This window comes from Nonomuraea sp. B1E8 (assembly GCF_039871515.1).
Taxonomy (GTDB): Bacteria; Actinomycetota; Actinomycetes; order Streptosporangiales; family Streptosporangiaceae; genus Nonomuraea.
Window position 1 is genome coordinate 1 of sequence record NZ_JBDPLS010000001.1, and the last position, 55,833, is coordinate 55,833.

The 55,833-nt window shown below is 70.7% G+C and carries 55 protein-coding genes (1 of these 55 only partly in view); 21 read left to right on the plus strand and 34 right to left on the minus strand.

Annotated elements, in window-relative coordinates:
• Positions 1-154: 154 nt before the first annotated feature.
• From ABGA98_RS00005 to ABGA98_RS00015, 3 genes are read right to left on the minus strand one after another with little or no spacing between them, the layout of a single operon-like run.
• Positions 155-1,369, minus strand: coding sequence for an amidohydrolase family protein (locus ABGA98_RS00005; RefSeq protein WP_347616059.1), 1,215 nt, complete (start codon positions 1,367-1,369; stop codon positions 155-157).
• A 44-nt stretch (positions 1,370-1,413) separates the two neighbouring features.
• Positions 1,414-4,566 (minus strand): BTAD domain-containing putative transcriptional regulator, encoded by a 3,153-nt coding sequence (locus tag ABGA98_RS00010; protein WP_347616060.1) that lies wholly within the window; start codon positions 4,564-4,566, stop codon positions 1,414-1,416.
• Positions 4,567-4,613: 47 nt separating this feature from the next.
• On the minus strand, positions 4,614-4,976 hold the full coding sequence (locus tag ABGA98_RS00015) for a nucleotide pyrophosphohydrolase (protein WP_347616061.1): 363 nt from the start codon (positions 4,974-4,976) through the stop codon (positions 4,614-4,616).
• Between the two features lie 77 nt (positions 4,977-5,053).
• Between ABGA98_RS00015 and ABGA98_RS00020 the strand changes: the two genes are divergently transcribed.
• A complete protein-coding gene (locus ABGA98_RS00020) occupies positions 5,054-5,515 on the plus strand; it encodes a hypothetical protein (RefSeq protein ID WP_347616062.1) in 462 nt (153 codons plus the stop codon).
• Complete coding sequence (locus tag ABGA98_RS00025; protein ID WP_347616063.1) at positions 5,515-5,853, plus strand: hypothetical protein; 339 nt, start codon at positions 5,515-5,517, stop codon at positions 5,851-5,853. The genes ABGA98_RS00020 and ABGA98_RS00025 overlap by 1 nt, the downstream gene beginning before the upstream one ends.
• Before the next feature lie 3 nt (positions 5,854-5,856).
• Here ABGA98_RS00025 and ABGA98_RS00030 read toward each other — a convergent pair whose 3' ends face one another.
• The 4 genes from ABGA98_RS00030 to ABGA98_RS00045 are packed head-to-tail and all read right to left on the minus strand — an operon-like array spanning position 5,857 to position 10,314.
• Entirely contained in the window at positions 5,857-7,227 is a 1,371-nt protein-coding gene (locus ABGA98_RS00030) for a cellulase family glycosylhydrolase (RefSeq protein ID WP_347616064.1), read from the minus strand.
• Positions 7,228-7,229: 2 nt separating this feature from the next.
• Positions 7,230-8,072, minus strand: a complete 843-nt coding sequence (locus tag ABGA98_RS00035; protein WP_347616065.1) for a carbohydrate ABC transporter permease — start codon at positions 8,070-8,072, stop codon at positions 7,230-7,232.
• A complete protein-coding gene (locus ABGA98_RS00040; RefSeq protein WP_347616066.1) occupies positions 8,069-9,028 on the minus strand; it encodes a sugar ABC transporter permease in 960 nt (319 codons plus the stop codon). The genes ABGA98_RS00035 and ABGA98_RS00040 overlap by 4 nt, the downstream gene beginning before the upstream one ends.
• Positions 9,025-10,314 carry an extracellular solute-binding protein gene (locus ABGA98_RS00045; protein WP_347616067.1) on the minus strand — a complete coding sequence of 430 codons (1,290 nt, stop codon included), beginning with the start codon at positions 10,312-10,314 and terminating at the stop codon, positions 9,025-9,027. The genes ABGA98_RS00040 and ABGA98_RS00045 overlap by 4 nt, the downstream gene beginning before the upstream one ends.
• 142 nt (positions 10,315-10,456) lie before the next feature.
• On the opposite strand from ABGA98_RS00045, the gene ABGA98_RS00050 reads away from it, so the two are divergent.
• Entirely contained in the window at positions 10,457-11,467 is a 1,011-nt protein-coding gene (locus ABGA98_RS00050) for a LacI family DNA-binding transcriptional regulator (RefSeq protein ID WP_347616068.1), read from the plus strand.
• An 11-nt stretch (positions 11,468-11,478) separates the two neighbouring features.
• Here the strand turns inward: ABGA98_RS00050 and ABGA98_RS00055 are convergent, their stop codons facing one another.
• The 3 genes from ABGA98_RS00055 to ABGA98_RS00065 all read right to left on the minus strand — a co-directional run bounded on the left by ABGA98_RS00055 (position 11,479) and on the right by ABGA98_RS00065 (position 15,861).
• Entirely contained in the window at positions 11,479-12,843 is a 1,365-nt protein-coding gene (locus tag ABGA98_RS00055; protein WP_347616069.1) for a HAMP domain-containing sensor histidine kinase, read from the minus strand.
• Positions 12,844-12,996: 153 nt separating this feature from the next.
• The gene (locus ABGA98_RS00060) at positions 12,997-14,568 is read right to left on the minus strand and encodes a DUF4434 domain-containing protein (RefSeq protein ID WP_347616070.1); all 1,572 of its coding nucleotides are present in this window, start codon (positions 14,566-14,568) and stop codon (positions 12,997-12,999) included.
• A 153-nt stretch (positions 14,569-14,721) separates the two neighbouring features.
• Positions 14,722-15,861, minus strand: coding sequence for an FAD-dependent oxidoreductase (locus ABGA98_RS00065; protein ID WP_347616071.1), 1,140 nt, complete (start codon positions 15,859-15,861; stop codon positions 14,722-14,724).
• A gap of 100 nt (positions 15,862-15,961) precedes the next feature.
• Here ABGA98_RS00065 and ABGA98_RS00070 point away from each other — a divergent pair, with 100 nt between their 5' ends.
• From ABGA98_RS00070 to ABGA98_RS00100, 7 genes are all read left to right on the plus strand, one after another.
• Positions 15,962-16,513, plus strand: a complete 552-nt coding sequence (locus ABGA98_RS00070) for a TetR family transcriptional regulator (RefSeq protein ID WP_347616072.1) — start codon at positions 15,962-15,964, stop codon at positions 16,511-16,513.
• A 119-nt stretch (positions 16,514-16,632) separates the two neighbouring features.
• Positions 16,633-17,724, plus strand: a complete 1,092-nt coding sequence (locus ABGA98_RS00075) for an ABC transporter ATP-binding protein (RefSeq protein WP_347616073.1) — start codon at positions 16,633-16,635, stop codon at positions 17,722-17,724.
• On the plus strand, positions 17,717-18,811 hold the full coding sequence (locus ABGA98_RS00080) for an ABC transporter ATP-binding protein (protein WP_347616074.1): 1,095 nt from the start codon (positions 17,717-17,719) through the stop codon (positions 18,809-18,811). The genes ABGA98_RS00075 and ABGA98_RS00080 overlap by 8 nt, the downstream gene beginning before the upstream one ends.
• Positions 18,808-19,761, plus strand: coding sequence for a sugar ABC transporter permease (locus tag ABGA98_RS00085; protein WP_347616075.1), 954 nt, complete (start codon positions 18,808-18,810; stop codon positions 19,759-19,761). The genes ABGA98_RS00080 and ABGA98_RS00085 overlap by 4 nt, the downstream gene beginning before the upstream one ends.
• A 4-nt stretch (positions 19,762-19,765) precedes the next feature.
• A complete protein-coding gene (locus tag ABGA98_RS00090; protein WP_132504695.1) occupies positions 19,766-20,572 on the plus strand; it encodes a carbohydrate ABC transporter permease in 807 nt (268 codons plus the stop codon).
• A 2-nt stretch (positions 20,573-20,574) separates the two neighbouring features.
• The gene (locus tag ABGA98_RS00095) at positions 20,575-20,850 is read left to right on the plus strand and encodes a DUF2160 family membrane protein (protein WP_220446759.1); all 276 of its coding nucleotides are present in this window, start codon (positions 20,575-20,577) and stop codon (positions 20,848-20,850) included.
• Positions 20,851-20,868: 18 nt separating this feature from the next.
• Entirely contained in the window at positions 20,869-22,653 is a 1,785-nt protein-coding gene (locus ABGA98_RS00100) for an ABC transporter substrate-binding protein (protein ID WP_347616076.1), read from the plus strand.
• A gap of 55 nt (positions 22,654-22,708) precedes the next feature.
• On the opposite strand, the gene ABGA98_RS00105 is transcribed toward ABGA98_RS00100, so the two are convergent.
• From ABGA98_RS00105 to ABGA98_RS00130, 6 genes are all read right to left on the minus strand, one after another.
• Positions 22,709-23,749 (minus strand): hypothetical protein, encoded by a 1,041-nt coding sequence (locus ABGA98_RS00105; RefSeq protein ID WP_347616077.1) that lies wholly within the window; start codon positions 23,747-23,749, stop codon positions 22,709-22,711.
• The gene (locus ABGA98_RS00110) at positions 23,739-25,019 is read right to left on the minus strand and encodes a Gfo/Idh/MocA family oxidoreductase (protein ID WP_347616078.1); all 1,281 of its coding nucleotides are present in this window, start codon (positions 25,017-25,019) and stop codon (positions 23,739-23,741) included. Before ABGA98_RS00110 ends, ABGA98_RS00105 begins: the two co-directional genes overlap by 11 nt.
• Positions 25,020-25,041: 22 nt before the next feature.
• Entirely contained in the window at positions 25,042-26,325 is a 1,284-nt protein-coding gene (locus ABGA98_RS00115) for an extracellular solute-binding protein (protein ID WP_347616079.1), read from the minus strand.
• 47 nt (positions 26,326-26,372) lie between these two features.
• On the minus strand, positions 26,373-27,239 hold the full coding sequence (locus ABGA98_RS00120; protein WP_347616080.1) for a carbohydrate ABC transporter permease: 867 nt from the start codon (positions 27,237-27,239) through the stop codon (positions 26,373-26,375).
• Positions 27,223-28,185 (minus strand): sugar ABC transporter permease, encoded by a 963-nt coding sequence (locus ABGA98_RS00125; RefSeq protein ID WP_347616081.1) that lies wholly within the window; start codon positions 28,183-28,185, stop codon positions 27,223-27,225. Before ABGA98_RS00125 ends, ABGA98_RS00120 begins: the two co-directional genes overlap by 17 nt.
• Positions 28,186-28,398: 213 nt before the next feature.
• A complete protein-coding gene (locus tag ABGA98_RS00130; RefSeq protein WP_347616082.1) occupies positions 28,399-29,352 on the minus strand; it encodes a LacI family DNA-binding transcriptional regulator in 954 nt (317 codons plus the stop codon).
• A gap of 192 nt (positions 29,353-29,544) precedes the next feature.
• On the opposite strand from ABGA98_RS00130, the gene ABGA98_RS00135 reads away from it, so the two are divergent.
• Genes ABGA98_RS00135 through ABGA98_RS00150 form a run of 4 tightly spaced genes read left to right on the plus strand, consistent with a single transcriptional unit; the run spans position 29,545 to position 34,269 of the window.
• Entirely contained in the window at positions 29,545-30,432 is an 888-nt protein-coding gene (locus ABGA98_RS00135) for an NAD(P)-dependent oxidoreductase (protein ID WP_347616083.1), read from the plus strand.
• A complete protein-coding gene (locus ABGA98_RS00140) occupies positions 30,432-31,304 on the plus strand; it encodes a 5-dehydro-4-deoxyglucarate dehydratase (RefSeq protein WP_347616084.1) in 873 nt (290 codons plus the stop codon). The genes ABGA98_RS00135 and ABGA98_RS00140 overlap by 1 nt, the downstream gene beginning before the upstream one ends.
• The gene (locus ABGA98_RS00145; RefSeq protein ID WP_347616085.1) at positions 31,301-32,353 is read left to right on the plus strand and encodes a mandelate racemase/muconate lactonizing enzyme family protein; all 1,053 of its coding nucleotides are present in this window, start codon (positions 31,301-31,303) and stop codon (positions 32,351-32,353) included. The genes ABGA98_RS00140 and ABGA98_RS00145 overlap by 4 nt, the downstream gene beginning before the upstream one ends.
• A complete protein-coding gene (locus ABGA98_RS00150) occupies positions 32,353-34,269 on the plus strand; it encodes a DUF6807 family protein (RefSeq protein WP_347616086.1) in 1,917 nt (638 codons plus the stop codon). The genes ABGA98_RS00145 and ABGA98_RS00150 overlap by 1 nt, the downstream gene beginning before the upstream one ends.
• A 28-nt stretch (positions 34,270-34,297) precedes the next feature.
• On the opposite strand, the gene ABGA98_RS00155 is transcribed toward ABGA98_RS00150, so the two are convergent.
• Positions 34,298-34,981, minus strand: a complete 684-nt coding sequence (locus ABGA98_RS00155; RefSeq protein ID WP_347616087.1) for a TetR family transcriptional regulator — start codon at positions 34,979-34,981, stop codon at positions 34,298-34,300.
• Positions 34,982-35,102: 121 nt separating this feature from the next.
• Between ABGA98_RS00155 and ABGA98_RS00160 the strand changes: the two genes are divergently transcribed.
• Together ABGA98_RS00160 and ABGA98_RS00165 are read left to right on the plus strand one after the other, a co-directional pair.
• The gene (locus tag ABGA98_RS00160) at positions 35,103-36,326 is read left to right on the plus strand and encodes an acyl-CoA dehydrogenase family protein (RefSeq protein ID WP_347616088.1); all 1,224 of its coding nucleotides are present in this window, start codon (positions 35,103-35,105) and stop codon (positions 36,324-36,326) included.
• Positions 36,327-36,330: 4 nt separating this feature from the next.
• On the plus strand, positions 36,331-36,522 hold the full coding sequence (locus tag ABGA98_RS00165) for a hypothetical protein (protein ID WP_347616089.1): 192 nt from the start codon (positions 36,331-36,333) through the stop codon (positions 36,520-36,522).
• Here ABGA98_RS00165 and ABGA98_RS00170 read toward each other — a convergent pair.
• Together ABGA98_RS00170 and ABGA98_RS00175 are read right to left on the minus strand one after the other, a co-directional pair.
• Positions 36,474-37,058 carry a DUF6879 family protein gene (locus ABGA98_RS00170; RefSeq protein WP_347616090.1) on the minus strand — a complete coding sequence of 195 codons (585 nt, stop codon included), beginning with the start codon at positions 37,056-37,058 and terminating at the stop codon, positions 36,474-36,476. The genes ABGA98_RS00165 and ABGA98_RS00170 overlap by 49 nt on opposite strands.
• 188 nt (positions 37,059-37,246) lie before the next feature.
• Positions 37,247-37,828 (minus strand): TetR/AcrR family transcriptional regulator, encoded by a 582-nt coding sequence (locus tag ABGA98_RS00175; RefSeq protein ID WP_347616091.1) that lies wholly within the window; start codon positions 37,826-37,828, stop codon positions 37,247-37,249.
• Between the two features lie 162 nt (positions 37,829-37,990).
• Between ABGA98_RS00175 and ABGA98_RS00180 the strand changes: the two genes are divergently transcribed.
• Positions 37,991-39,121 (plus strand): MFS transporter, encoded by a 1,131-nt coding sequence (locus tag ABGA98_RS00180; protein ID WP_347616092.1) that lies wholly within the window; start codon positions 37,991-37,993, stop codon positions 39,119-39,121.
• Positions 39,122-39,263: 142 nt separating this feature from the next.
• Entirely contained in the window at positions 39,264-39,866 is a 603-nt protein-coding gene (locus ABGA98_RS00185; protein WP_347616093.1) for a kinase, read from the plus strand.
• A gap of 30 nt (positions 39,867-39,896) precedes the next feature.
• Here the strand turns inward: ABGA98_RS00185 and ABGA98_RS00190 are convergent, their stop codons facing one another.
• From ABGA98_RS00190 to ABGA98_RS00210, 5 genes are all read right to left on the minus strand, one after another.
• Positions 39,897-40,694 carry a polyphosphate polymerase domain-containing protein gene (locus tag ABGA98_RS00190; protein ID WP_347616094.1) on the minus strand — a complete coding sequence of 266 codons (798 nt, stop codon included), beginning with the start codon at positions 40,692-40,694 and terminating at the stop codon, positions 39,897-39,899.
• Positions 40,691-41,236 (minus strand): DUF4956 domain-containing protein, encoded by a 546-nt coding sequence (locus tag ABGA98_RS00195; protein ID WP_347617679.1) that lies wholly within the window; start codon positions 41,234-41,236, stop codon positions 40,691-40,693. The genes ABGA98_RS00190 and ABGA98_RS00195 overlap by 4 nt, the downstream gene beginning before the upstream one ends.
• Positions 41,237-41,324: 88 nt before the next feature.
• Positions 41,325-41,987: a response regulator transcription factor gene (locus ABGA98_RS00200; RefSeq protein WP_132598294.1), complete on the minus strand. Its 663-nt coding sequence runs from the start codon at positions 41,985-41,987 to the stop codon at positions 41,325-41,327.
• Positions 41,984-43,393 (minus strand): HAMP domain-containing sensor histidine kinase, encoded by a 1,410-nt coding sequence (locus ABGA98_RS00205; RefSeq protein WP_347616095.1) that lies wholly within the window; start codon positions 43,391-43,393, stop codon positions 41,984-41,986. The genes ABGA98_RS00200 and ABGA98_RS00205 overlap by 4 nt, the downstream gene beginning before the upstream one ends.
• Positions 43,394-43,405: 12 nt before the next feature.
• Positions 43,406-43,765, minus strand: a complete 360-nt coding sequence (locus ABGA98_RS00210) for a hypothetical protein (protein ID WP_347616096.1) — start codon at positions 43,763-43,765, stop codon at positions 43,406-43,408.
• Positions 43,766-43,900: 135 nt separating this feature from the next.
• Between ABGA98_RS00210 and ABGA98_RS00215 the strand changes: the two genes are divergently transcribed.
• Entirely contained in the window at positions 43,901-44,089 is a 189-nt protein-coding gene (locus ABGA98_RS00215; RefSeq protein ID WP_347616097.1) for a hypothetical protein, read from the plus strand.
• A gap of 107 nt (positions 44,090-44,196) precedes the next feature.
• Here ABGA98_RS00215 and ABGA98_RS00220 read toward each other — a convergent pair whose 3' ends face one another.
• The 8 genes from ABGA98_RS00220 to ABGA98_RS00255 all read right to left on the minus strand — a co-directional run bounded on the left by ABGA98_RS00220 (position 44,197) and on the right by ABGA98_RS00255 (position 50,000).
• Positions 44,197-44,373, minus strand: a complete 177-nt coding sequence (locus ABGA98_RS00220; RefSeq protein WP_347616098.1) for a hypothetical protein — start codon at positions 44,371-44,373, stop codon at positions 44,197-44,199.
• A 69-nt stretch (positions 44,374-44,442) separates the two neighbouring features.
• A complete protein-coding gene (locus tag ABGA98_RS00225) occupies positions 44,443-45,930 on the minus strand; it encodes a hypothetical protein (protein ID WP_347616099.1) in 1,488 nt (495 codons plus the stop codon).
• Positions 45,927-46,655 (minus strand): ABC transporter ATP-binding protein, encoded by a 729-nt coding sequence (locus tag ABGA98_RS00230; protein WP_347616100.1) that lies wholly within the window; start codon positions 46,653-46,655, stop codon positions 45,927-45,929. Before ABGA98_RS00230 ends, ABGA98_RS00225 begins: the two co-directional genes overlap by 4 nt.
• Entirely contained in the window at positions 46,652-47,224 is a 573-nt protein-coding gene (locus tag ABGA98_RS00235; protein ID WP_347616101.1) for a redoxin domain-containing protein, read from the minus strand. The genes ABGA98_RS00230 and ABGA98_RS00235 overlap by 4 nt, the downstream gene beginning before the upstream one ends.
• Positions 47,221-47,790 (minus strand): MauE/DoxX family redox-associated membrane protein, encoded by a 570-nt coding sequence (locus ABGA98_RS00240; RefSeq protein WP_347616102.1) that lies wholly within the window; start codon positions 47,788-47,790, stop codon positions 47,221-47,223. The genes ABGA98_RS00235 and ABGA98_RS00240 overlap by 4 nt, the downstream gene beginning before the upstream one ends.
• Positions 47,784-48,683, minus strand: coding sequence for a hypothetical protein (locus ABGA98_RS00245; protein ID WP_347616103.1), 900 nt, complete (start codon positions 48,681-48,683; stop codon positions 47,784-47,786). Before ABGA98_RS00245 ends, ABGA98_RS00240 begins: the two co-directional genes overlap by 7 nt.
• Entirely contained in the window at positions 48,680-49,891 is a 1,212-nt protein-coding gene (locus tag ABGA98_RS00250; protein ID WP_347616104.1) for an MvdC/MvdD family ATP grasp protein, read from the minus strand. Before ABGA98_RS00250 ends, ABGA98_RS00245 begins: the two co-directional genes overlap by 4 nt.
• Positions 49,791-50,000: a hypothetical protein gene (locus ABGA98_RS00255; protein ID WP_347616105.1), complete on the minus strand. Its 210-nt coding sequence runs from the start codon at positions 49,998-50,000 to the stop codon at positions 49,791-49,793. Before ABGA98_RS00255 ends, ABGA98_RS00250 begins: the two co-directional genes overlap by 101 nt.
• Positions 50,001-50,151: 151 nt before the next feature.
• Here ABGA98_RS00255 and ABGA98_RS00260 point away from each other — a divergent pair, with 151 nt between their 5' ends.
• Positions 50,152-52,995, plus strand: a complete 2,844-nt coding sequence (locus ABGA98_RS00260) for an AAA family ATPase (RefSeq protein ID WP_347616106.1) — start codon at positions 50,152-50,154, stop codon at positions 52,993-52,995.
• 112 nt (positions 52,996-53,107) lie between these two features.
• Complete coding sequence (locus ABGA98_RS00265; protein WP_347616107.1) at positions 53,108-53,524, plus strand: helix-turn-helix transcriptional regulator; 417 nt, start codon at positions 53,108-53,110, stop codon at positions 53,522-53,524.
• Positions 53,525-53,600: 76 nt separating this feature from the next.
• Here the strand turns inward: ABGA98_RS00265 and ABGA98_RS00270 are convergent, their stop codons facing one another.
• Positions 53,601-53,846 (minus strand): hypothetical protein, encoded by a 246-nt coding sequence (locus ABGA98_RS00270; RefSeq protein WP_347616108.1) that lies wholly within the window; start codon positions 53,844-53,846, stop codon positions 53,601-53,603.
• 32 nt (positions 53,847-53,878) lie between these two features.
• On the minus strand, positions 53,879-55,833 hold the final stretch of the coding sequence (locus ABGA98_RS00275; RefSeq protein ID WP_347616109.1) for a toxin glutamine deamidase domain-containing protein. It continues 2,179 nt past the right edge of the window; only the last 1,955 of its 4,134 coding nucleotides appear in the window; its start codon lies beyond the right edge, outside the window; its stop codon occupies positions 53,879-53,881.

Genomic DNA, 55,833 nt, shown 5'->3' on the forward strand with positions numbered 1-55,833 from the left:
GCTCTTGACACCCCGCTCAGCCCGCCATGTCTCCACGACGAACCGGGGCCTGCTACCGGGCGCTCCGATGCTTACCCGGACGGGACTTTCACCCGCAGGCCTGGACCAGCTTCCAGGACGCAACATGGGAGGAGCCTAGCCGTCCGCGAGCACGTCAGCCCGCGGACGACGTCACCGTGTCCACGCCCGCCTGACCCACGGATCGGCCCGAGACCAGGACGAGGGCGAGGTTGCGCAGGTCGGACAGGCGGGTGAGCGGGTCGCCCGCGACCGCGATCAGGTCGGCCCGCTTGCCCGCCTCCAGGCTGCCGGCGACCTCCCCCACCCCGCAGGCGTCGGCGGCCCGCACGGTGGCCAGCTCGATGATCTCAGCGTTGCCGAACCCGGCCTCCGCGAACACCTCCAGGCTCGCGACGAATCCGTCCGTACGGTTGGCCACGCCGCCGGAGACAAACCCGGCGTCGGTCCCCGCGATGAGCCGCACGCCCGCCTCCCGCATGGCCACGATGCCGCTCAGCCAGTCGTCCAGCATCTCGGCGCCGAACACCTCGCGCGAGCGCCAGAACACGCCGTGCAGGGTCGGGCAGACGTACGTGCCGCCGGCCGCGACCAGGTCGGCGAGCTTAGAGTCGTAACGATGGCCCGAGGGGGTGAAGAACGAGCAGTGCTCGATCGTGGTGACCCCGGCTTCGAGCGCGCTGCGGATCGCCGCGTGGGCGTGGGCGTGCGCTGCGACGCCCCTGCCGCGCGCGCCGGCCTCCTCCACGACCGCTCTGAGCTGCTCGGTGGTGTATTGGGGCACCCAGCTCGGGGGCGCGCCCGGCGTCATCTGGCCGCCCGAGGCCATCACCTTGAGGCAGTCGGCGCCGGCCCGCAGGTTCTCCCTGGCCACGCGGCGGATGGCGACCTCGTCGTCGGCCTCGCCGCCCATGTACCAGCAGTGGCCGCCGGTGATCGTGATGGGCCTGGTGGCGGCCACGATGTGCGGGCCGACGGCCAGCCCCTCCTCGATCGCGTCCCGGAGCGCCAGGTCGAGGAAGTCGCGCCCGCCGAGGTCGCGGGCGGTGGTGACGCCGGCGGACACGAGCTTGCGCGCGTTCTCCGCCATCCGCAGCAGCAGATGCCGGTCGCTCTCGGCGCTCCGCCGCGTCACCGGGTCGACCGCGGCGTCGAACCCCAGGTGCACGTGCGCGTCGACCAGGCCGGGCAGCACCGTGTGGCCGGGCAGCTCGACGACCTCGCCGGCCTCGCCCGCGCTGCCGCGCGGCCCGACCGAGACGATCGTCGTCCCGTCGACGAGGACCTCTCCCTCGGCGATCACCTCTCCGGGACGTCCGGTGAGCACCCTGGCCGCGCGAATGATCCGCATGATCTCACCCTGTCATGGTCCTTCAGGCGCCGAGAAGGGGATCGTCAGCGCCGCATGCCACCGTGAAGCAGGTCGTGCACGTCGTCCAGCTTGTACGCCGCGCCCTCCGCGTACGCCGCCGCGAACCCCTCCTCCCCCAGCGCCTCGCGTGCCCTGGCCGTGACCCGGTCGATCTCGACCTGCTCCGGCGGCCCCGCGGGGGTCTGGTTGTGCTCCCTGGCCGCGGCCGCCAGCCCCAGCAGCAGGGCGGCCTCGCCGGGCGGCCCCGTCGCGGCGGCCGCGCCCTCGACGGCCCACACCATCGTCCTGGGGTCACCGATCTTCGCGGCGGCGGCCAGCGCCTCCAGCTGCAGGTCCAGGGCCGTGGCCGGGTCGCCGCGCCCTTCCGTGAGGAATCCCAGCTCGATCAGCGTGGACGGGACGTGCAGGGAGGGTTCGGTGTCCGGGTCGCGCGGCACGCCTTCGAGGAGGCGGAGCAGGTGTTCCTCGGCCAGGTCCGGGAGCCCGGCGCGGCGCGCGGCGAAGGCCAGGCCCATCCTGGCCATGGCCTCGCCCTCCTTGTAGCCCTGCTCGATGGCCAGTTTCATGGCGCGCTCGCAGATCTCGACGGCGCTGTCGTAGTCGCCGCTCGAGAACGCGGTCCAGCCCAGCCACGCCGTCTGCGTGGCGGCCTCCGCCCACAACCCGAGGTCCTCGGCCATCCGCAGGCCCTCGCCGAACAGCCGGTTCGCGCGCTCGGCGTCGTGGACCATCTCGGCCTGGGAGGCCAGCCACTCGGTGGCCCGCAGCAGCCCCCAGCGATCGCCCAGCTCGGTGAACAGGCGCGCGCTCTCCCCCGCGGTGCGTTCGAGCGCGTCCAGGTCGCGCTGGGTGAACGCGTCTCTGGCCTGCCGGGTCAGCGCGGCGGCGATGCCCCACCTGTCGCCGAGGGCCCGGAACGTGGCCAGCGCCCGGCTGGTCAGCTTCTGCCCGGTCGGCATGTCCCTGAGGTGCAGGCCGACGAACAGCTCGGCCCTGGCCCGCGCGCCCGGGTCGTCGATCGCCGCCAGCGCGGGCTCGTACGCGACCTGCTCGCCCAGCATGAGCGCGAACCCGGCGTGCCAGGCGGCGGCCCTGGCCCGGGCAGGGGACGGCCGCCCTTCGATCGCCAGCGCCTCCGCGAGCGACCGCCGGCCCTCGGCCAGCCTGCCGCGCAGGAACCAGTACCAGGCCAGCGCGTTGACCAGCCGGGCCGCGCGGTCGCCCTCCTCCTCCGCGATCGCCGTGTCCAGGGCCGCCCGCATGTTCGCGGCCTCGGCGTCGAGGCGCAGCAGCCAGTCGCGCTGCTCGGGCCCGTACAGCTCCGGCTCGGCCCGCTCGGCCAGCTCCAGGTAGTGGCGCAGGTGCGCGAGGCGTACGCGATCGAGCTCGGAGGCGTCGGCCAGCCGGGCCACGCAGTATTCGGACACCGACTCCAGCAGCCGGTACCTGACGCCGGCAGGAGCGTCGGCGACGACGACGAGCGATCGGTCGACGAGGCGGGCCAGCAGGTCGAGCACGTCGAGGCCGCTCTCGGCGCAGACCGCCTCCGCGGACTCCATCGTGCAGCCGTCGGCGTGCACGGCCAGGCGGCGCAGGACGCGGCGTTCGCCGTCGGACAGCAGGTCCCAGCTCCAGTCGATCACCGCGGTGAGCGTCTGCTGCCTGGCGGGGGCGCCGCGCTGCCCTGAGGCCAGCAGCCGGAACCTGTCGTCGAGCCGGGCCACCACGCCGTGCACGCCGAGCGCCCGCACCCGGGTCGCGGCCAGTTCGAGGGCCAGCGGGATGCCGTCGAGCCGCCGGCACAGCTGGGCGACGGCCTGCGTGTTGCCCGCGTCGAGCCGGAAGCCGCGGGCGGAGGCGGCGGCCCTGGACACGAACAGCCTGACGGCGTCGGAGCGGGCCATGGTCGGAAGGTCCGCGCCGGCGGGCACGTCCAGCGGCGGCACGCTCCACAACACCTCGCCCGCCACCGCCAGCGGCTCCCTGCTGGTGGCCAGGACGCGCAGGTCGGGGCAGGCCCGCAGGAGCCGCTCGGCCAGCTCGGCGACCTGCTCGACCACGTGCTCGCAGTTGTCCAGGACGAGCAGCATCCGCCGGGGCCTGAGCGCGGCGGTCAGCTGCCCCGGGGGGTCGCCGCCGGCGTCCTCCCTGATGTCCAGGGCCGCCATGACGGCCTCGGCGGGCGAGCGGGACGCCTGGTCGAGCGCGACCAGCCACGCTCCGTCGGCGAAGTCGTCCACGAGCCGGTTCGCGACCTCCATCGCCAGCCGGGTCTTGCCGACCCCGCCGCTGCCGGTGAGCGTCACCAGCCGCTCGTCGCCTGCGAGCGCGCACACCTCGGCCAGGGCCTGCTCCCGGCCGATCAGCTTGCCGACGGGGGCGGGCAGGTTGGTCACGGGGCGCGCGGCGGGCACGTTGAGCTGGGGGTCCTGCCCGAGGATCGCCTGGTGGAGCGCCACCAGCTCGGGGCCGGGGTCGAGGCCGAGCTCGCCGGCCAGCCGCTCGCGCAGCTCGCCGTAACCGGCCAGCGCCTCGCTCTGCCGCCCGGCCCGGTAGAGAGCCCGCATGTGCACGGCCCTCAGCCGCTCCCTGAGCGGATGCCTGGCCACCAGGTCGCCCAGCTCGCCGACGAGCAGCCCGTGCTCGCCCAGCTCCAGCCGGGCCTCGGCGTGCTGCTCCAGCGCCGACAGATGCTGCTCCTCCAACCGGAGCACGGCCGTCCTCGTGTACTCCTCGTCGGCGAAGTCGGCGTACGCGGGACCCCGCCACAACGCCAGCGCGTCGGCCAGCAACCGCGCCCTGGCCCGCGCGCTGCCCGCCGCCTCGGCCTGGGCCACCAGCTCGGCGAAGCGGACGGCGTCCACGGCCCTGTCACCAGGGCTGTCATCGGGTCGCAGCAGGTAGCCGGGGGCGCGGGAGACGATCAGGTTCTTGCCGCCGGGCTCGGCGTCCTCCAGCGCCTTGCGCAGCTGGGACACGCGAACCTGCAGGGCGCCCGCCGGGTTGGCCGGCGTCTCCTCCCCCCAGAGGTCGTCGACCAGCCGGTCCACGGACACCGGATGGCCCTCGTGGACGAGCAGGTCCACGAGGAGCGCCCGGACTTTGCGGCCGGGAATCGTGACGGTCTCGCCGGCGTCCGTCCACACGGCCAGCGGCCCCAACACCCCGAATCGCATGCTCGTCACCATATGTTGGGGCAGGTGACCGCGAGAAGAAGCCCTTCTCAGGTGGTGCCAGGGGACGGTGGCGCCTTCCTGGCCGAACCGCGATAGACGTCGGGGTCGTAGCGGCGGTCGTTGTGGTCGAGCTTGGCCCTGGCCGCCTCCACCAGGTCGACGCCCAGGACGTCCGCCAGGCGCACCAGGTAGAGGGTCACGTCGCCGAGCTCGGTGCGCATCCTCGCGAGCGCCTCGTCGCCGGGGCTCCTGGACTCCTCGGCGGTGAGCCACTGGAACTCCGCCACCAGCTCCCCCACCTCGCCCGCGAGCGCCATCGCCAGGTTCTTCGGCGTGTGGAACTGCTCCCACTCCCTGACCTTCGCGAACTCCCGCAACCGTACGGCGAGGTCCTCCAGCTCCGTCGTCACGGAACAGGACCCTACCGACCTCCGAAGCTCCACCATGCGGCTCCGACATCTGAACTAGTTCAGATATATTGGCCATCATGGCGACGAAGAGCTTTCCGTACAGCACGTTTCTCCGGGGTCCCTCAGAGGTGCTCCCGACGCTGGACAACGCCGACGTCATCCTCGAACGGCGCGATGACGAGAACATCGTTCTCATGCGCGCGGAGCGCTTCGAAGCGGGGGCGGCCAGCCTGCGCATCGCCGCCCGGGCGCTGACCATAGTGGCTCGGCGTAATGGCAGCCTCGCCGAGGAGGTCCTCACCGAGGAGCTTCCCTGGGTCACGTGGCTCCCCGAGGGCGAACGTCATGAGTGCGTGCGTGAGTTGCTCGACCAGCTGATCGCAGGGGCGGATACCGGAGAGCTGCTGCCGTTCGCACGCTCGCTGACCTCGTGGCGCTCCACCGCCGTGATCTGGAGCGACCCGGAGCTCGCCCGCGAGCTGCAGGGGCCCTTCCCCGGCGACGGCCCGGAGGTAGCCCGACCGAAGGGGGGCGGCTGATGGCAGGCCGAGGCGACGATGTCCCTCGGCCCAACCCGTGGCGCGTCCGATTCGCCGACCGGCGCGCCGCCGAAGGATGGCGGCACCTGCTCGCCCACGCGCCGGAAAATCTCGATCGCGCATGGGTGGCGCTCACGGGGAACCCACGGCACGTGGATTGCCGCCAGCATCGGCTGAAGGGCGCGCTCGGCGTCGTCAAGGTGGGTGGCGCATCGCTGGAGCAGTGGCAGTACGAAGCCACGTCCGGCGGTCGTTTGTGGTACGCCATCGACGACGAGGAGCGCACCCTGTGGAGCACCTGTGCGGGCACCGGGCATCCACGGCGGACCGGCCGATGAAGGTCAGCGGGGTTCGAGGTTGTCGGAGAGCAGGTCGAGCAGGGGCCGGCGGCGTACGCAGCGGTCGAGGTGGAAGGAGTCGGCCAGGGCGGTCAGTTCCCCGTCGTCGAGCCCGCGGAAGAGCTCCGCGTACTCCGGCAGCAGCGCCTGGGCCATGAGAATGTGCCGGATGAGGTCGTCGGTCTGGTAGCGGGCGCCCCACGGATAGGGCTCCCAGCCGGGGAACTCCGTCTCGATCAGCGCGTGCAGCGGGGCCAGGACGTCGGCGGACTCCTCCATGGTGGAGCCCCAGCGGTCCACCCCGAGCCGCCGCTTCTTGGCGATGAAGTCGCCGAACCTGTCGAGGTACGGCCCCGCGGCGTGCACCAGGCCCTGGAGTCCCACGTCCTTGTAGGTCCACAACGACCAGCCCGCGCCGTGGCCGTCGTAGATCTCCAGCTGGTCGCGGAGGATCTGGTAGCGCTGCGCGTCCACGCCGGGGTCGCCGGTGTAGACGGGGCCGAACTCGCCCACCCACAGGGGTGTGCCGGTCTCGCGCTGGAAGCGGGAGCGTCTGGCGAAGGTGCGTTCCAGCTCGTCGCGGTCGCACCACTCGCCTCGGGTGTAGCCGGGGTACGGCCCGCCGTGGGCGAAGCCGGCGAGCGCGTAGTCGTGCAGGACGAAGACCGTGTTTTCGTACATTTCCCGAAATATGGAGAAGTCGGTGGCGTACGTGTTCCCGTCCAGGAACAGGATGTGCCCCGGGTCCGCGGCGCGCACGGCCTTGACCAGCCGATCGTAGAAGGGCCCGATCACCTTGCCGGTGAGGTCGCCCGGCTCGTTGACCGGGTTGTAGCCGGCCACCCAGGGATGGTCGCGGTAGTGGTCGGCGATGACCTCCCACAGGTGCACCACCCGGTCCTGGAAGTGGCGGTGCTGCCAGAATCCGGCCACGTGCGTGGGATTGTCAGAGTGCCAGTGCTGGTTCTGGGAGCCGGGCAGGGCGTGCAGGTCGATGACGCTGTAGACGCCGCGCTCGCCGAGCAGCCCGACCACCCGGTCGAGGTGGCGGAAGCCCTGCGGGTCGATCTCGAAGGGCCGGTCGTCGGACTCCCAGTGACGGTAGTTGACCGGGATGCGCACGCAGTTCATCCCCAGCCCGGCCAGCAGGTCGGCGTCCCGCTCGGTGAAGAACGACGCGAGCAGCCGGTCGAAGAAGAGCTCCGCCCGCTCCTCGCCCAGCACCGAGCGCACGGCCCGCCGCATTGAGCTCTCGTTGGCCGGATAGCCGGTGATGAAGTTCTCCATGTTCATCCAGCCCCCGAGGCCCACCCCGCGTAGTCGTACCGGTGCGTGGTCGTCCGCGACGAGCTGGGTTCCGGACACGTGAAGCATGTTCACCCTTTCGTAGCACCAGCGGTGAGACCACCGACGAGGTGGCGTTCTGCGACGGCGTAGAACCCGAGCGCCGGCACCATGGCCAGGACGAGGTAGGCGAGGATGCGGGCGGTGTCGGAGGCGTACTGGCCCTGGAACTGCTGGATGCCGAGCGGCAGCGTCCAGCTCGCCTCTTCGCTGAAGACCACGAGCGGCAGCATGAAGTTGTTCCAGCTGCCCACGATGGCGAGGACGGAGACGGTGGCGATGGCGGGCCTGGCCATCGGCAGCAGGATGCGCCAGAAGAAGCCGAACGGGGAGCAGCCGTCGATGGTGGCCGCCTCTTCGAGCTCGCCGGGGATGCCGCGGAAGAAGCCCCGCAGGATGATGATCGTCAGCGGCAGCCCGAAGGCGGCCTGGGTGAGGATCACGCCCATCGGGTCGTCGAGCAGTCCGAGCGTGCGCAGCAGTACGAAGATCGGCAGGATGGCCACCGCGAACGGGAACATCAGGCCGGCCGTGAAGAGTGTGAAGTACAACTCCCTGCCGCGGAAGGCGAACCGGGCGAAGACGAACGCCGCCAGCGCCGACAGCGCGACCGTCACCACGGTCGTGGCGACGGCGATGAACGTGCTGTTCCACATCTGCAACCAGAACGAGCCGGAGGCCAGCACCTCGGTGTAGTTGCCGGTCGCCCAGGTCCTGGGCAGGCCGAAGGGGTTCGAGGACAGCTCGCTGTTCTGCTTGAACCCTCCGAGCAGCGCGTAGACGACCGGGATCAGGATGAACGCGCCGACGATCCACGCGATCAGGTGGAGCGGCAGGGTGGTGCGGCGCACACGGGTCGCCTTGCCGTGGTTCATCGGCGGCCTCCCATGGAAGTGGACGCGCCCTCAAGGTCTCGGCGCATCACGAAACGCTGGTAGACGAGGGCGAAGACGAGGCTGAGCACGAACATCACGACGCTGATCGCGCTGGCGTAGCCGACCTGGGTGCGTTTGAAGCCCCACTCCATCATCGTGACGGCCATCGTCTCGGAGGAGTGCGACGGCCCGCCCCCGGTGAGGATCCACACGAGGTCGAACAGCTGGATCGTGTAGATGACGGACAGGAAGATGCTGATCCGGATGGTCGGGCCGAGCAGCGGCAGCGTGACGTGCCTGAACGTCTTCCAGCCCGTGGCGCCGTCGATCTGCGCCGCCTCGATGAGCTCGTTGGGGATGTTCTGCCGGCCCGCCAGATAGATCATCATGTGGAAGCCGAAGTATTTCCACGTCATGACCAGGAAGAGCGACGGCATCACCGTGTCGGGGTCGGCCAGCCACTCCGACTCGACCCCGAACACCGACAGCAGCTGGTTGGCCATGCCCGCGTCCGGCGCCAGGATCAGCGAGAACAGCACGCCCGTGATCACCTCGGAGAGCACGTACGGCGCGAAGAACACGACCCGGTAGAGCGCCCGCCCGCGGATGCGCTGGTTCAGCAGCATCGCGAGGGCCAGCGAGAACGGCAGTTGCACGCAGATCGAGAACACGACCAGCACCAGCAGGTGCCACAGGTCCTGGGCGAAGATCTCGCTGCTGAACAGCCGGGTGAAGTTGTCGAAGCCGATGAAGTCGGTCGGCAGCCCGCCGAAGCCGTTCCACTTGAACGCGCTGGAGTAGACGGCCACCAGCATGGGGGCCACGACGAGGAGGAGGAAAAGGACGAGCGCCGGCAGCAGGAACAGGGTGATGGTCACCCAGCGTCCGCGCTGCCTGGCGGCAGGGGCCGGGGCCGGAAGCCTGGCCGCCTCCGGCCCTCTGGTGAGTGTCGTCATTCTTCGCTCTTGGCCACTTCCGTGATGTCCTGGGCGACCTCTTCCGGCGTCTTCGTGCCGCCGATGAGCTCGGCCACGCTGTCGTTGACCTGCTGGCCGACGGCCGGCGGATAGGCCTGGTCGAGGTAGAGCTGGTAGCCGGTGGTCTCGGCGAGCAGGGTCGCCACCTGCTTGAGGTTGGCGTCCTTGACCGCGCTCTCCTCGCCCTTGAGCACGGGCAGCACGCCGCCCGCCTCGACGGCCTTCGAGTGGTTCTCCATCTCGGTCATGTACTTGACGAAGTCGACGGCCTCCTTGGGCGCGTCGGCGCCCACGGCCAGGCCTCCGCCGCCGCCGAAGGCGTCGCCGATCGAGCCCTTGCCCCCTTCGACGGCGGGGAAGGGGAAGAAGCCGAGGTCGTCGCCGAGGCCCTCGCCCGCGTCCTCCTGCGTGACCGGCGCCCACTGGCCCATCAGTTCCATGGCCGCCTTGCCGTTGCCCATCGTGGCCGCCTGGCCGTCAGGGGTGCCGTAGCCGGCGCCCAGGAAGCCCTTCTGGAACGGCTGCAGGTCGGCCAGCGCCTTGACCTGCTGCCCCGCGGCCACGAAGTCCGGTTTGGTGAAGTCGTGGTCGGTGGCCGCCTGCTTGAGCGCGTCGAGGCCGGCGATGCGCATGGCGAGGTAGGCCCAGTAGTAGTGGCCCGGCCACTTCTCCTTGCCGGCCAGGGCGATCGGGGTGATGCCCGCGGCCTTGAGCTTCTTGACGTCTTCGAGGAACGCCGACCAGGTGGCGGGAGGTTCGCTGATGCCCGCCTTCTCGAAAAGTTTCTTGTTGTACCAGAAACCCACCAGCCCGATGTCGGTCGGCAGCCCGTACGTCTTGCCGTCGAACTGGTACGCGCTCAGCGCGGCGGGCGTGAAGTTCGGCAGGACGTCGGCGACGTCGCCGGAGAGGTCCTTGACCAGTCCCGCGTCGATCTGCTGCTGGAGCACGCCGCCGCCCCACGTCGCGAAGATGTCGGGCGCCTTGCCCGACTGCGTCACCGTGGTGAGCTTGGCCTTGTAGGCGTCGTTCTCCAGGACGGTGGCCTTGATGGTGACGTTCGGGTTCTTGGCCATGAACTCCTCGGCGCGCTGCGCCCAGAGCGTCTTGAGCGGGTCGGCGGTCGACAGGTGCCACCACTCGAGCGTGACCTTGCCGGGCGAGCCGCCCTCGCCCTGGGGCGACGCGGACTCTCCGCCGCCGCAGCCGGTCACGAGCCCGGCGATCAGCACGGGAGCCGCGATCAGCACCACACTGCGTCGCATAGGGGTCCCTTCCTCAGGAAAAGAAAATTTCGCCAAACCCCCGATAATTTCTATCCTCGGAGCGTAAGTAAATAGGAGGTAAAGCGTCAACACCTGGGGGCCGAGCGATGGCAAACCGAAACTTTCGGATACACTCCCGAACGTGTCAGCGAAGAGGCGGGTGACGATCGCACTGATCGCGGAGGAGGCAGGAGTCTCCATCCCGACGGTCTCGAAGGTCATCAACGGACGTCCAGAAGTCGCTCCCGCGACCCGCCACCGGGTCGAGCGGCTGTTGCAGGAGCACGGCTACCAACGGCGCATCAGCCAGGACGACACGCCGGCCGGCCTGGTCGACCTGGTGTTCGCCGAAATCGAGTCGCCGTGGGCCATGGAGATCGTGCGGGGCGCGGAAGGCGCTGCCCACGAGGCGGGGGCCAGCGTGGTCATCTCCGTCCTGCACACGCACGCCGGCCCGGGACGCGACTGGCTCGAACGCCTGGCCGCGCGCAGGACCGACGGTGTGGTGATCGTCGCCTCGCAGCTGTCGACCGGCATCCAGGCCCAGCTCAGCGCCCGTTCGCTGCCGTTCGCGGTGGTCGACCCCGAGGGCGAGCCCGCCCCCGGCGTGGTCTCGGTGGGCGCCACCAACTGGAACGGCGGCCTGGCCGCGACCCGCCACCTGCTGGAGCTGGGCCACCGCAGGATCGGCATGATCAGCGGCCTGTCCGACATGCTCTGCAGCCAGGCCAGGATCGACGGCTATCGTGCCGCGCTGGAGACGGCCGGGCTGCCCGTGGCGCCCGAGCTGATCAGGCGTGGCACGTTCCTGGTCGACTCCGGTCACGACCAGGCCCACGCCCTGCTCGACCTCGACGACCCGCCCACGGCCATCTTCGCGCACAGCGACCTGATGGCGTTCGGCGTCTTCGAGGCGGCCAGGCAGCGCGGGCTGCGCGTCCCCGAGGATCTGAGCGTGGTGGGCTTCGACGACCTGCCGCTGGCCAAGTCGGCCTGGCCGCCGCTGACGACGGTGCGGCAGCCGCTGCAGGAGATGGCGGCCCTGGCCACCCGTACGGTGCTGGCCATGGGCCACGGTGACGTGCCGGAGACGAAGCGGGTGGAGCTGGCCACGGAGCTGATCGTCCGGGAGAGCACGGCCGCGTACGGGTGAACCGTCGGGGCTCACGCGCCCCTGAGCGGCATCCTGAAGACGAACCGGGCGCCGCGTTCGGAGTCCTCGACGGTCAGCGTGCCGCCGTGGGCCGTGGCGATCTCGCGGGCGATGGGCAGGCCGAGCCCGCTGCCACCGGCGTCGCGGTTGCGCGCGGCGTCCAGGCGGGCGAACCGTTCGAAGATGACCTCGCGCTGGTCGGGCGCGATGCCCTCGCCGTCGTCGAGGACCTCCAGCACGGCCTGCCCGTCCTCCTCCCGCACCGTCACGGTGATCCGGCTCTCGGCGTGCCGGTCGGCGTTGTCCATGAGGTTCGTCAGCAGGCGGCCCAGTTGCAGCCGGTCACCCGTGACGACCACGTCCCGCCGCACGTCGGTGACGACCCGCTTCGAACGCCGCCGCGCGACCTCGGCGGCGACCGACTCGGCCAGGTCCACGGGCCCACGGCGGCTCGGGGCGCCCGCGTCCAGCCTGGTCAGCACGAGCAGGTCGGAGACGATCCCCTGCAACCGGTCCAGGCTGGCGAGCACCTCGTCGCTCGTCTCCATCCAGTCGGTCTCCTCAGGGTAGAGCCGGGCCTCCTCGATCTGGGCGCGCATGGCGGTGATCGGGCTGCGCAGGTCGTGCGAGGCGTCGGCGGCGAACCGGCGCTGCCGTTCCATCGCGAGCTCCTTCTCCCGCATCGCCGTCTCCAGCCGCTCCAGGGTGCGGTTGGCGGTCTCGGCCAGGGCCGCGATCTCGTCGTCGCTCTGCGGCACGGGCACGCGCATCCCGCCGTCGAACGCGGTGATCTCGGCCAGGCGCTTCGTGATGGCGCTGACGGGGGCGAGCGTCCTGGTCGTGGCGCGCCACACCGCGAACCAGGTCAGCGCGACCAGCGCCGCCGCGAGGGCGACCTGCGAGAGGATCACCTGGGGTCCGACGTACCAGGGCATCGCCGGCTCGAAGGCGTAGATGATCCACTCGCCGTCCGGCTGGTACGCGGTCACGGCGACCACGAGCTTGCACTGGCCGGGGAATCCGCTCAGCCCGCAGAGCTCAGCGACGGCGTTGGCCTGGCCGTTCCAGGGGATCGCCGTCGTCTGCCTGGGCAGCCCGACCAGGTTGGGCGTCGAGGTGACCGGGCGCCCCGACGGGTCGATGACCTGGACGCCGTCGAGCCCGGAGTTCTCCAGCACCTGGGGCAGACGCTTCTCCTTGATTTTGAGCAGCACGGACACGGCCCTGCCCGACATCTCCTGCGCCTGGATGTCGGCGAGCTCGTCGCGGATGCCGTGCAGCACGAATGCGCTGACAACAATGATCAGCAGCAACATCGCGCTGCCGGCGAACATCGCCAGCCGCACCCGCAGCGACCGGCCCACCCGTGCCCTCACGCGCCTTCCCCCGGCCATCAGAACATCACAGGCCTCACCTTCACCGCCAATCCAGGGAGATTCCTCGACAAAAGCTCATGGGCCCCGCCGCCTGCGACGAGCCCTCCCCGCCGTCGACCCCGACCGGGACGAAGGCGGCGGCCAGGCGCTCGCCTAGCGGATCACGTACGGGCTCGTGCTGGTGCGGCCGGCGCCGTTCGTGGCCGTGACGGAGGTCCAGGGGCCCGGAGGAACGTACGGTGCCCAGGCCGACTCGAACCGGCCGCCGGAGTGCCACTCCTGCAGGACCACCGCGCCCTGCGGGTCGAAGCGCAGCGAGCCGCCCCGCAGGTTGTGGCCCTGGACCAGGATGCCGGCCCGCCCGTTCCTGTCCTGCCTGACGGCGTTGACGATGATGGGCTGCTGCCAGCCGCTCGCGATGTCGTCGGCCAGCGAGGGCGTGTCGTGGCGGGCCTGGCAGGTGAAGAACGGATCCCACCCGTACGAGATGATCTTCGCGGCGTGCGGGCCCGAGGCCATGATCTGCTGGTCGAGCCGGCTCTTCGTGGTCCGCCCGCGCAGCGGCAGCGGATCGACCCGCCCGCACTCGCCGGCGGCCGGGGTGGGTTCGAAGCCTTCGACGTTCACCCACAGCTCCACCCCGTCGGGCACCTTGCCGGCGGCCGCCTCGACGTATTCGCGCGTGGCCCCGTAGTAGGCCTGGGCGTTGCTGACCTCGCCCACCACGGGCACCAGCCGCGGCACGACCGTGGCGCCGGCCTCGTGCGGGCCGTGGACCGGCACCTTGCCCGTGCCGCGCCCGTCCTGGACGGCGATGGCCATGGGCGCGCCGGCCCGCGTCGCCGCGATGTCCTCCATGCCGTCGCCCGCCTGCTCGGGCGGGAACCCGCGCCCGCGGCGGGCGTCGATGTACGGGCTGACCAGGATCGGCTTGCCCGGCAGGGCGCCGGCGACGACGGCGTGCTGGGCGGTGTAGAGCTCGATGATCGGGTCCTTCGGCGCGCGGTCCCGCATGGCCAGCTCGAACGACTGGTAGACCCCGCCGAAGGCGCCGGACGCCCCGAAACGCGCCCGGTAGTCGGCCAGCACCCGAGCGGTGAAGGCGTTCAGCGCGCCGGTGTGGTCGTGGTCGGGCTCCCACGGCTTGTCCTCCCGCTGCGCGGCCGCGGGCAGCCCGGGGAAGACCTTCATCCCGTACGCCGCCGCCTCGGCCATCAGGTTGCCCAGCCCGTCGCCGTCCGTGGCGACGAGCACGAGGTCGTGCACGCGTTCGCGGCAGTCATCGGCCAGCGACAGCCGGTAGAAGACGCGGCCCCCGCTCTCGATCCGCCGCTCGAGCCCGGGGCAGCGCAGCACGCCCTTCCCGAACTCCTCGCTGGTCGTGTACGTGTAGACCCGCCGGATCCGCTTGCCCGGCACCTGCGCGCACGGGAGGCCGTCGACGCGGCAGGCGGCGAACTCGGGGTCCTCGCGGGCGTTGAAGCGCGGGCCGAACGTGATGAGCGTGTCGCCGCCGATGGTGTGGATCGCCTCCACCATGCGCTGGGTGACGCAGCGGTCAGCCCGCGGGATGACCCAGTAGCCGGTGATCGCGTAGGGGGCGGCGACCCGGGTGTCGCGCGGCGGGCACTCCTCGGGCTCGGAGGAGCCGGGCACGAACGCGCCCACGACGAGAGCGACCGCGACGATCAACCAGAGGATCCGGTGCACCCACGCCCCTTCCACGCCCGCACCCCAGCCTACGCACCGGAGCCGGATCCGGTGCGTGCCCGCGGGCGACTGATCGCGGACTGAGCTCGCCGCTCGCCTCGGCCACGACGGGCGCGGCGGTGCGGGTGGACGGCGGCTACGTGGACTCCATCCTTCCTTGGAAGGTGCTCAGCGCCGGTCCAGGCCGGACAGCTGCCAGGCCAGCCGGCGCCGTACGGCGGGCAGCCGGCCCGCCAGCCGCAGCACGAGGTTGCGCAGCGGCCGCCTGGCGGCGCTCATGGTGGCCAGCGTCGTCAGGCGGCTCGCCAGCCCCACCACCTTCTCGGCGACGGAGCGGCGGGCCGCGGCGTAGCCGTCGAGCAGGTCGGGCGAGCCGCCTCCGAGGACTTCCGACAGCGTCTCGCCCAGCAGGACGGCGTCCTCGATGCCGAGGTTCATGCCCTGCCCGCCGGCCGGCGAGTGCACGTGCGCCGCGTCGCCGGCCAGCAGCACCCGCCCCTTCCTGTACGTCTCCGCGATGCGGTGGTGCACGCGGAAGCGGGATCCCCACACCACCTCCTCCACCACGGCGGGCACGGCCTCGGGCCCGCGCGTGGCGAGCAGCCGCTGCACGAACTCCACGCCGGGCTCGTGCGGGGCCTCGTCGACGGTGGCCACGATCCGGTGCAGCCCGTCGGGCAGCGGCGCGACCACCACGAGGCCTTCTGGCGAGAAGTAGAGGATGACGTCGTCGGGCGGCACGCCGCCGCTCAGCCGCACGTCGGCGAGGGTGAACGACTCGGCGTAGGTGCCGCCGCCGAAGGCGATGCCCGACTGCTCGCGTACGAGGCTGTGCATGCCGTCGGCGCCCACCAGGTAGGCGGCCCGCACCGAGCGCCCGTCGTCGAGCTCGGCGGTGACGCCGCCGGCGTCCTGCGCGAACGCGGTCACCCGCAGGGGCCGCAGCACCTCGCCGCCCAGCTCCTTCAGCCGGGCCAGCAGGTACGCCTCCGTGTCCGCCTGGGAGATCATCAGCGTGTACGGGTAGCGCGTGGGCAGCCCGTCGAAGGGCACCGGCACCAGCAGCCGGTCGCGGTCGCGGATGGTGAAGCGGGGCGTGTGCACCCCGCGCTCGACGAGTGCCTGCGTGACGCCGTACGGCTCCAGCAGCTCCAGGGTGCGGGAGTGCACGACGGCGGCCCTGGACGTGTTGGCGCCCTCGGCCTGCCCGTCGACGACGACCACGTCGTGGCCGAGCCGGGTCAGGACGACGGCGGTGGCCAGCCCCACCGGGCCGGCGCCGACGACGAGCACGTCTGTGTTGATCATTTCTCCTCCTCAGAAGAGCCAACGTTCGTAGGCCAACAACTGTTGACGTTAGATCCGAGCGGCCTGGAATGTCAACAGTTGTTGGCCTACAGTTGTTGGCATGAAGAGATCCTCCAGCGAGACGAAGGCGATCATCCTGGCCGCGGCCCGCGAGCGGTTCGCCGCCGGCGGCTACGACCGGGCCACGATCAGGGCCATCGCCGCCGACGCGGGCGTCGACCCGGGCCAGGTCATGCGCTGCTTCGGCAGCAAGGACCGGTTGTTCGCGGCGGCGTGCGCCGTCCACCTGAACCTGCCCGACCTGCTCGGCACGCCGCCCGGCGAGGTCGCCGCCGCGCTCGTGCGCCACTTCCTGGAGCGCTGGGAGTCCGACGAGACCCTGCAGATCCTGCTGCGCACGGGCGTCACGAACGCGGCGGCGGCCGAGCGCATGCGCACGGTCTTCGTCGCACAGCTCGTTCCCGTCGCCGCCGCTCTGACCGGGGATCCGGAGGGCGCTCCGGTCCGGGCCGGACTCGTCTCGGCGCAAATACTCGGAATGGCCCTATGCCGTTATGTTCTGGCCATCCCTCCCATGGTCGCGCTGACCAGGGAAGAAGTCGTCGAGGCGATAGGCCCTGCCGTTCACCGCTATCTCGGCATCGAATCCTGAACGCACAACAGCCCCGCCATTAACTGTGTTAGCAACTGCCCCCTTTGCACGCACAACCAGATCATGTTAGATGGAGGGCAGAGGAACTGATCATGCGCCGGCAGAGAGGACCGGGCACCGTGACGCTGATACTCGATGGCGTCTTCGTGCGGCGGCGCGGGGAGACCTGGCTCGACGACATTCACCTGGAATTACCGAATGGAATGACCACCCTCGTCGGCCCCATGACCGCGGGAAAGACGACATTGATGCGCGTCGCAGCCGGTTTACTGCCGCCCGACTCCGGCCGGGTGGTGGTCGACGGAAAGGACGTGACCGGCATTTCCGTGCGCAAACGCTCGGTCGCCTTCGTCTATCAGCAGTTCATCAACTACCCGTCCCTGACCGTCTATGAGAACATCGCCTCGCCGCTCCGCCTCGACCCGAAGTTCCGCCGCGACGGGATCGACCGGCGGGTCCGCGAGGTGGCCGAGCTCATGGGCATCGCGGGGCTGCTCGACCGCCGGCCCGCCGAGCTGTCGGGCGGCCAGCAGCAGCGCACCGCCATCGCCCGCGCCCTGGCCCGCCCCGTCGACGTGCTGCTGCTCGACGAGCCCCTGGCCAACCTGGACTTCAAGTTGCGCGAACAACTCCGCGCCGACCTGAAGACCATGTTCGCGGGCTCCCCCGGCGTCGTCCTCTACGCCACCGCCGACCCGAACGAGGCGCTGACGTTCGCCGCGCCGACCGTGGTCCTGGGCGAGGGCAGGGTCCGGCACACCGGCGAGGTGGCCGAGATGTACGCCCACCCGCCCACGCTGGCCGTGGCGGCCACGCTCAGCGACCCGCCGCTCAACCTGCTGCCCGGCGTCGTACGCGACGGCCGCATCGAGTGCCTCGGCACCTCGTTCCCCGCGCCCCGCGCCCACGCCGACGGCCACCGCGTCATGCTCGGCGTGCGCCCCCACCAGGTCAGCATCACCCCCAACGGCGACGCCGCGCTCGAACTGCCCGCCGAGATCCGGCTCGCCGAGGTCACCGGCAGCGCGACGTTCCTGCACCTGCTGCTCCAAGGCGGCCTCCACCTGGTCGCCCACCTGGAGGGCACCCAGCTCTTCACGCCGGGCGAGTCCACGGTCGCCTACGTGGACCCGGCGCACGTCTTCGTCTTCGACGAGTCCGGGGGACGCCTGCTCGCCACCAGCGCCGCGGAGGTCGACCTGCATGGCTGACATCCGCCTCGAAGGCGTGGGACACAGCTACGACGGCGGCCGCACGTGGGCGCTCAAGCCGATGACCTGGACGTGGCAGAGCTCCCGGGCGTACGCGCTGCTGGGGCCGAGCGGCTGCGGCAAGACCACGCTGTTGAACATCATCTCCGGCCTGATCACGCCCACGGCGGGCCGGATCTGGTTCGGCGACCGCGAGGTCACCGGCGTGCCGACGGCCGGCCGCAACATCGCGCAGGTCTTCCAGTTCCCGGTCCTGTACGAGGAGATGTCGGTCTACGACAACCTCGCCTTCCCCCTCCGCAACCGGAAATTTCCCAAGAAAGAGGTGGACCAGCGCGTCCGCCAGGTCTCCCAGCTCCTCGGCCTCGACCAGGTGCTGCGCCGCAGGTCGCGCCGGCTCGACCCGGGCCGCCAGCAGATCGTCAGCCTGGGCCGCGGCCTGGTGCGCCCCCAGGTGGCGGCGGTGCTGCTGGACGAGCCGCTGACCGTGGTCGACCCGGCGCTCAAGTGGACGCTGCGCAGCAAGCTCAAGGAGATCCACCGCGACACCGGCCACACGCTGATCTACGTGACCCACGACCAGACGGAGGCGCTGACCTTCGCCGACGAGGTCGTGGTGCTCAACGACGGGGCGATCGTGCAGGCGGGCCCGCCCGCCGAGCTGTTCCTGTCGCCGGCGCACGAGTTCGTGGGGCACTTCATCGGCTCGCCGGGCATGAACATGGTGCCCGCCGAGATCGGCGGCGGCGTCGTACGCGTCGACGCCACCGACGTGGGCGCCGCGCCCGACGGGCTGCCGCCGGGACCGGTCAGGATCGGGGTGCGGCCCGAGTTCGTCCGGATCGCCGGGCCCGACGCCTCCCCCGGCGCCTCCGCCACGGTCACCGGGATCGACCGCATGGGCGCGTACGACCTCGTGCACACCCGGGTCGGCGAACACCCGGTGGTCGTCAAGACCGAGGCAGGCTCCGCCTGCGAGCCGGACGCGGCCGTGTTCCTCCACTTCCCCGCGGAGCGGACGTACCTGTTCCGCGACGAGGTCAGGTGCGGCTCCCTCGCGCCGCTGAACGGAAGGGGGCCGGCATGACCGACCAGACCACCGTCGCGCAGAGCCCGGCCGGCGCCGCCGAACCCGCGCCCCCTCCGGCCGAGGAGGCCAAGGACGCCCGGGTGGACCCCAGGCCGAAGAACAACCGCGCGTGGTGGCTGGTCCTGCCGGTGGTCGTGTCGGTGGCGTTCACGGCGGTGATCCCGCTGATGACCGTGGTCAACTACTCCGTCCAGGACGTCTTCAGCCCGAGCGAGCGCATCTTCGTCGGCCTGGAGTGGTTCCGCGAGATCGCCCGCGACCCCGAGGTGCGCGGGGCGTTCGTGCGCACGCTGCTGTTCTCGGCGCAGGTGCTGCTGATCGAGATCCCGCTCGGGGTGGCCATCGCCGTGGCGATGCCGCGCCGCGGCGTCTCGGTGTCGGTGGCGCTGGTGCTGGTCGCGCTGCCGCTGCTCATCCCGTGGAACGTGGTGGGCACGATCTGGCAGATCTTCGCCCGCGGCGACATCGGCCTGGGCGGCTGGGCGATCAACAACGTGCTCGGCGTCAACTTCAACTACACGCTCGACTCCACCGACGCCTGGCTCACCGTGCTGGTCATGGACGTGTGGCACTGGACGCCGCTGGTGGCGCTGCTGGCGTACGCGGGACTGCGCTCGATCCCCCAGCCGTACTTCCAGGCCGCGCAGATCGACGGCGCCTCGGCGTGGGCGACCTTCCGCCACATCCAGCTGCCCCGGCTGCGCGGGGTGCTGACGATCGCGATCCTGCTCAGGTTCATGGACAGCTTCATGATCTACACCGAGCCGTTCGTGGTGACGGGCGGCGGGCCGGGGAACGCGACGTCGTTCCTGAGCATCCTGCTGTCGAAGATCGCGGTCGGCCAGTTCGACCTGGGCCCGGCGGGCGCGTTCTCGCTGCTCTACTTCCTGTTCGTGCAGATCCTCTGTTACGTCTTCTTCACCGTGCTGACCAGGTCGGGAAGGTGAACCGATGAGACGGCTCCCGTGGGCGCGCACGGTCTTCTGGCTCTACGTGGCCACGCTCATGTTGCCGATCCTGTGGATGTTCGGCATGTCGATCCGGCCGAACGAGGACATCCTCGGCAGTTTCTCGCTCATCCCCGAACGCGTGACGTTCGACAACTACGCCACGTTCTTCGGGGAGACGTCGTGGTATTCGAGCTACCTCAACTCCATCATCTACACCTCGCTCAACGCCGTGATGTCGCTCATTGTGGCGTTGCCCGCGGCCTACGCCTTCTCGCGTTTCCGGTTCGCCGGTGACAAACATCTGTTCTTCTGGCTGCTGACGAACCGGATGGCGCCGCCGGCGGTGTTCCTGCTGCCGTTCTTCCAGATCTACCAGAGCGTCGGCCTCTTCGACACGCACCTCGGCGTGGCCATCGCGCACATGCTCTTCAACGTGCCGCTCGCCGTCTGGATTCTCGAGGGTTTCATGTCGGGAATTCCCCGGGAGATCGACGAGACCGCCGCGATCGACGGCTATTCGCTGCCACGTTTCTTCATCCGGATATTCCTGCCGATGATCCGCTCGGCCATCGGCGTGACCGCGTTCTTCTGCTTCATGTTCAGCTGGGTCGAACTCCTGATCGCCAGGACCATCACCTCGGTGAACGCCAAGCCCATCGCCGCGTCGATGACGCGGACGGTGAGCGCGGCGGGCGTCGACTGGGGCCTGCTGGCGACAGCCGGAGTGCTGACGATCGTGCCGGGCGCGATCGTCATCTGGTTCGTCCGCAACTACATCGCCAAGGGCTTCGCCATGGGGAGGGTGTAGCCGTGCTCGACTGGATGGTCTGGACCGTCCCCACGGCCCTGGTCTTCGCCGGACTCGCCGTGCTGCTGATCGCCATGACGGTCTGGGGCCGCATCTCGCCTCCCGTGGCCAGGCGGGGCTTCCTGCGCATCGAGACCGATCGGGGCGACCGGCTCTACATCGGCCTGATCAGCGCCGCCGTCGTGCTGGCGGGCTGGATCGCAATCACCGACCTGTCCATGTGGCTCGCGCTCGGCTGCGCGCTGCTCGTGGCGGTCGCGATCGGCATATGGGGCTAACGGAAAGGGAGTCAGACGATGAGGCGACGGACGACGAGGTCCGCGACCATGGGAGCGGCGGCGCTCATCCTGGTGGTGGCCGGCTGCACGCAGGGCGCGGACAAGCCCACGAGCGACTTCAAGGAGGCCGACGGCCGGGCCGCCGCCCAGCGGTGGGTGTCGGAGGAGTTCACCCCGAGCACGCTGAGCAAGGACGAGCAACTCGCCGAGATGGAGTGGTTCATGAAGGCCGCGGCCCCGTACCGGGGCATGCAGATCAACGTGGTCTCCGAGACGATCACCACGCACGAGTACGAGTCGCGCCAGCTCGCCAAGGCGTTCACCGAGATCACCGGGATCAAGATCAAGCACGATCTGATCCAGGAGGGTGACGTCATCGAGAAGCTCCAGACCCAGATCCAGGGCGACCAGAACATCTACGACGCCTACGTCAACGACTCCGACCTCATCGGCACCCACTCGCGCGGCGACTACGTGCTCCCGCTGTCGGACTACATGGCGGGCGAGGGCAAGAACGTCACCTCGCCCACGCTCGACCTCGACGACTTCATCGGCATCAGCTTCACCACCGGCCCCGACAAGAAGATCTACCAGCTGCCCGACCAGCAGTTCGCCAACCTCTACTGGTTCCGCTACGACTGGTTCACCGACCCCGACATCAAGAAGCAGTTCAAGGACGCCTACGGCTACGACCTCGGCGTGCCGGTCAACTGGGCGGCCTACGAGGACATCGCCGACTTCTTCACCAACAAGGTCAACGGCGACGGCACCATCGACGGCAAGAAGGTCTACGGCCACATGGACTACGGCCGTAAGGACCCGTCGCTCGGCTGGCGCTTCACCGACTCGTGGTTGTCCATGGCGGGCAACGGCGACCCCGGCATCCCCAACGGCCTGCCGGTGGACGACTGGGGCATCAGAGTCGAGAACTGCCGCCCGGTCGGCTCGTCCGTCACGCGCGGCGGCGACACCAACGGCCCCGCGGCGGTCTACTCGCTCACCAAGTACGTCGACTGGCTCAAGAAGTACGCCCCCAAGGAAGCGGCGGGCATGAACTTCAGCGAGGCGGGCCCGGTCCCCGCCCAGGGCCACATCGCCCAGCAGATCTTCTGGTACACCTCGTTCACCGCCGACATGACCAAGCCCGGGCTGTCCGTGGTCAACGAGGACGGCACGCCCAGGTGGCGCATCGCGCCGAGCCCGCACGGGGCGTACTGGAAGGAGGGCAACAAGCTCGGCTACCAGGACGCGGGCTCGTGGACGCTGCTGAAGAGCACGCCGGAGGAGCGCAGGGCCGCCGCCTGGCTGTACGCGCAGTTCGTCACGTCGAAGACCGTGTCGCTGAAGAAGTCGATCGTCGGCCTGACGTTCATCCGCGACTCCGACATCAGGAGCGACTACTTCGCCGAGAACTCCAAGAAGTACGGCGGGCTCATCGAGTTCTACGGCTCGCCGGCCCGCAAGCAGTGGACCCCGACCGGCACCAACGTGCCCGACTACCCCAAGCTGGCCCAGCTGTGGTGGCAGAACGTGGCCACGGCCGTGACCGGCGAGACCACGCCGCAGCAGTCGATGGACAACCTGGCCAAGCAGCAGGACGACATCCTGTCCCGGCTGGAGCGGCTCTCGCGCGAGCGGGAGGGCTACGGCGGCCAGTGCGCGCCGAAGCTCAACCCGGAGCGTGACGCCCAGTACTGGTACGACCAGCCCGGCGCCCCCGCGCCGAAGCTGACCGACGAGCGCGGCAAGCCCGAGACGCTCGACTACGACAAGCTCATCGCCACCTGGAAGAAGTCCGACTAGCGCCGCACGTGGCAGGAGCGCCGCCGCCCGTGGCAGGCCGGGCGGCGGCCGTCCGTCAGCCCGCCAGCCGGCGGGCCAGCCAGTCGAAGGCCCGCTCCTGCATGGGCACGTCGAAGCTGTGCGGCACGTCGGCGAACACCGCCTCGTACGCTTCCGGGGCGTCGCGGTAACGTTCGCCGATCGTGGCGTGGGCGCGCCGCATCCCCGGCTCGGGGAACAGGTCGTCGCGCAGGGCGTACTGGACCATGAGAGGGCCGGGGGCGCGGGCGGCCACCAGGTCGGGCCAGTCGCCCAGACGGGGCAGGCCCGGCGGGTAGAACATCCAGGTGTGCCTGGCGACGTGCCCGCCGAGCATGTCGCGGTAGGAGGACATCATCGCGGCGACGACGACCGCGCGCACCTGCGGGTCGAAGGCGCCGAGCAGCCCGGCGCGCAACCCGCCGCCCGACAGTCCCGCGCACCCGACCGGCCCTACGTCCGGCCGGGAACGCAGGTACGCCGCCGCGGCCAGGTCCTCGCCCGCGACCACGCCCGCGAACGACGTGCCGAGCATCGCGCAGTGTTTGGCCACGACGTGCTCGTGCGCGACGGCGGCCAGGTCGTAGCGGTCGGCCTCGCTCTCCGCGCCGTCCCCGGTCTCCAGCGGGAAGCGGCGGCTGCCCCAGACGAACACGTCGTGCGCGAGCACCGCGAAGCCCCGGCGGGCCAGCTCGTTGACGAACGCGCGCCCGCCGTACAGGTCCTGCCGCAGCCTGCTCACCTCGGGCGACGGCCCTTCGGGACCGTCGGCGATCTTCTCCTTGCCGGCCCACTTCATCCCGGCGTGGCAGTGCAGCGCCACCACCCCGGGCAGCGGCCCGTCCGCGTCGCGCGGGCGCAGCAGGAACGCGCGGGTGCGCGGCCCGAACCCCACCGACCAGGACAGTTCCTCGCCCGCCAGGTCGCCGTCGGTCCAGGTGCGCTCGACCCGCACGTCAGCGGCGGCCAGGTCGAGCACCCCCATCGCCGTACGGGCCGCCGCGCGCAGCTCGGGCCCTCCGAGCACGGGGTAGAGCCCGCGCTGCGCCGCGGCGATCTGCGCCAGCTCAGCGAACACGTGTGCCGTCGTCCTCCAGGATCACGGGGGCCCCGGTGCGGGCGGACAGGGTGGCCGCGACGCCCGTCAGCACGCTGCGGATGCCGTCGCGGTAGCCGGCCTGCCGGGCCAGCGGGTCGTCGCCGGGGCCGCGGAAGACGTCGTCGAGCAGGAGGCGGTCGCCGCCGCCGTGCCCTCCGGCCCCGCTCTCGATCGGCACCTCCTCGGGCCTGCTCCAGTGGCGGCGCAGCGTGAGCCGCTCCCACGCCCCCGACGCGTGCTCCTTGGAGGCGGCGCTCGGGTCGATGGCGGCGTGCGGCGGCGTCCACTCCCGCTCGACGACGTCCAGCTCCAGCCGCCCCTCCGTGCCGTTGAAGGCCACGCGGTAGCCCTCCCAGGGGGCGTGGGCGTGCAGCGAGTACGTCATGATCGCGCGGTTGGTGTAGCGCACCAGCACGGACATGTTGTCGTCGATGGTGACGCCCTCGCCGAAGACGTCCTGGTCGCGCACGTAGCCGTCCTCGTGCTCGGCGTCGAGGTAGAGGCGCTTGAGGCGCGGGTCGGCGGAGATGTCCAGGATGAACGGGTCGCTGCCCAGGCCTGGGGCGCCCTGCCCGCGCTCGGGGCGCGGGTCGAGCCCGCGTTTCCTGGCGTTCTCGGCGCCGTAGAAGCGCAGGTCGGTCTGGGCGAAGACCAGTTCGGGCGCCGCCGCCAGCCACCAGTTGACCAGATCGAAGTGGTGGGTGGACTTGTGCACGAGCAGGCCGCCCGAGCTGTCCCTGTCGCGGTGCCAGCGGCGGAAGTAGTCGGCGCCGTGGATCGTGTCGAGCGTCCACTCGAAGTGCACGGAGGTCACCTCGCCGATCGCGCCGTCCATGAGGATGCGGCGCACGGCGGAGTTGCGCGGCGAGTAGCGGTAGTTGAAGGTGACGATCAGCTTGCCGCTGCTGCGCTCGGCCGACGCCGCGATGGCCGCGCAACCCTCGGCGTCGACGGTGAGCGGCTTCTCGACGACGACGTCCTTGCCGGCGTCGAGCGCCGCGCACACGTAACGGGCGTGCGCGGCGTCGACCGTGGTGACGATGACCGCGTCGGCGAGCTCGAGCACCTTGCCGAACTCAGCGGGCGAGAAACGCGGCACCTGGGCACCGATCCGCTCGGCGTAGTAGTCCATGCGGGTGCGGTTGGTGTCGCACAGGGCGACGATGGTGCCGGCGTCGCGCCACTCCCCGAGCAGCGCGTCGACGTACATCTGCGCGCGGTGCCCGAGCCCGACGAACGCGTACTTCATGTCTCTCCTCTGGTGCGAAGGATCAGCCCGCGATCGAGGCGTTGGCCTCGGTCAGGAACTTCTGTGCGGCGTCGTCGGGGGTCATCCTGCCGAACAGGACCTCCTCCGAATACCGCGTCAGGATGTCTTCCATGGCGCTGGCGCCCTTGGGCGGCGCGGCCGGCGGGTCCGACAGCTCGCTCCTGACCTCGTCGATGAAGTCCAGCGTCTTGATGTCGGTGGCCGGCAGCTTGTCCTTGACCGCCGCCAGGACCTTGGAGCTGGCCGGAAGGCCGCGGTCGCTCAGGATGATCTCGCCCGCCTCGGGGTCGTTGATCATGAAGTCGATGAACTTGGCGGCCTCGGCCGGGTGCTCGGTCTTCGACGAGGCGGTGTAGAGCATCGCCGGCTGCAGGAACATGCCGCCGGTGGTGGCGCCCTCCGCCTTCGGCATCCGCAGCAGGCCGACGTCCTGGCCCGACGCCTTGTTGATGGCGCCGAGCTGGTTGCTCCACCACATGCCCATCGCGCCGGTGTTGGTGCCGAGCAGCGACTGGTCCACGCTCTGGGCGCCGATCTCGACGCTCTTGGCGGCGTCGGGGGTGCCCTTGGACTTGATCAGGGCCTGCATGTTGGCCCACCACGCCTTGAGCGTGTCGGGCGAGATGCCGAGCTTGTTGCCCTGGTAGAACTGCTCGCCGCGCTGGGCGGCGAAGATCTGCAGGTAACCGGGGTTGAAGCTCTGCTGCGTGCCGAAGACCTTGCCGCCACTCTCGGCGGTGATCTTCGTCGCCAGGTCGATGTAGTCCTTCCAGGTCCACGTGGTGTCGTCGGGCAGCTTCTGCCCGTTCTTCTCGACCAGGGCCGGGTTGACGACCAGGCTGAAGGCGTTGACGCCGGTGGGGATGGCGTACTGCTTGCCGTCGAGGGCGCCGGTGGCCAGCACCTTGGCGTCGATGTCGGCGGTGTTGACCTTGCCGGCGAGGTCGGCCAGCGCGCCGCGCTCGGCGTATTCGCGCAGGCCGCGGATCTCGATGGTGATGACGTCCGGCGCGTCGTTGCCCGCGACCTTGGTGGCCAGCGTCTCGTAGTAGCTGCCGAAGTCGGAGAACTCGCCCTCGATGTCGATGTTCGGGTTCTTCGCCTCGAACTTCTTGATCGCCTCTTCGGTCATGGTCTGCCGTGCGTCGCTGCCCCAGTAGGAGAAGCGCACCTTGACCTTGCCATCGGTGCTCTCGCCGCCGCTGTCACTGCCGCAGGCCGCGGTGACCGCCAGCACGGCGGTGGCGAGCAGGGCCGCCGACCACATCTTCTTGCCAGAGCTCACGGCTCTACCTCCTAGGGGGGTCTTCTTGGGTTGGGGGGGTGGGGTGACTACTTCAGTCCCGTGGTGGCGACACCACGGATCAGGTACTTCTGCCCGGCCAGGAAGAAACCGAAGATCGGGCCGAGCGCGATGATCGACATGGCGAACATAGGGCCCCACGACGACTCTCCACTAGAGTCCAGGAACGTCCGCAACGCGACCGGGACAGTGAAGTTGTCCGGGTTGTTGAGATAGAGCAGCTGGCTGAGGAAGTCGTTCCACGTCCAGATGAACGTGAAGATCGCGGTGGTGGCCAGGGCGGGCAGCGAGAGCGGCATGACGACCCTGATGAAGATGCGCCAGTAGCCCGCGCCGTCGATCTCGGCCGCCTCGTCCAGCTCCCTCGGCAGGGTGCGGATGAACTGCACCATGAGGAAGATGAAGAACGCGTCGGTGGCCAGCACCTTCGGCATGACCAGCGGCCAGATCGTGTTGATCAGGTCCAGCTCGGAGAACATGATGTACTGCGGCACGATCACCACGTGGTGCGGCAACATGATCGTGCCCAGCATGATCGTGAACCAGAGTTTCTTCAGCGGGAAGTTCAGCCGCGCGAAGGCGTAGGCGGCCAGCGAGCAGGCCACCAGGTTCGCCACCACCGACAGCGCGGTGATGACGGCGGAGTTCCACAGGTAGTAGCCGAAGGGGTGCTTCAGCGCGGTCCAGCCCTCGGTGTAGTTGTCCAGCGTGACCTCGTTCGGCAGCAGGCCGGGCTGCCGGAAGATGAGCTCCTCCGGCTTGAGCGAGCTGGAGACCATCCAGAGCAGCGGATAGAGCATGATCACGCCGAAGCCGATCAGCAGGAGGTGCTTGACCACCGGTCCGCCCTTGAGCGGGCGGAACAGAACCGGAAGCGGCCTACTTGGTGTCGCCATAGAAGACCCAATACTTGGAAGCGAGGAAGTTCACCCCGGTCAGCCCGGCGATGATGAGCAGCAGGACCCACGCCATCGCGGCCGCGTAGCCCATGTCGTAGTCCCTGAATCCGTTCAGGTAGAGGTAGAGCGTGTAGAACAGCGTCGAGTCGGCGGGGCCGCCGGTGCCGTTGCTCACGATGAACGACTGCGTGAACGACTGGAACGACTTGATGATCTCGAGCACCAGGTTGAAGAAGATGATCGGCGTCAGCAGCGGCAGCGTGATCGCCCTGAACTGCCGCAGCGGGCCGGCGCCGTCGACCGCGGCGGCCTCGTAATAGCTGCTGGGGATCTGGCGGAGCCCCGCCAGGAAGATGATCATAGGGGCGCCGAACGTCCACACGTGCAGGATGATCAGCGTGCCGAGGGCGTAGTCGGGGTGGCCGACCCAGCCGGGGCCCTGGATGCCGAATGCCCCCAGCAGCGCGTTGACCAGGCCGTCGGCGCCGAAGACCTTGCGCCAGAGGATCGCGATCGCGACGCTGCCGCCGAGCAGCGAGGGCAGGTAGAAGATCGAGCGGTAGATCGCCAGGCCGCGCAGCCCGCGGTCGAGCACCAGGGCCAGCGCGAGCGCGAAGGCGAGTTGCAGCGGCACCGAGACGACCACGTAGATCGTGGTGACCTTCAGCGAGGAGATGTACCTCGGGTCCTCGGTGAACATCTTGACGTAGTTGTCGAAGCCGACCCACTTGGCCTCCTCCAGGAGGCTGTAGTCGGTGAACGACAGGTAGAGCGAGGCGAGGATCGGGCCGATCGTGATGACGAGCAGGCCGGCGAACCAGGGGGCCAGGAAGAGATAGGCGGCCCGCGCCTCGCGACGGGAGCGTTTCGTGGAGCGGTGTCCGCCACCACGCGCGGGTCCGGTCACCGCCTCCCGGGGCTTCACCGCCACCGAGTCAGCCATGACGGAACTCACTCCTCATGAAGAACCCTCCGGCGAGATGAGTACTGGATAGCGCTTTCCTATAGCTGGCACGAAAGATGCGTCAACCCTTTGCAGCCGTTACCTAGCCGTTACCGATATATCGTTGACGCGTTTGCCCTGCTAGACGAGTTGGCCTCGACAGAAGTCAGATGAATTCGACCCTCGTTTAGTACAACCGTTTGCAGTTCTCCGCTAACGCGGAGCAGCCGTGGAATCCCTGACGACCAGCCGGGTCTCCAACGAGGTGGTGGCGCTCACCTCCTGGATGAGCAGATCGACCGCGAGCCGCCCCGCCGCGGCGGTGGGCATGGCGACCGTGGTGAGTTTGGGACGGTTGAGCCGTCCTGGCACGATATCGTCGATCCCCACGACGCTCACGTCCGCGGGAACGCTCAGCCCCAGATCGCCGAGGCCCTCGATGAGCCCGATCGCGACCAGGTCGTTGTAGGCCAGCACGCCGGTCACCCCGGCGTCGCGCACCCGGCCCGCGGCGGCGAGACCGCCCCGCTCCGTGGGCGCGTTGGGGCCGATGACGGCGAGCTCCACGCCCGGCACCTGCTCGGCGGCGGCGCGGATCTCCGCGCTCGTCCACGAGCCGGCGGGACCCGACACCAGCGCCACCCGGCGGTGCCCGAGCCCGGCCAGATGCTCGACGGCCAGCCTGGCGCCGTGGCCGACGTCCATCAGCACGGTGGCGGCCCCCCGCAGCCGCCGGTTGATCACCACGAAGGGCACCCGCTCGGCCAGCCGCTCCAGCGCCTTGTTGGACGAGCGCGGGCTGCACAGCACCACGCCGTCCACCTGCTTGGAGAACGCCTGCACCAGCTCCTCCTCGGCGGCCGGCTCCTCGTCGGTGTCGGCCACGAACAGGTGGTAGTCGCGCTGCCTGGCGGCCGCGTGGGCGGCCTTGATCAGCGGCGGGAAGAACGGGTTGGCGATGTCGGCCACGATCAGGCCGAGGTTGTGGGTGCGCCCAGTCGTGAGCGCCCTGGCCGCCCTGTTGGGCCGGTATCCGAGCTCCTCGGCCACCGTCAGCACCCGCGTACGGGTGGCGGCGTTCACCATGTGCGGCGCGGAGAACGTCCGCGACACGGTCGATACATGCACACCGGAGGCCCGGGCCACATCACGAATCGTCACAGTCACAATCGCACACCCTAACGCAACCGCTTGCAGAGGCCATGGGGCAGATGAAAGCGCTTGCTGTACTATCCCGCACCCTGAGCAACCAGAAAACCCCAGCTAGGCCGCCGGTCATGAAATCACCTCTTGACGCCCTGCCCTTCCTGACACAAAGGTTTAGTGCAACTGTTTGCAGTCTCGAAGGAGCCCCTCACGGTGAGCAGAGTCCTCGTCACCGGAAGCGCAGGACGCCTCGGCCGCAGCGTGGTCACAACGCTCGCGAAGGCCGGGCACGAGGTCATCGGCGTGGACCGCGCCCCAGGAACCCCAGGTGAGGCCGCCGCCACCTTACCCGCCGACCTCACCGACACGGGAGAGGCGTTCGAGACGATCGCCCGATTCCGGCCGGAGACGGTGATCCATCTGGCCGCGATCGCCACCCCCTTCAGCCGCCCGGAGTCGGTGATCTACAAGGTCAACACCCAGCTGGCGTTCAACGTCTGCGAGGCGTCCGTGGCGCTCGGCGTGGCCGGCGTGGTCGTGGCCAGCAGCCCCACCGTGCTCGGGTACGGCGCCCCCGGCGGCTGGGCGCCGGCGTACCTGCCGATCGACGAGGAACACCCCGTGCGGCCGTGGAACGCCTACAACCTGTCCAAGGTGGCGGCCGAGCAGACGATGAAGGCCTTCGCCGTGGCCGGGACGACCAGGATGGCCGCGGTCCGGCCGTGCTTCGTCATCCCGCCCGAGGAGTGGGCGGGCGCGCCGACCCAGTCGGGGCACACCGTGAAGGAGCGGCTGGACCGGCCGGAGCTCGCCGGCGTCTCGCTGTTCAACTACATCGACTCCCGCGACGCCGCCGACATGATCGCCGTGCTCGCCCAGGCCCTGCCGGAGCTGCCGAACGGCGAGGTCTTCTTCGCCGGCGCAGCCGACGCGCTGGCCAGGAAGCCGCTGGCCGAGCTGCTCCCCCAGGCCGTGCCCGGCACCGAGCAGCTGGCGGCCGGGCTCACCGGCACCACCCCGGCCTTCTCGACCACCAAGGCAGAGCGCCTGCTCGGCTGGCAGCCGAAGCGGAGCTGGCGCACCGAACTCAAGGACGTCTGATGAATCTCAGCGGTGTGCTGTTCTTCCCCGTGACCCCGTTCGACGCCGGCGGCGGGCTCGCCGAGGAGGTGCTGGCCGAGCACGTTGCCCAGGGCATGGAGCACGGCCCGGGCGCCGTCTTCGCAGCCTGCGGCACCGGCGAGTTCTCCGCCCTGTCGGAGGCCGAGCACGCCCGCGCGGTGCGGGTGGCGGCCGAGGCCGTGGGCGGCCGGGTGCCGGTGTTCGCGGGCGCGGGCGGCCCGCTCGGCGCGGCGCTGAGCCAGGCGCGGGCCGCCAAGGAGGCGGGCGCGGACGGGCTGCTGCTCATGCCGCCGTACCTGGCGCAGGGGCCGGGGCACGGCTACGCCGCGTACGTGTCGGCGATCGCCGCCGAGCTGCCGGTGATCATCTACCAGCGCGGCACGGTCGTGCTGGAGCCCGACACCGTGGTCGAGCTGGCCGGGATCCCCGGGGTGATCGGGCTCAAGGACGGCCTGGGCGACATCGACCGGATGCAGCGGACCGTGCTGGCCGTGCGCGAGATGTTCCCCGGGTTCCTGTTCTTCAACGGGCTGCCGACGGCCGAGCTGACCATGCCCGCCTACCGGGGCATCGGCGTCGAGCTCTACTCCAGCGCGGTGTTCGCGTTCGCGCCGGAGATCGCCACGGCCTACCTGAACGGCGACGAGCGGCTGCTGACGGAGTTCTACGCCCCCCTCGTACGGCTGCGCGGCAAGGTCCCCGGCTACCCGGTCTCGCTGGTCAAGGCGGGCGTCCGGCTGCGCGGCCTGGACGTGGGCGGCGTCCGCCCGCCGCTGGTGGACGTCACCGGCGAGCATCTCGAGGAGCTGGAGGCACTGATCAAGACCGGTCTCGAACTGGTGGCGTCATGACCGTCGCCGAGCTGCGTACCGAGCTGCGCAGCGTCCCGCTGCCCCGCCCCTGGGGCGCGGACGTGCCGGCCAACCACGTGATCGTCACCCATGTCACGCTGGCGGACGGGCGCACCGGCAGCGGCTTCTCGTGGACGCCGCAGATCGGCGCGCACGCCGTCAAGGCGCTGCTCGACCACGACGTGCGGGAGGCGCTGATCGGTCTCGACCCGCACCCCGAGGTGGTGTGGGACCGGCTCTGGCGGCACCTGCGGGAGGCGGGGCCCGGCGGGATCACCACCGTCGCGCTGGCCGGCGTCGACCTGGCGCTGTGGGACCTGCGCTGCGGCGAGCGCGACCTGGCCGGCGTGCTCGGGCGGCGGCGCGACGAGGTCCCCGTCTACGGCAGCGGCGTCAATCTGCACTACTCCCTGGAGGAGCTGGTCGCGCAGGCCCGCCGCTGGGTCGCGGCCGGCCACCGGGGCGTCAAGATCAAGGTGGGCCGTCCCGACCTGGCCGAGGACGTGGCCCGGGTGGCCGCGGTCCGCGAGGTGATCGGCCCCGACCGGCTGCTGATGATCGACGCCAACCAGCGGTGGGACCTGCACCGGGCGCGGCGGGCCCTCGCCGCGCTGCGCGCGTTCGACCTGCACTGGATCGAGGAGCCGCTGCCCGCCGACGACGTGGCCGCGCACGTGGAGCTGCGCCGCTCCACCGACGTGCCGGTCGCCGTCGGCGAGAACGTCTACACCACGTACGGCTTCCGCGACCTGCTGGCGGCCGGCGCGTGCGACGTCGTCCAGCCGAACGTGGCGCGGGTCGGCGGCATCACGCCGTTCCTGCGGATCGTGGAGCTGGCCAGGACGTACGACGTGCCGGTCTACCCGCACCTGCTGAGCGAGATGTCGGGGCAGCTCGCGCTGGCCCTGCCGCTGCCCGCCATGGTCGAGGACGTGGAGGACGCCTCGTTCGCCGCCCTCGGGCTGCTGGCCGAGCCGTACCCGGTGGAGATCTCCGGCGGCGCCCTCCGCGCGGGCGCGCACGCCGGGCTCGGGCTGAGGTGGTCGTGATGGCGCCGGCGAGAATCGTGCTGGCCGGAGCCCACGGGCACGGCCAGCACCACCTGCGTCAGCTGCACCTGCTGTCGGACTCCGGCGTGGCCGAGCTGTCCGGGATCTGCGACGTGCGCCCGGTCGAGGTCGGCTTCGGCGCGCCCCTGCAGTCGCCCGACCTGCGCGAGCTGATCGCGAAGACCGGCGCGGAGATCACGATCATCTGCACGCCGATCCACACCCACGCCGACCTCGCGGTGACCGCGCTGCACGCGGGCTCACACGTGCTGCTGGAGAAGCCGCCGGCCGCGACGCCCGAGGCGCACCGGAAGATCGCCGCCGCCGTCGCGGAGACGGGGCTGGCCTGCCAGGTCGGCTTCCAGTCGCTCGGCTCCGAGGCGATCCCGGCGCTGCGCGAGCTGATCGCGGGCGGCGGCCTCGGACGGGTGCGCGGCATCGGCGGCGCGGGCGCCTGGGAGCGTCCCGCCTCCTACTTCACCCGCTCGGCCTGGTCGGGCAGGCGCCGGCTGGACGGCGCCGACGTGGTGGACGGCGCGCTCACCAACCCGTTCGCGCACGCCGTGGCCACCGCCCTGGCCCTCGTGGACAGCCCGATCGCGGACATCGAGACCGAGCTCTACCGCGCCAACACGATCGAGTCGGACGACACGTCCTGCGTGCGGATCCGCCTCGACGACGGCCTCGTGCTCACCGTCGCGGTGTCGTTGTGCGCGCCGGAGCGGCACGAGCCGTATCTGGTGGTGCACGGCGACGCGGGCCGGGCCACGCTCGTCTACACCCAGGACAGCGTCAGGGTCGAGCTGCCGGACGGGTCGGTCACGACCACCGTGTACGACCGTACGGACCTGCTGGACAACCTGCTCGACCACGTGCGCACGGGGACCCCGCTGCTGGTCCCGCTGGCCCGTACGGAGAGGTTCACGCAGGTGCTCGACGCGGTGCGGCTGGCGCCCGAGCCGCTGCCGATCGCCGAGCGGCACCAGGAGGTCGAGCGGGATGGCGCGGGCGCGGTCGTGCGCCGGGTCCTGCCGGGCATCGCCGGCCTCACCGCCCGCAGCGCCGAGCGGCTGGCGCTCTACTCCGAGCTGGACGTGCCATGGACCCGGGTGGAGCTGCTGGCCGGCGAACGCCCGGTGGCCCGCTACGAGACGCGGCCCGACCTGCCGGCGACCGACTCCCCCCGCCCCTACCTGCACGAGGTGCGTACGCTGGGCGGCGTCGAGGTCACCGAGGTCAGGCCCGAGGACCACGTCCACCACCTCGGCGCCGGGGTGGCCATCGCGGACCTGGGCGGGGCGAACTTCTGGGGCGGCCGCACCTACGTCAGGGACCAGGGGCCCACCTGGCTCGACGACCACGGCGTCCAGCGGCACGTGGCGTTCTCGCGGCTCGACGACGGCGGCTTCGTCGAGCAACTGGAGTGGATCGGGCCCGGCGGCAGGCTGATGGCCCGCGAGGAGCGCGCGGTCACCGTACGGCCGCTCCAGGACGCCTGGGCCCTGGACTTCGCGTTCACGCTCACCAACCTCACCGGAGCCCCGCTGGAGATCAACAGCTCGGCCACCAAGGGCCGCGCGGGCGCCGGCTACGGCGGCTTCTTCTGGCGCGCCCCCGGCTCCTCGACCGCCAGGACGACCCTGCCGGGGGACGAGCGGGCGGTGCACGGCAGCCGGGACCGCTGGATCGCCATGTCCGGCACCGACCCGGACGGGCGGGACTGGACGCTGGTGTTCGCGCAGGACGGCGACGACCCCTGGTTCGTACGCGTCGAGGAGTATCCGGGGGTGGGCCAGGCGCTGGCCTGGGACCGGCCGCTGATCGTCGCGGACACGCTGACCAGGCGTGTCGTCACGGCGGTGGTGGACGGGAGGCTCGACCACGCGGCGGCCGCCGCGCTCGCCGCCGCGCTCTGAGCCCTGACCGCCCGCCGGGCGCTGCGCCCTAGTCGCGCGGCGACGGGTCGCCGGGCTCCGGAGGGCGCGGGCCCTCGTCACGGCCCGCGCCGGACCTGAGCAGGCGCAGCGCGCCCCGCGACAGGGCCACCAGGATGTCGGCCGCCTCGTCGAGGTCGGGGTAGCGGCCCTCCAGGTGGCCGATGGCCAGGGCGTTGGTGGCGGCGTTGATGCCGTCGGCGATCATCTCCAGCCGCCGCATGTCGTGCTCGTCGTCGGCGGTGTAACCGAGGGCGGCCAGGTCGGTGGCGTGGTGCTCGCGGTAGGCGGCGGCGGTCTCCGTGGCGAAGTCGCGCAGCGAGGACGACGGGTCGTGCCGGGCCCGCAGCTGGATGCGGAGCAGCTCGGGGTGGCGGCAGATGGCCTCCAGGGGGATGCGGAAGGTGTCGCGGTGGCGTTCGAGGTCGCCGGGGGCCTCGCGGGCGGCCCTGCGCGCCTCGCGCATGGAGTGGCGCAGCCGCCGGCCGCCCTCCTCGGCGAGCACCCGCAGCAGGTCCTGCATGTCCTTGAAGTGCACGTAGAAGCTCGACTGCGCGATGCCGGCGGCCCTGGCGACCTTGACGGTGGTCAGCCCGGCCTCGCCCTCCTCGTCGAGGATCGCGAGCGCGGCCCTGATCAGCCTGCGCCGGGTCAGGTCTTTCGCCTCGCTCCTGCTGAGCGGTGTGCTCGTCATCGATGCCCTTCCCCTCCCGTGACGCATCTCCCCTTGTGCGGATTTTCACCGATAGTACTATCGGTGAAATTGAGGGCTGACCGGGGAGGCACCACCCCACCGATTCACCGCAAGGAGCAGCATGGCCATCGACTTCACCCTCGCCCCCGAGCACGAGGAGATCCGCAAGCGGGTCCGCACCTTCATCCAGGGCACCGTGGCCCCCGCCATGGAGGAGGTGGCGGAGGGTGACCGCGACACGTACCTCCGCACGATCTTCCACCTGCGCTCCCTCGCCAGGGCCGAGGGCCTGTGGCTGCCCCACATGCCGAAGGAGTGGGGCGGCATGGGCCTCGGCCACGTGGAGCTGGCCATGGTGCAGTCGGAGGCGGCCAAGACCCGCATCGGCCCATGGGTGCTCAACTGCCAGGCCCCCGACGAGGGCAACATGCACACGCTGCTGCACTGGGCGAACGACGAGCAGAAGGAGAAATACCTCCGGCCCCTCCTGGAGGGCACCAAGATGTCGTGCTTCGCCATGACCGAGCCGGAGGTCGCGGGCTCCGACCCCACCCTGATCCAGACGACCGCCGTACGCGACGGCGACGAGTGGGTGATCAACGGCCACAAGTGGTTCATCTCCAACGCCCGCCGCGCCAACTTCGCCATCCTCATCGCCAGGACCGAGCAGGACGTGCCGGCCGGCTCGCGCGGCGCCAACACCGCCTTCCTCGTCGACCTGCCCGACCCCGGCTGGAACGACGTGCGCGAGGTCGAGACGATGCACGGCTCGACCGGCCACAGCGAGATCGTCATCGAGGACCTGCGGCTGCCCGGCAGCCAGATCCTCGGCGGCCGGGGCAACGGCCACCGCCTCGGCCAGTATCGCCTGGGCCCGGCCCGGCTCGCCCACTGCATGCGCTGGATCTCACAGGCCGAGACCGCCCTCGACATGATGGTCGGCCGCGCGCTCACCCGCTACAGCCACGGCTCCCTGCTGGCCGACAAGCAGGGCGTCCAGTGGCTGATCGCCGACTCGGCCATGGAGCTCTACCAGTGCAAGCTGATGGTGCTGCACGCCGCCTCGAAGATCGACAAGGGCGAGGACTTCCGCACTGAGGTCTCGATGGCCAAACACTTCGTCGCGAACAGCCTCAACCGCATCATCGACCGGGCCATCCAGGTGCACGGGGCGCTCGGCTACTCGACGGACACGCCGCTGGCGCACATGTTCCAGCATGCCCGCTGGGCCCGCTTCGCCGACGGCGCCGACGAGATCCACCAGATGCGCATCGCCGAACGCACCATCGCCGCCTACCAGGCCACCGGCTCCACCGCCTCCGCCACCGGCGACCTGCCACTATGACCCCATGAGGAGATCACGGGCCCTGATCCTGGACGCGTACCTGGTCGCCTACCGGCTCCGCAAGGGAAGGATCTCGGCACGGGAGCGAGAAAGGGCGCGCCTGCTCTTCGACGAGGTGCTCGCCCACGAGACGCCCGGCGCCGCTGGTCAGGAAGGCACCCGCGGTGCGGTGAGCGGGAGGATCTCGCGCTCGTAATAGCCTTCTAGGTCCTCGCCCGCGGCGAACAACTTGTCCAGATCGCCCCGGCAGGCGGCGATCACCTCCTGGTCGTCGATCCGCCGGGCGCCGCTGTGCAGGCCGAGAGCGTCGTACGTCACCTCGTACATCACCGAGGTCCCCAGCACCACCAGCTCGGGCAGCCGCCGGTCGATCTCCAGGTCGGCCACCTGCTGGGCGGCGAGCACCCTCACCTCCTCGCCCACCGCGCCGCGCGACGCCAGCACGTGCATCTCCCAGCGCACGTAGGAGGTGAGGGGCGGCTCGACGATCCGCAGCCGCCTGCGCGCGAAGCCCCCGGCCGCGGCCTGCCCGTCGTCGATCAGCCTGAGCGAGCGGGCCCGGTCGCCCTCCGTCAGCGCGGCCCGTCCCGGCTCGCCGGCGTCGGAGAAGCTCTGCACCCGCTCGACCTTCCACAACACGCCGTCCATCCGGCGGTAGCCGGGCCAGAAGTCGTCGAGGTAGTCGTCGGCGCTCAGCGAGACGGCCGGTATCTCGTGGATGCGCTCAATCATGGAAACTGTCCCTCGTCGCCGGCCGTTTCCCTGCCTATCACCGGCCAGGTCCCGGATAAACGGATGCGGCCGGCCTGGTGCGGCGCGTACGCGATCGATGCATACGGGCAGGCCCGGCTATCACAACCCTGCCGAATCACGGCGGAAGCGGTCGGTCCCTCGCCGCTCCGCGACCGGGACAGGCGTGGTCAGGTCGCGGAGGTCGCGAGCGTTCTGATCGTGAAGTCGATCGCCGTGGCGAGCCGTTGGGGGTCGTGTCCGGTGCGTTCGCGTACGCGTAGTCCAAGCACCGTCGTGAACAGCAGTTCCACTGCGGCGTCAACGTCCAGTGTGGCGGGCAGGTCGCCGTCGCGGATGCCGCGGCGGAGCAGTGACGCCAGGGTTTTCCTGGTGACTTCGAACGCGGCCTCGGTCTTTTGCTGGATCTCGGGGTCGGTGGTGCCGAGTTCGGCAGCCGTGTTGACCACGAAGCAGCCGCGACCGGCCTCGTGGCTGATCATCCAGATCAGCCATTCCCGCAGGACTTCGAGGCTGGGACCGGCGGCGCTGAGCTGTTCTTCCGCTTGCGTGGACTCCGTCGCCCGATAGTGGTCCAGCGTCCGCAAGAACAGTGTGCGCTTGTCGTTGAAGGTGCGATACAGGCTGCTTTGCTTGAGTCTGAGCTCGGCGCCCAGGTCACGGACGGACGTGGCGTTGTAGCCGCGACGCCAGAACAGGTCGGTCGCCTTGGCGATCACGTCTTGCTCGTCGAACTCCCTGGGTCGTGCCATGGTCGCCACTCTACCAACGTTGTGGAGCGATCGCTCCCGTATTAGGGTGTGCCGTCATATGGGAGCGACCGCTCCCGAATGAGTGAAGGGAGACACGACGTGACGGCAACGGACCCTACGACGACCGGGCGAGGCGCGTCAGCGAAGCATCCATGGATCGCGGTGTCCGCCGTGGCCTTCGGCACATTTCTCCTGGTCACGGCCGAGCAGCTCCCCATCGGGCTGCTCACTCCCGTCGGATCGGCACTGTCGGTTTCTGAGGGGACGGCCGGCTTGATGGTCACGGTCCCCAGCATCGTCGCCGCCATCGCGGCACCGGTGGTCCCGGTACTCGTCGGCAGGATGGATCGCCGGCTCCTGCTCGTCGCCTTGATGGGACTCATGACGCTGGCCAACGTGGCCTCCGCCCTGGCCCCGAACTATCCGCTCCTGATCAGCGCCCGGGTGCTGGTCGGGGTGGCGATCGGCGGGTTCTGGGCCATCGCCGGAGGGCTGGCCGTCCGGCTCGTCCCCGCCCCGCTCGTGCCGCGGGCCACGGCGATCATCTTCGGCGGCGTCGGGGCGGCGAACGTTTTCGGCGTCCCCATCGGCACGGTGATCGGCGGGCTGGCGAGCTGGCGGATCGCGTTCGGCGCGCTGAGCGCGCTCGCCCTGGTCGTGCTGGTCGCCCTGCTGGCCGTGCTGCCGTCGTTGACGGCGGCTCAGCCCGTCGGCCTGCGGCGGCTGGCCGACCAGTTCCGCAATCAGGGCGTCCAGGTCGGCATCCTGGCGACCTTCCTGATCGTGACCGGCCACTTCGCGGCCTACACGTTCATCAGCCCGGTGCTGCAGCAGTTGTCCGGCATCGACGAGCAACTCGTCGGGCCTCTGCTGTTCGGATTCGGCCTGGCGGGCGTCGCAGGGAACTTCATCGCGGGTGCCGCCGTGGCGAACAGGCTCCATCGGACGGTCCTCACCATCGCCGCCGCCCTGGGGGTGACCGTGCTGCTCTACCCGATAGCAGGGCTCACCGCGGCGGGTGGGGTGGCGCTGCTCGTCGTCTGGGGCCTGGTGTACGGCGGGGTCTCCACGAGTCTCCAAACGTGGATGATCAGGTCCGCGCCGCAAGCGGTCGAGGAAGCCTCCGCTCTGTGGGTGGCGGTGTTCAACCTCTCGATCGGTCTCGGCGCGCTGGCCGGCGGCACGATCGTCGATGCCCTGCCGCTCCAGGGCATCCTCTGGCTCGCCGGCGTTCTCATCCTGGGGGCCGGGCTGGCAGTGTGGAGTGCACGCCGAAACGACAGCCTTCGATGACACCCGTCTCGCCGATCTGCGGCGATCACGTTCACCGCGCATCGACTTCGGACATCGATACAGGTCCCAGATGCGAGTGCGTTCGCATCACTCCTGCTTGAACTGGCCGCTCAGGAGGTTGAGGGGTGCTACCTTCGACGCCGTGTCCGACCAGTTGAGCGACGTTCCGTCGAGCATCGGATGCACCTCGTCGGCTTCAACCCGGCTGATCGTGCTACGCGGCAACTCCGGCTCGGGCAAGACCACGGTCGCGCGGGCCATCCGCGACGCCTACGGCCGGCGCGGCCTGGCCATCGTCAGCCAGGACGTGCTGCGCCGCGAGATCCTGCGCGAGCTCGACCAGGCCGGCGGCGTCAACATCGGCCTGATCGACACCGTCACCCGCTACGCCCTCGACCACGGCCACCACGTCATCCTGGAGGGCATCCTCACCGCCGACAGGTACGGCGACATGCTGACCGCGCTGCGCCGCGACCATCCGGGCCGCAGCCACTTCTTCTATCTCGACGTCTCCTTCGAGGAGACCCTGCGCCGCCACGCCACCCGCCCCCAGAGCAGGGAGTTCGGGGCCGACATGATGCGCGGCTGGTACGTCGAACGCGACCTGCTCCCCGGCGCCGGCGAAATCGTCATCGACCAGGCCAGCTCGCTTGAGGAGACGGTCAGGCTGATCATGTCGCGGACGCTCACCACGGAGACGTCCGCGCCTCCCCGAGATCCGCCGGCTCCGTCCCGCCGTTCCTGACGTGGGTCGTGATCAGCCCACGGTCGATCACTATGCCACCCGGCTGAGACCGGAAAGGTCCGTTTGGGGTTCGAGATAGCGCCGCGCCACCGGGCGCCAGCGGTTGCCGCCCGGCAGGTTCCGCGTCGCCGCCATCCCGATGCAGTATTTGCTCACGCTGACCGGCCGCACCCCCATCCCGCGCAGCACCCTGTCGACCAGGGCCCTGCCGTCGGCCGACTTCGACTCCAGCAGCACCAGGTCGCGCCGCGCGGGCACGCGCCGGCGCCCGTCGTGGCAGAGCAGCCCCGTGTCGCAGGTGAGCCGGGCCGCCCCCGCCCGGTCGATGAGCGTCACGCGACGGTAGTCGGTGGACAACACCGCTCCGAGCGCGGCGGGCGGGGTGAGGCGCAGCTCCCCGACCAGCGTGTTGTGCACGAAGTCGCGCGCCTCCTGGGTGAGGACGTGCGCGGGCACGCCGTCGTACGGGATGCGGTGTTTGTCGGTGCTGCCGCGCGCGCCGCTGAGCTTGAGCTCCAGCCACCGCCCGCCGCCGTCCAGGTAGGTACGGGTACGGAGCTTGAACCTGCGCCGCCTCCCCTGCCGGTGCTGGCGGAAGGTGAGCAGGTCGGGGGTGTCGAAGTAGGTGGAGGTGTAGCGGAACTGCCGTCGCCCGCCGATCCGCAGCACGGAGAACCGGTCCCCCAGCTCCCCCGCCAGCCGGGCCATGGTCGCGCCCGTCACGAGATATTTGTTGTCGACCCGGCTCATCAGCTCGGGCACGTCCGCCAGCCCGACCGGCCTGGCGGCCGCGGCCACCCCGGCGAGCAGCACGTCCGCGTCCGTCATCGCCGCACCCCCATCGCCTCGGGCGACGTGACGGCGTACCGCACGTCGGCCACGGTCACGTCGCGTACGTAGTCGACCTGGGTCACCACGACGTGCAGGACCCGCGCGCGCAGCCGGCTCTCCAGGTCCGCGCGGAGCAGGTCGGGGTCGGCGTGGACGACGTCCAGCGTCACGACCTGCTGCCGGGTGCGGCCGAGCAGCCGGGGGTGGTCGGCGATGTACATGATCGCCAGCAGCACGCCGTTCAGCAGCAGCGCGGTCAGCGGCCACGCCCCGGCCAGGCCGTTGACCAGTCCCAGCACGATCGCGATGAAGTAGTAGGCGATCTCCTGCTGGGTGATCTCGCTGGACCGCAGCCGGATGATCGACAACACTCCGAACAGCCCGAACCCGACCGCGATGTCGACCCGCTGGACGAGCAGCAGGGACACCACGGCGAAAATGCCCACATTGAGCGCGACGTAGGCGAACAGCAGGTCGCGCCGGTGGTGCCGCCGGTAGTAGAGCCCGTACGCCAGCGCGACGATCGCCGCGAGGTCCATCACCAGCCCGGTTGCCACGTTTTCTCCCTCTGTAGTGCCGTTGATGAACAGCCTCTACGTAGGGGGTGAAGCAACCGTGAGGTGATGATTAGGCGACTCTCATCCGGTAACCGGTGCCACGGACGGTCTCGATGCGCTCGGCGCCGATCTTGCGGCGCAGATAGCGTACGTACACGTCCACGACGTTGGAGCCAGGGTCGAAGTCGAAGCCCCACACGTGGCTGAGCAGCTGCTCGCGGGTCAGCACCTGGTCGGGATGGCGGCAGAAGATCTCCGCCAGCGCGAACTCCCTGGCCGACAGGTCGACCGCGCGGTCCCCCACGTACGCCCGCCGCGTGCGCAGGTCGAGCGACAGGTCGGAGACCCGCAGCACGGTCACCTCGGGCGTGCGCTCCGCGCGCAACCGCAGCCGCACCCTGGCCAGGAGCTCCTCGAAGGCGAAGGGTTTGGCGATGTAGTCATCGGCGCCGCCCTCCAGCCCCGCCACGGTGTCGCTCACGCTGTCGCGCGCGGTCAGGATGATCACGGGCATGGTGACCCGCGACTCGCGCAACCGCCGCAACACCGTGAACCCGTCGCTCAGCGGCAGCCCGATGTCGAGGATGAGCAGGTCGAACCCGCCCGCGCAGGCCAGGTCGTACGCGGCGACCCCGTCGCCGACCACGGCGGTCACGAAGCCGTTGGCCCGCAGCCCTTTCTCCACGAAGGAGGCGATCCTGGACTCGTCCTCGGCGATCAGAATGCGGTTCACCACTGCCTCCACGCCTGCCGCAGCGGCAGGGTCATGACAAAACAGGCTCCTCCGCCAGGAGCCTCCGTCACTTTCACGTCGCCCCCATGGGCCTCGGCGATGGATTTGACGATGGCCAGCCCCAGGCCGGCCCCGTCGTGGACGCCGTCGTGGGCGCCGGTGCGGCCCGTGCCGCGCACGAACCGCCCGAAGATGCGTTCGCGATCGGCGGGCGGCACGCCGGGGCCGCTGTCGCGTACCCACAGCTCCACCTGCCGGTCGCGGACGGCGGAGCCGACGGCGACCAGGTCACCGTCGGCGGTGTGGCGCACGGCGTTGGCCGCCAGCTGCATGAGCGCCTGCGTGAGCCGCTGCCGGTCGGCCGGGAGCCGCGCCTCGGCCACCTCGTCGACCCGCCACCGGCGTTCGCCGAGCGCGCGGGCCTTGGCGACCACGCTGACCGTCAGGTCGGCCAGCTCGACGTCGTCGACCGTGAGGAACCCCGGCTGCTCGGCCTTGGCGAGGGTGAGCAGGTCGTCGACGATGCGGTTCATGCGGTCGAGCTCGTCGGTGACCAGGGCGATGGTCTCGGCGCGGTCGGCGGGGTCGTCGCCCATGAGCTCCAGGTGGCCGCGGATGACGGTGATCGGGGTGCGCAGCTCGTGTCCGGCGTCGTCGAGGAAGCGCCGCTGCCCGACGAACGCGCGCTCCAGCCGGTCGAGCATGTGGTTGAACGTCGCGGCCAGCGCCGCCACGTCGTCGTTGCCGGGCACATCGAGCCGGCGCGTGAGGTCGGTGGAGTCGCTGATCTGCTCCGCGGTCTGCCTGACCAGCCGGACCGGGGCGAGCACGCGTCCGGCCACGAGCCAGCCGGCGCCGCCCGACAGCGCCATCGCGGCCAGCGCGGACAACCCGAGCGTGCTCACCGCCTCCACGATCTCGTCGCGGTGCCGCTCGTAGAAGATCGCCACGACGAAGTGGCCCTGGCGGGGGTCGCCCTGCACGCGCACCGGGATCACGGCGTACTTGACCGGGCCCTGCGCGCTCTCGACCGTGCCGCGCTCGGCCTCGGTGGCCTCGGCCAGGCCGGCGACCAGCTCGGCGTCGGTGTCGAGGCGTACGGGCGGCGGGATGGCGGTGACCTTGTGGGCCTCGCCGTCGACGATGCTGAAGAAGGTCTCCCACCGGTCGGGCGTGTTGACCGACAGGTAGCCGTCGAGCAGGTCTTCGAGTGCGGTGAACGAGTGGCCGGTCTTCGGGTGGACATAGGCGCGCAGCTTGTCCACCTCGTTGCTGATCTCGAGGTTGATCCGGCTGTCGAGCCGGGCGAGCAGGACGGACCAGGTCGCGAAGATCGATACTGACAGGGCGAGACCGACGACGGCGAGCATCCAGCCCACGATCCGGGCACGGGCGCTCACCCGCATGCGACCTCCCCGTCAGTCGTCGTCATCGTCATCGCCGTCGTCACCATCATCGTCGTCATCGCCACCGCCCGGTCTCGGCGAAGGTGGCCTGACCGGCTCCGCCTTCGTCCTGCGCGGGGTGGGGCCAACGCTGTGGCGGGGCTCCGGGCTCTTGGACGGCGAGCCGGAGACGGCGGGCTCGGAGGTCGTCTGGCCGCTCGGGCCGGGATCGGACGTCCGGGGATCGTCCGTGCGGTGCCCGTCCGGTGAGGGCGTCACGACGACGGGCCCGCCCAGGTCGGGCTCCTCGGCCGCCTGCACCAGCCCCACCGACATGAATCCCGCCACGGCCGCCGCCAGGACGAGGAGGATCACGGTTCCCCGCTGCTTCATGGGGTCGAGCCTGACGCCCTTCGAGGAGACCACTCTGAGGTGTGGATGAGAGAACTCTCATCTGGACCCCGCGCCAACGCAGTAGAATGTTGTTCTGTTACCGGCCGATCGGCTCAGGCTTCAGGAGGAGCACGGATGCGCGTCGAGGGCAAGGTCGTCGTCACGGGTGCGGCCGGCGTCATCGACGGCCACGGCCTGGACGCCTCCGCCCAGGACTGGAACCGCCTCTACGCGGTCAACGTGCTGGCCCACGTCTACGCCGCCCGCGCCGCCGTGCCCTCCATGATCGCCCGCGGGGCATGTCCCGCTTCGTCGACTCACTGACGGGCTGAAACAGCGGCCCGCCCGCGGACCGCACCGCGCTCGCCGGCCCCCGGATCGGCGAGCGCGGCGATGGCCTCCGGCGGTACGGCCCGTGGCAGGCCCTCTCGCTAGACCGGGCAGCTGGAGCCGAGCCGCTCCCAGGGCGAGCAGTTGTCGGCGGAAGAGGAGCAGCACAACCTCCTGTGCCAGCCGTTCAAGAAGCACTTGTACTGGTACGCGCACACGGCCGCCGCCTTCTCCTCCGGAAGTACCAGCGCCAGAGCCCTGTCGATGATCACTCTCACGTCCTGCCTCCTCGTATCGCCTGCCTACTGACGGTTGTGGCGATTATCGGGACGGGCACTCGCCGCCGGTTAGCGCGGCGATAGCGCGGTGCGCGCCGCCGGCGAGCGAGGCAGGGCACGGGCAGCACCGGCCCAGATCGCCACCGCCGCCATCGACAGGCTCGCCACGGCCATGGCCGGTGGCGCGTCCACGGCCAGCAGGATCGTGCACGGTGTCCAGCCGAGCCCGCACAGTGCCAGTGCGAGCGTGAACCTCGCCGCGAGCGGGTCGATGAGCGCTCCGGCCAGCTCGCTCGCGCCGGCGATGAGCACGGCAGTGATCGGGGCCAGCAGCACCCCGGCCCACCACATGGTCGCCCCGACCGCGGGCGAGAGGATCTGGGGCAACCACAGCACCTCCAGCGCCACGGCCGTGCGCGCCACTGGGAGGATGTTGGCCCAGATCAGGACCCGCTCCATCCGCATGCCCGTCACCCGCGCGAAGTGGTGGTCGCGCTCGACTGCCAGGCCTCCGACAAGATGCTCGCCCAGCAGATGCGGCACCGCCGGCAGCAGCGGAACCCAGCCGTACGCGGGAGCCACCACCATGAGTCCCGCCACCGCCGCCAGGAGCAGGACGGGCATGACCAGACGGTCGACCAGTACCCGCCGCTCCTGCGCCAGGGCCCGGTAGAGCACCGCTCGCTCACCGGTGAGTGCCGGAAGCCGCCTCAGCGAGGCGACCCCCGTTCGGAACCGCTCGGCTCCCAGCTCCTGGCCGGAATGGGAGTGGCGCAGCACCTCCTGCGCGCCGGCCCTCTCCCGCGCAGCCGCGTCGGCGGGCTCCTGGTAGCCGTCGGCCATGGTGATCAGGAGAGCCGCTCCGCACATGAGAGACGCCAGGCCGGTCAGCAGCAGGGGCGCCGATCCTGGTGCCGGTTCGAACAACAGTCCGGCCAATCCCCGCACGAGCGGCGCCAGCCGTACCCAGGCCGCGGCGGGCAGGTCGGAGGCGTATGAGACCAGCATCGCCACGGCCCACACCGCTCCGGCGATGCGCAAGGTCACGCGCGCCACGGCGGGCCCCAGCACCAGCAGATGGCGCACGCACGCGACCAGTCCGAACAGCAGGAGCAGCACGGCGCAGGCGGCGGCCGGCTGCCACGCCCACACCGGGTCGAGCCCCGCCCACCAGCGTGTGAGCGCTCCGGCGGCAAGGACCATCAGCGCGAAACGTGCCGGCCCGGCCAGCAGATGCCTGGCCAGCAGGGCGCGGCCGCCTCCGGGGGCGGTCAGCGACCACGAGGCCTCGGCGGTCGACAGCCGCAACGGTGAGCGGCGCGTCGCGGTCAGCAACATCAGGGGAAGGATCAGCGGCGCGACGGTGGTGACCCGGTCGGCCACGCCGTCCTGGCCGGGAGGCGCGAGCGCGGTGAGCCGCAACTGGAGCAGGGCCACCACTGCCGCCCCCGCCGCCAGCAGCAACATCCGCCACGGGCGCAACTCCCGTACCCGCCGGGACCAGGCGGCGCAGGAGAGGTAGACGAGGGCGCGGCTCGCGGCCGCGAACGCCTTCACCGGCTCTCCGCCGTCAGGGCGAGATAGACCTCTTCGAGCCCGATCGGCCCGGACAACCCCGCCTGGCGCACGAGGCTGGAAAGGTCGCCGCCGGCTATGACCCGTCCGCTCTCCAGCACGATCACGCGATCGGCGATGCGCTGTGCGTCATGCAGGATGTGGGTGGCCACCACTACGGCCGCACCACCCGCCGCCAGGTCGGCGAGGGTGGCGCGCAGCCGCATGGCGCTGTGGGGGTCCAGGCCGTTGAACGGCTCGTCGAGCAGCAACACCTTGGCCCCGTGCAGCAGCGCCATGACCAGGGCGAGCCGGCGCCGCAGCCCTTGCGAGAGCTCGTGGGGCAGCGCGTCGCGCCGGTCGGTGAGCTCGAATCGCTCCAGCAGTTCGCGGGCGCGGGACTCCCATGCGGGCAACCGGTAGGCCAGGGCGACGAAGGTGATGTGCTCCCAGAGCGACACTCCCGGGTACAGGTCGGGCTGCTCCGGCATGTAGGACACCGCCTGCTGGGCCCGGGTGCTGCCGGGTGAGTGGCCACCGACCAGCGTGGCGCCCGCGTCGAGCCGTACGAGTCCGGCCGCCGCCTTGAACAGCGTGGACTTGCCGGCCCCGTTGTGCCCCAGCAGCGCGGTGATCTGCCCGTACTCGCATCGGAAGGTCGCACCGTCCACAGCCGTCCGCTCCGCGAACCGTTTGACGGCTGCCTCGCACTCCCACGCCGCCGTCATCGCGTGCCTACCACGTCCGCCTGCCAGCCGCGCACGAGGCTCTGCCAGCCCTGCGAACCGAGGGGGCCACTGCCGCGCACTACGCCCGACTCCACGTGGCAGTAGAGCGGCGTGGCCTGCCGCGGGTTGTAGAGCTCTCGCAAGGGGTGGCCCGGCGCGGCCAGCACGGTCCGGGCGGGAACGTCGTGTTCGGCGACCAGCCGCTCGGCCTCGGCACGGCTCCCTGACTCCTCGTCGAAGACCACCATCACCAGTTCGCTCCCCGCGGACGCGGCCAGCGACCACAGCGCTCTCATGTGAGGGAGGTGCTCGCGGCAGCTCGGACAGTGGTGGGAGACGAAGACGAGGGTGAAGGAGCGCTCGGCGTAGTTTTCGGTGTCCACCACCGCCCCGTCGAGCGTGGACGCGGAGAAGGCCGGCGCGGGCGTGCCCTCGGGGAGTCCCAGGTCGGCCGGCTGATGGCGGAAGGGATCGAGCACGAACCTGAGCTTGGCCGCCATGAGGAGGGTCAGCGCCACCGAGCCGAGCAGGACGGCCCAGGTGAGGGCGAACATCGTCGTCGTGGTCATGAGAGGCTCTCCTTCGTGGCCGCCGCCTGCCGCGCCGGGCGCAGGATCAGGCCCAGATCGGGCAGGCGCAGCCAGACAGTGACGAACAGCAGGGCCATCACCGCGACGAGCGCGAGCGCGTCCGCGCGGAGGACACCCTGGTGCGGCGTCAGCACCCGCAGGACGAGCGCGGCGCAGGCGCAGGCGATCAGCCCGGCGTTACGGAGCAGGTCGAGCGCCGAGATGGGCTGCGTGCTGCGGCCGAAGCAGTTGCAGGAGATCCTCCGCCCCCTCAGCAGGGCCAGCGTGAGCTGGGCCGAGAACAGCAGCAGGAGGCCCGCGGCGAGCAGCAGCCCCCACGTCAGCGCGGCGCCACCGGCCGCGATCAGCACGGCGGCGGTGCCCTCGGCCAGCACCACCGCGGTCGCGGCGGGCCGGGCTGCGCGGGCGGGCAGGCCCGACAGGTCGGCGGTCGCCTTCGTGAAAGCCGGCAGGTTGCGCAGCTTGGCCACAACCGCCAGGACGAAGACCAGCGTCAGGCTCAGACGGAAGAACAGCAGCGCGTATTCGGGAAAAGGGCTCAGCATGCGCGTTCACCTCCGGTGTGGTCGAACTCCCAGTAGGGGCGGGGCGGCTGGTCGGGCGTGGGGGCGGTGAAGAACCTGCGGGCGCGAAAGCCCTCGGCGTCGGCCACCATGCCGAGCAGGCCGCCGCATTCGTCGCTGCGCGTGAGCCACTCGCGCAGGGGCTCGGCACAGCGCCACATCAGCTCCTCCTCACGCGGACTCGGGATCGTCACCCGAAGCCCCAGCCGCGCGGTTTCGGCACGCGTGATGGCGTGGCCGTGGCTGTCGTAGCCGGAGACCAGCTCGTCGACGATGCGGGCGCGTCCCTCCTCGTCCAGGCCGGGCCGCTGGAGGGCGATGAGCTCCCGTGCCGCCCTGCGGATGTTGCGGTCGGCGCGGTAGAAGGTGGACAGCGTCGTGGGGAACAGCCGCTGGCTGACGGCCGAGAAGATGTGCGGCTGGTCGGCCTTCTGGTCCAGGCCGAACCACTCACCGGCCATCCGGGGCAGGAGCCGGATGTCCTCGGCGGAGATACGGCCAGGGCCTGCCGCGTGCTCTCCCAGGGCGGAGACGTGCGGGTCGATCGGCCCGAGTTGCGCCATCGGGCCCAGCACCAGCTCGTCAGCGGCCAGGCACAGCAGGGTGCCCGCGGATTCGGCGTGGTCGGGAACGAGCACGGTCAGCCTGTCGGCGTGCTCGCGCAGGAGCAGGGCGATGCGCCGCGTGGCGTCCACGTCGCCTCCGCTGGTGAAGAGCACGAGGTCAATGCGCTCGGCGCGCTCGCGGCCGCGCAGGCACTCGTACAGAGCGTAGGCGTGCGCGGCGTCGAGGCGGTCGGCCAGCAGCGCGAGAGCCCGGCCACCGCGTACGCTCTCCAGCTCGGCCAGCACGTCGGCGACCGCGTGCCCGCTCACGACGGTCGTCCCGCGTTGAGCAGGCAGCCGGCCAGCGCGTCCGTCATGCGCAGCTCCGGCACGCGCTCCTCGATGTAGACGAACTGGCCGATGGGATTGTTCTCCAGGAAGACGTGGCGGCCGTCCGGAGTCAGGATGAGGTCGAGCGCGCCGAAGGTCAGGCCGTAGCTGTGCACGAACTCCAGGCATCGTCCCGCCACCTCATCGGGCAGCCGGGCCGCGCGGTAGGGCACGTCCACGTCGAAGTGCCGCAGGTCCACCGCGGTCTCCGGACGTGCCTGCGAGTGGATTTCGGCGGCGAAAACCTCATCGCCGATGACGGTCACCCGCAACTCCCTGTCCTTGTCGACGTACTCCTGGAAGAGGCAGGGGGTCAGGCGAACGGCCTCCAGCGCCGCCAGCTCGGCCTCACCGAGCATGGTCGTCGGCATCTCCAAGGCCGTCGGCGGTCCGGTCATCCCTTCCGCGGCGGGCTCGACGGAGGCGAGCCCGGCGGGTCCTGTCATGCTTTTGAAGATCGTTCTTCCACCGCACTCGGCGTGGAAGGCGCGCACCGCTTCCGGGTCGCTGGTGATGAGCGTGCGCGGCACCTCGAAGCCCATGCGTGCGGCCCGTCGCAGTTGCTCGGGCTTCCAGCTCGCCGCCCTGACGTCGCCGGGGCGGCTCATCCAGTAGCAGTCCAGCGATGCCAGGAGCCCGCCCATGGTCTGCTCCAGCTCCGCGACGGCGAAGGCGCGCTCCAGCGGCCCCAGCGCGGCCGACGGACCGTAAGGGTAGGGGCGGCGCAGCCACACCGACCGCACGCGCTCCAGGTCGGCCACGCGGTCACCGGCACTCATGTGAAACCCGCCCGTCCAGCGCGGGCCGCGCAGCGCCGTACGGATCACCGCCGCGTCGGGCAGGTCGTCGGAATTCAGCCGCACGGGCTCATGACCCCAGCCGGTCAGTTTTTTTATAACGACGTCGGCATGCGGGTCCATTGTGTTCGTGAATATCAGTATCTGCGATTCCTGCATTTCTGCGGCCCGCCAGTTCGAAGGGATAGAACGGGGTGGGGAGCTCGGGGCGGACGCCGCGGGTGCGTCCGCCTCGAGCTGTCCCGGCGGGTCAGCAGCCGATGGGGCCGGTGTCCCAGAGCTGGCGGTTGTAGGTGATGCAGCCGCCGAGAGCGCACACCTTGAACTTGGTGCAGTAACCGGCGGAGACATCGTCCCCGCCGACCCACACCTGCTGGTCGGCGTCGTAGGCGCCGGTCGGCTCGCCGGTCGCCTCGGCGGGGACGGTGCGCGCGATTCCCAGACCGAACGGAGAATTCATTTTCTGTTCCCTTTCTTTGGGGCGATGTCTTTATCGTGCCGACGGCCGGGCGATGACGACAGTCACGAAAACACCTGACAGCCGCATAGTCAGGCAACCGCGCAGGCAATAGAGTTGAAGATCATTGATCTCGCGTGGCTGGAGGTCGTACGTGGACGGTCGGGTCAGGCGGCTCGTGGGCAGGCAGGCCGAGCTCTCGGCACTCGACGGCGTGCTGGAGACCACTCTCGCCGGGCGTTTTCAGCTCCTGGCGGTGACCGGCGAACCCGGCGTGGGCAAGTCACGGTTACTGGATGAGGTGACGTCCAAGGCCGAGCAGCGTGGCATGTGCGCGGCCAGGGGACTGGCTTCGGAGTACGAGTCCGATCTGCCGCTCGCCCTGGTCGTCGACGCCCTCGACGAGCGGCTTGCCGGCCTGCGCGCGGAGCTGGGTGAGCGCCTCGGCCGGCCGGCGATCTCCCTGCTGGCCTCCGTCTTCCCCGCTCTGGCCGGCGAACCGGCCGGCGAGGCGCAGCTGAGTCCCTTTACCCGCAACCGGTTCTACCGGGCCGTCAGGGGCGTGCTGGAGGAGCTGGCCGCTCCCGGAGGTCTGGCGCTGGTGCTCGACGACGTGCACTGGGCCGACGAGGCCTCGGCGGAGCTGCTCGGCTATCTGATCCGCCATCCGCCTGGCGGCGGCGTGCTCATGGCGCTGGCCTACCGTCCCGCGCAGGCCCCGTCCCACCTGGCCAAACTGGTGCAGCCCGCCAAGCACGCCCACCGGCTGGCGGTGGATCCGCTGAGCCATGCCGAGGTGGAGGAATTTCTCGGCCCGGCGGCCGGGCCCGCCCGTTCACAGGCGTTGTACGAAGTCAGCGGCGGCAACCCCTTCTATCTGGAGGTCCTGGCCGACCTGGATTCGCCGGTCATGGCCGAGGCGACGCCGGGCGGTCTGCCCGCCGACCTGCGTACCGCGCTCAAGCTCGAACTCGACGCGCTGCCGCCCGACGCGCTGCTGGTCGCCCACGGCGCGGCGGTCGCAGGCGAGGAGTTCGATCTGCCGATCCTGGAGGTGGCCGCTGCGCTGCCGGAAGAGGCGGTCGCAGAGAGCATGGACCGGCTGGCCGCTCGCGACGTCATCCGCCCGGCCAGGTCGGCGAGTCACTTCCGCTTCCGCCATCCCCTCGTCAGGAGCGCCGTCTACGACTCGGCAGGCGCCGGCTGGCGGGTGCGGGCGCACGCGCGCATCGCCGCGTACCTCGCGACGATAGGCGCGCCGGCGTCGTTACGCGCCCACCACCTGGTGCAGTCGGCCCGGCCCGGCGACGCCGGCGCGATCCGGACGCTGAAGTCGGCAGCACGATCGGCGGAGGAACACGCTCCCGCCACAGCCGCGCGCTGGCTGCAGGCGGCGCTGCGCCTGATGCCGGAGGAGGAGCAGGACCGGGTGGAGGTCCTCATGGAGCTGGCCAGGCTCCAGGCGATCAGCGGCCAGCTGCACGAGGGCAGCAGCACCGCGCAGCAGGCGCTGCGGTTGCTGCCCGACTCCGATCACGCGCGACGGGCGTCGGTGGTCCGGCGCTCGGCCATGATCGATCGGATGCTCGGCCGACCGGCCGAGGGGCAGGCCCTGCTCATGGCGGAGCTCAACCGCATGCCCCATCCCCTGCTGCGTGCGGCGGTGCCCCTGCGGTTACGGCTCGTCGGGGACAACCTCATGCGCGGTGACGTCCAGGCCGCCCGGCACTACCTTGATCTCATCCCGGAGATCCCCGTCCAGGAGGAGCCGGGCATGGCCGTGGCCGTGGCCGCGCTGCGGCCCATAACGGCCTATTCGGCCGGGCGGGCGGAAGACGCGCTCTTCCACATCGAGGCCACGGAGCGCCTGGCCGGCAAGACCTCCGACGAGCACCTGGCCGAGTGGATCGACGCCCTGTCCTGGTTCTGCTGGGCACAGACGCTGCTGGGCCGCCAGCAGCCGGCGCTGCACTGGTTCTCGCGCGCTGTCGCCGTGGCCCGATCGACGGGCCAGAACTACATCCTGCCGAACCTGCTGGCCGGGCAGGCTCGGACGCTCTGGCAGGCCGGCGAGCTCTCGGCAGCGGAGATGGCGGCCGACGAGGCGACAGAGATGGGCAGATCGCTGTCCTCGGTGCAGCTGCTGGCCTTCGGACTGACCGAGCGCTGCCTGGTGGCCTCCTGGTCGGGGCGTCACGAGGAGGCCCTGCGACACGCCGAGGAAGCGATGCAGGTGTGCGCGGGCAGAGCGGAATCGTGGGCGGCCACCGCCCGCTATGCCGGTGCACGGGCGCTGATCAACTCAGGGGAGGTGGCCGCGGGCGCGCAGGCGCTGGAACAGGTCTGCGCGCCGTCCACCAGGATCCTCCTCGACCGGGCCACGCTGCTGGCCTGCTACGAGGCCATGGCCTTCGCCGAGATGGCCCAGGAGCGAGGCGAGCAGTCCGCGCTGTGGGCCGAGCGCGCCACCCGCCTTGCCTCGTCCGCCTTACCCGCCTCCCAGGCAATGGCCCGGCTGAGCAGAGCCCACGCGCTGCGCCTCAACGAACCCGCCGCCTCGGCCGGGCAGGCCGCACGCGCAGCCGAGGAGTTCACCCATGCCGGGCACTGGGTCGATGCCGGGCGCGCATGGCTGGTCGCGGGCTCCGCCTTCACCACCGCGAACACGCGCGGCCCCGCCCGTACGGCCCTGCAACGAGCAGCGGAGATCTTCGTCCGATGCGGTGCCAAGCACCTGCTGGCCGAAACCGTCCGGGAGCAACGCAGGAGCGGTGTGCGGGTGTCGTCGTCGCCGGGCCGCGCGGCGGGGCCGTTCGGGCTCTCGCGCCGCGAGATGGACGTGGCCGAGTTGGCGGGCGGCGGCAGCAGCAACAAGCAGATCGCCCAGCAACTGTCGATCAGCATCCACACGGTGGAGACCCACCTGTCGCACATCTTCGCCAAGCTCGGGGTCACCTCCCGCATCGGGATGAAGAACGCTCTCGATGGCTGGATGTGACCACTACGCACCCTGATGCGGCAGATCGCGGAAATCAAGGTTTACCGCGATGTCCGCGTGCGCCCTCGTGCCGCATGCTGAGCAGGTCCGCCACAGAGCTTGGGGTGCCCATATGACGATCATCTCTGTTGTCTCACCATCGCCGATCCTCACTCGCGGCCTGTCGGAGGTCCTCCATGAGGAGGGCATCGACGCCGCCACCATCACACCCGTCCTCCTCCTGGTGTCCGGCGGGGAGCACGGTGAGCTGATCGAGAGGGTTGTGGGGGTGATTCAGGAAGCGGTGGAGGACCCGCCGCCGCATCATCCCGATCTGTCCATCAGGGAGAACGAGGTTCTCCAGCGGGTCGCCGACGGCCTGACCCAGCAGCAGATCGCCCAGAGCCTGGGCATCAGCCGGCACACCGTCGACACCTACCTGCGCAGGATCAGGACCAAGCTGGGGCTGGGCAACAAGGCCGAACTCACCAGGGCGGCCATGCTCGGCCATCGGGCTGAGCCGACACTGACGGCGGGCCGGAGCGCATGAAGCGCCGAGGGCAGTGGCCCGGCGCGTGTCGGGGCCGAAGCCCTTGGTGTGCTCCACCGGCGCCGGCCGCCCCGGGTCAGGGCCAGGCCGCCGCGCCCCGTCGGTAGGCCTGGAAGGCGCGTTCACCGCCTGCCCGCATCGCGAACCGGACCCCGCCGTCGCCCGGCCACGGATGCCTGTGGTCGAACCCGCCGGTGTAGATCTCGGCCGGTATTCCGTCGGGAAACGCCTCACAGAAGGGCGTGTACCGCCCGGCGGGCCCGGCGTCCGGCTGCTGCCGCAACCTGGCGCACGCGTCACAGATGCTGGGCCGGCGCCTCATGTCTCCTCGTCCTCCCTCGGCGTACGTCCCCCTCACCCCGTACGGAAGAAGTGGAACAGGGTGAAATCCGTGTTGGCGCTATGGGTCGGACCGATATGTCGTAGCTGCGCATCGATATAGATGACCTCCCCGTTCAGGTTCATGACGTTGTACACGTGTCCGGTGGCGTCGGGAGCCCCGTTGGGACGCGCGACGACGATGCCGCGCGCTCCAGGGCCGGCCATCCGGACGAGCGCGTCGATGTCCCAGAAGCTGCGCAGCCCCATGTGCCGTTCCGTGGCACGGGCCGAGAAGGTCCTTTCCGACTGGGCGTGCTCTGCTCCGACACACGGTCCGGCGACCGCCGGGCGTCCGCTCAGGACTTCGTCGACCGCGAGGGAGGTCTCGGGGCAGTTGGTCTGCCAGTTGGTGGGGTTGATGTGCGGGAGGATCCTTCGCAGGTCGTCCATGGTGGAGGGCCGGCGTCCCATGCGGTGGAGAAGGTGTTTGACCACTTCATAGCCCGCGCGCATGTCCTGGGCGTGATCGGGCCGCAGTGCCTCGTAATGGTGCAGGTGCTCCGTCCCCATGGGGCGCAGGTGCATGAGCGGCACCTGACCCGGCGTCCGCGGGTCCATCGGCCGGATGACGTTGTCCGGCGCGTTGCCCGCGGGCCCTGCGGGCGGGCGGACGTTGCCCGGCTGCACGGCGGGGAAGCCGCGCGGAGGCGTGGGCGTGTCGTCGGCGAAGACGGGCCGGATACCGTGCGGAGGCGTGGGCGTGTCGTCGACGAAGACAGGCCGGCCGCCGTGCGGAGGCACGGGTGTCTCGTCTGCCCAGGGCGTGCCCCGCTTCTCCGCGCCGCCCCGTGCTCCTCCCACGCCGAGGAGCTGGTCCATGGTGAGGCCGAAGTCCGCCAGCAGCACGTCGCCGATGAAGCCGATCCCCGTGGTGATGTCGTCGTGCTCCTTGAAGGCCAGCCAGTCGTCCACCTCGGCGGCTCCCTTGAACTTGTACCAGTTCCTCCTGTCGGCACCGGCGAGGTTGTGCGCCTGCGCGAACCGCGCCGCGGACTCGAGGATCTCCGCGACCTCCTCGTCATCGTTCGACCGGTCATAGGCGTCCGCGAGCCGGTTCGCCTCGTCCATCAAGGCATGCCAGCGGTTCCGTTCGGCCGGCGATTCGTAGGTCTCACCCCAGTCGGACGGCTCGTCCGGCACGACGACACGCCTGTGCCCTCCCGCCGCCGAGGGCTTCGCAGGCGGCCTGTGCCCCCCGGCCGCGGAGGGCTGCGCGGGCGACATGGAACCGCCGCGACCGGCACCCCGTGACGCTCCCCGCCTGGCGGCGCTGTCCAGCAGGAAGCGCATCCACTCCGACCGCGGGCGCACCGCGTCGGCCAGGGCCGCGATCTGCTCCGGGCCGCGCCCCCTCTCCAACTTGTGTACCAGCCGGGCCGCACGCTGCTCGGCCGAGTCGTTGCGCCGTAAATCCTGCTGGGCCTCGTGCAGCCGTTCGTCCAGCCGCCGCAGCCCTTTGATGTCGCGGCCGCCCGCGCCTCCCCAGCCTGACTCGCTGCGGCGGCGGGCGTGGACCATCTCGGGCGCCGCGACGGCCAGGGCGTCCACGCTCCGCGCGACGACCGGTCCGGCGCCGCTCTCGCCGGAGAAGTGCCGGTCGATGAACCGGCCCACGGCATCGGCGAGCGGCCGTGGCCTGTCCATGGCACGGTATTCGGTGAAGGCCTCGGCGATCATGTCGCGCGGGGTGTTCGCGCCGTACGTGGACAGCCCGTGCTCGACCGCCGCGACCAGCGCCTGATCGTGTGTCCCCGCGATGTCGTACGGCCGGCCGAGAACCTGGGAGACGACCCGGTTCAGCTCCGCACGCATGGCCGCGTCCTCCAGGATCCGCTCCGCCAGGTGCTCGCCGAACTCGTGATGGACGATTCCCCCCGGCGACCCCCCTCCAGGCACCGTCCACCCCGTCTCCTCCTCCAGCGACGGAC

Excerpts from the sequence above, each read along its gene's own strand:
- ABGA98_RS00030 (WP_347616064.1), bottom strand. The coding sequence starts at position 7,227 with ATGCTTCACGTGTCCGGAACCCAGCTCGTCGCGGACGACCACGCACCG.
- ABGA98_RS00230 (WP_347616100.1), bottom strand. The coding sequence starts at position 46,655 with ATGACGGCGGCGTGGGAGTGCGAGGCAGCCGTCAAACGGTTCGCGGAG.
- ABGA98_RS00175 (WP_347616091.1), bottom strand. The coding sequence starts at position 37,828 with ATGGCACGACCCAGGGAGTTCGACGAGCAAGACGTGATCGCCAAGGCG.
- ABGA98_RS00065 (WP_347616071.1), bottom strand. The coding sequence starts at position 15,861 with ATGATCAACACAGACGTGCTCGTCGTCGGCGCCGGCCCGGTGGGGCTG.
- ABGA98_RS00145 (WP_347616085.1), top strand. The coding sequence starts at position 31,301 with ATGACCGTCGCCGAGCTGCGTACCGAGCTGCGCAGCGTCCCGCTGCCC.
- ABGA98_RS00100 (WP_347616076.1), top strand. The coding sequence starts at position 20,869 with ATGAGGCGACGGACGACGAGGTCCGCGACCATGGGAGCGGCGGCGCTC.
- ABGA98_RS00270 (WP_347616108.1), bottom strand. The coding sequence starts at position 53,846 with ATGAGGCGCCGGCCCAGCATCTGTGACGCGTGCGCCAGGTTGCGGCAG.
- ABGA98_RS00070 (WP_347616072.1), top strand. The coding sequence starts at position 15,962 with ATGAAGAGATCCTCCAGCGAGACGAAGGCGATCATCCTGGCCGCGGCC.
- ABGA98_RS00150 (WP_347616086.1), top strand. The coding sequence starts at position 32,353 with ATGGCGCCGGCGAGAATCGTGCTGGCCGGAGCCCACGGGCACGGCCAG.
- ABGA98_RS00205 (WP_347616095.1), bottom strand. The coding sequence starts at position 43,393 with ATGCGGGTGAGCGCCCGTGCCCGGATCGTGGGCTGGATGCTCGCCGTC.
- ABGA98_RS00010 (WP_347616060.1), bottom strand. The coding sequence starts at position 4,566 with ATGCGATTCGGGGTGTTGGGGCCGCTGGCCGTGTGGACGGACGCCGGC.
- ABGA98_RS00140 (WP_347616084.1), top strand. The coding sequence starts at position 30,432 with ATGAATCTCAGCGGTGTGCTGTTCTTCCCCGTGACCCCGTTCGACGCC.
- ABGA98_RS00160 (WP_347616088.1), top strand. The coding sequence starts at position 35,103 with ATGGCCATCGACTTCACCCTCGCCCCCGAGCACGAGGAGATCCGCAAG.
- ABGA98_RS00165 (WP_347616089.1), top strand. The coding sequence starts at position 36,331 with ATGAGGAGATCACGGGCCCTGATCCTGGACGCGTACCTGGTCGCCTAC.
- ABGA98_RS00080 (WP_347616074.1), top strand. The coding sequence starts at position 17,717 with ATGGCTGACATCCGCCTCGAAGGCGTGGGACACAGCTACGACGGCGGC.
- ABGA98_RS00210 (WP_347616096.1), bottom strand. The coding sequence starts at position 43,765 with ATGAAGCAGCGGGGAACCGTGATCCTCCTCGTCCTGGCGGCGGCCGTG.
- ABGA98_RS00240 (WP_347616102.1), bottom strand. The coding sequence starts at position 47,790 with ATGCTGAGCCCTTTTCCCGAATACGCGCTGCTGTTCTTCCGTCTGAGC.
- ABGA98_RS00025 (WP_347616063.1), top strand. The coding sequence starts at position 5,515 with ATGGCAGGCCGAGGCGACGATGTCCCTCGGCCCAACCCGTGGCGCGTC.
- ABGA98_RS00170 (WP_347616090.1), bottom strand. The coding sequence starts at position 37,058 with ATGATTGAGCGCATCCACGAGATACCGGCCGTCTCGCTGAGCGCCGAC.
- ABGA98_RS00195 (WP_347617679.1), bottom strand. The coding sequence starts at position 41,236 with ATGGACCTCGCGGCGATCGTCGCGCTGGCGTACGGGCTCTACTACCGG.
- ABGA98_RS00155 (WP_347616087.1), bottom strand. The coding sequence starts at position 34,981 with ATGACGAGCACACCGCTCAGCAGGAGCGAGGCGAAAGACCTGACCCGG.
- ABGA98_RS00035 (WP_347616065.1), bottom strand. The coding sequence starts at position 8,072 with ATGAACCACGGCAAGGCGACCCGTGTGCGCCGCACCACCCTGCCGCTC.
- ABGA98_RS00265 (WP_347616107.1), top strand. The coding sequence starts at position 53,108 with ATGACGATCATCTCTGTTGTCTCACCATCGCCGATCCTCACTCGCGGC.
- ABGA98_RS00255 (WP_347616105.1), bottom strand. The coding sequence starts at position 50,000 with ATGAATTCTCCGTTCGGTCTGGGAATCGCGCGCACCGTCCCCGCCGAG.
- ABGA98_RS00110 (WP_347616078.1), bottom strand. The coding sequence starts at position 25,019 with ATGAAGTACGCGTTCGTCGGGCTCGGGCACCGCGCGCAGATGTACGTC.
- ABGA98_RS00215 (WP_347616097.1), top strand. The coding sequence starts at position 43,901 with ATGCGCGTCGAGGGCAAGGTCGTCGTCACGGGTGCGGCCGGCGTCATC.
- ABGA98_RS00250 (WP_347616104.1), bottom strand. The coding sequence starts at position 49,891 with ATGTCTCCGCCGGTTACTGCACCAAGTTCAAGGTGTGCGCTCTCGGCG.
- ABGA98_RS00005 (WP_347616059.1), bottom strand. The coding sequence starts at position 1,369 with ATGCGGATCATTCGCGCGGCCAGGGTGCTCACCGGACGTCCCGGAGAG.
- ABGA98_RS00045 (WP_347616067.1), bottom strand. The coding sequence starts at position 10,314 with ATGCGACGCAGTGTGGTGCTGATCGCGGCTCCCGTGCTGATCGCCGGG.
- ABGA98_RS00190 (WP_347616094.1), bottom strand. The coding sequence starts at position 40,694 with ATGACGGACGCGGACGTGCTGCTCGCCGGGGTGGCCGCGGCCGCCAGG.
- ABGA98_RS00020 (WP_347616062.1), top strand. The coding sequence starts at position 5,054 with ATGGCGACGAAGAGCTTTCCGTACAGCACGTTTCTCCGGGGTCCCTCA.
- ABGA98_RS00040 (WP_347616066.1), bottom strand. The coding sequence starts at position 9,028 with ATGACGACACTCACCAGAGGGCCGGAGGCGGCCAGGCTTCCGGCCCCG.
- ABGA98_RS00125 (WP_347616081.1), bottom strand. The coding sequence starts at position 28,185 with ATGGCTGACTCGGTGGCGGTGAAGCCCCGGGAGGCGGTGACCGGACCC.
- ABGA98_RS00235 (WP_347616101.1), bottom strand. The coding sequence starts at position 47,224 with ATGACCACGACGACGATGTTCGCCCTCACCTGGGCCGTCCTGCTCGGC.
- ABGA98_RS00120 (WP_347616080.1), bottom strand. The coding sequence starts at position 27,239 with ATGGCGACACCAAGTAGGCCGCTTCCGGTTCTGTTCCGCCCGCTCAAG.
- ABGA98_RS00085 (WP_347616075.1), top strand. The coding sequence starts at position 18,808 with ATGACCGACCAGACCACCGTCGCGCAGAGCCCGGCCGGCGCCGCCGAA.
- ABGA98_RS00090 (WP_132504695.1), top strand. The coding sequence starts at position 19,766 with ATGAGACGGCTCCCGTGGGCGCGCACGGTCTTCTGGCTCTACGTGGCC.